Origin of the sequence: Streptomyces sp. NPDC091281 (assembly GCF_044757425.1) — a bacterium.
GTDB lineage: Bacteria > Actinomycetota > Actinomycetes > Streptomycetales > Streptomycetaceae > Streptomyces.
The window spans coordinates 55,258-110,300 of the sequence record NZ_JBIVUY010000002.1 but is presented as its reverse complement, the minus strand read 5'-3'; the positions used below and the strand labels follow the sequence as shown (position 1 = coordinate 110,300).

Genomic DNA, 55,043 nt, shown 5'->3' with positions numbered 1-55,043 from the left:
TGTAGTTGCCGAACGGCGGCCGGAACAGCGCGGGGCGCTCGCCGTACTGCTTCTCGATCACGTCCTGCATGCCGCAGATCTCGCGCTTCTGGCGGCTGTAGGACAGGCCGGGCAGGTAGGGGTGGGTCAGGGTGTGGTTGTTCAGGGAGACGCCGCGGCCCCGCATGTCCTTGAAGTACCCGTAGTCTTCCTTGGCGAGGTAGTCGCTGAGGAAGGCGGTGTACGGGATCTTCAGGTCGCTCATCATGCGCAGGAACTCGGGGTCCTTCTCGGCGCCGTCGTCGATGGTGAGGAAGACGACCTTGTCCTCGGTCGGGACGGTGGTGAAGACCGGGGGGAGGCCCAGTTCCTCGTGGTCGGCGACCTCGAAGCCCTCGCGCGTGGTGATCTCCGGCTTCTCGGCGGGCGGCGCGGGCGGGGCGAGCGGGACCTTCTTCAGCCCCCAGCGCTTGGCGGCCGCCGCGCGCGCGGTGTACTCGGCGCGCAGCTTGGCCGCGTAGCCGTGCAGGGCGCGCGCGGGCGGGGCCTCGGGGGCCTGCTGACCGGCGGCGGGCGGGGCGGCGGTGCCGGGGCCGGAGGCGCAGCCCGAGGCGAGCGCGGCGAGGGCGAGGAGACCGACGACGGCCGGGAGCCCGGCGCGTGCCGCGCGCGTGCGACGCGCGCGTCCCGACCGCGTCCCCTGTGCGCCGTTTTTGTCATTTTGTACGACTGATCCCATGGCGCCGGATCTTCCCAGCCCCCGCCGCCCGCGCCCGCCCGACACCGCCGTCGGCGCCGCACCGTCCACCGACTGGCCCACAATGAGCCGGTGAACGACCTCGCCCCGCTCCTCACCCCCGAGGGCCGCGCCCTCCTCGACGCCGTCCGCGGCACCGACCCCGCCGACGAACTCGCCGTCGCCACCCGGCTCCGCCGCGAGCACCCCGCCGAGCTGGTCTCGGCGGCCCTCGGCCAGGCGCGGCTGCGGCAGCGCGCGGCGGCCAAGTTCGGCCCCGAGGACGCGGGGCGGATGTTCTTCACCCCGAGCGGCGTCGAGCAGTCGACCCGGGCGAGCGTCGCCGCGTACCGGGCCGGGCGGCTGCGGGAGCTGGGGGTGACCTCGGTGGCCGACCTGTGCTGCGGGATCGGCGGCGACGCGCTCGCGCTGGCCCGTGCCGGGATCAGGGTCCTCGCCGTGGACCGGGACCCGCTGACGGCGGCGGTGGCGCGGGCCAACGCCGGGGCGCTCGGCCTCGACGGGCTGATCGAGGTGCGCGAGGCCGACGTCACCGAGGTCGACACCGCCGGGTACGACGCCGTGTTCGTCGACCCGGCCCGGCGGGGCGGCCGGGGCCGCGGCGGGCGGATCTTCGACCCGGAGGCCTACTCGCCACCGCTGTCCTGGGCGATCGGCGCCGCGCTGAAGGCCCCGTACGCCGTCCTGAAGATCGCGCCGGGCGTGCCGCACGAGGTGATTCCGGCGGCGGCGGAGGCGGAGTGGATCTCCGACGGCGGGGACGTGAAGGAGGCAGTGCTCTGGTTCGGGACCGCGCCGGGCGCGGTGCGCGCCACCCTGCTGCCCGGCCCGCGCACCCTCCTCGGCGCGGGCCTGCCCGACCCGGCGGTCCGCCCGGTCGGCCGCTGGCTGTACGAGCCCGACGGCGCCGTCGTCCGCGCCCATCTCGTCGCCGACGTCGCCCGCGACCTGGACGGCGGCCTGATCGACGCGACGATCGCCTACGTCACCGCCGACACGCTCCGCCCGACGCCGTACGCCACCGCGTACGAGATCACCGACGTGCTGCCCTTCAACGTCAAGAAGCTCAAGGCGCTGCTGCGCGAGCGCGGGGTCGGCGTCCTGACCGTGAAGAAGCGGGGGTCGGCGGTGGAGCCGGAGGAGCTGCGCCGCAAAGTGAAGCCGCAGGGGCCGCACGCGGCGACGGTCTTCCTGACGCGGGTCGCGGGCGCCCCCACGATGCTGATCGGCCGGCCGGCCTGAACGGACCCCGGCTGGGAGCGCTCAGCCCCGCCGGGCCCCGGCCGCCGCAGCGGCGGCCGCCGCGCACCGGCCCGGTGCCTTCTTCCGGGACGGCGCCGGACCCGTGCGGCGCGGGTCCGGCTCCGGCGGCACGGCGGAAGGCCCGCGCGCCCCGCGGACGGCCCTCGCCGCCCCGGCGGTCCCGATGGTCCCAGCGGTCGCGGTGGTCGAGGCGGTCGAGGCGGTCCTCACGCGCGTTCCAGGGAGCGCCACAGCTCGGTCGCCTCGGGCTCGTCGGCGACGACCCGGTTGGGGTCGGAGGGGGCCGGGACGACGGGCAGCATGACGGTGGTGACGTTCGCGGACGACAAACCGGAGAGGCTGCGGGCGAGACCGGTCAGCTCGGAGAGGGAGTCGAGGCCGGTGTCGGTGGTGAGGCTGCGGGTGGCCGCGTCCGCGACCCGGTAGAGCCGGGTGGGGCTGGTCAGCAGGCCGTTCGCGGCGATCTGGTCCAGCAGGGCCTTCACCAGGTCCTGCTGGAGGCCTATCCGGCCGAGGTCGCTGCCGTCCCCGATGCCGTGCCGGGTGCGGGCGAGGGCGAGCGCGTCGGTGCCGTCGAGGTGGTGGGTGCCCGCCGCGAGGTCCAGGTGGCTGTCCTCGTCGTGGATGTCCTCGTCGGTGGTGACGGTGACCCCGCCCAGGGCGTCGACGAGCCGGGCGAAGCCCGAGAAGTCGACCTCGACGAAGTGGTCCATCCGGATGTCGGTGATCGACTCGACGGTCTTCACCGCGCAGACCGGACCGCCCACCGCGTAGGCGGTGTTGAACATCACCCCGTACGCGGGGCCGGTCGAGCCGCCCGACTCGCGCGGGCAGGACGGGCGGTCCACCAGGGTGTCGCGCGGGATGCTCACCACGGTCGCCCGCGTGCGGCCCGCGTCGAGGTGGACGACCATCGCGGTGTCGGAGCGGGCTCCGCCGGAGTCGCCGCCGCCCAGCGCCCGGTTGGCGCCGTCGCGCGAGTCCGAGCCGAGGACCAGGATGTTGAGGGCGCCGGTGGCGACGGGCGCCTCGGAGGCCGTGCCGGACGGCGTCGGCGTGGTCATCGCGCGGGCGGGCCGGTTGTCGCCGAGCGCGCTGTCGACGTCCACGCTGCGGATGTTGCCGTCGAGATGCCGGTACGCCCAGCCCGCCGCGGCGGCGCCCAGCACCAGCACCCCCGCCAGGCCGAGGCCGACGGCTCTCACCACCCGCGTCCGCCGGGCGCGCGCCGGCGGCCCCTCCCCGCCCGACTGCGCCTGCGCGTCCTTGTGTCCGGTCACACAAAGAACGTACGTCCGAATTATTAGCGCACTGTTAGGAAGACTGCCCGGTACGGCACTTCTTCGGAAAATCTCATGAGGCGGGGTCGTCGTACGGAGCGTTAAGCGGGTTCCGTGGCGGAGCCCGAGTCCGGCTGCTCCGTGCCGTCCGCCGACTCGAACCGCCAGCGGTGGACCGGACGCCCGATCAGCTCGGGCCCGGGGTCGGGCAGTTCGGGCAGGTCGGCGTCGTACGGCGCGTCCCACCAGGTGATGACGAGCACCCGCTCCCCCGGCGCGCGGAACGTCTCCCGGCGCGGGGGCGCGGGCGTCAGCACGCGGGAGCGGGCCCAGGCGAGCAGGTCGGCGCCCCGGCCCTCCGCCGCACGCGCCTCCCACATCAACGCGACCGTCATGATCCCGCCTCCCTCACGCACGCCGTCCTCACGCACGCCGTCCTCACGAGTAGAGGTTGTCCTTGCTGACCTCGTGCACGTGGTCGTGGTCGTGGCCGTGCGCGTGCGTGTGACCGTGGCCGGGGACGTGCGGGTCGGTCACCGGGAGGGACGAGTCGGCCGACAGGTCCCAGTCGGAGGCGGACCGGCCGCGCGCGACCATCTCCGCGCCGAGGGCGGCGACCATCGCGCCGTTGTCCGTGCAGAGCTTGGGGCGCGGCACGCGCAGCCTGATCCCGGCCGCCTCGCAGCGCTCCTGGGCGAGCGCGCGCAGCCGCGAGTTGGCCGCCACGCCGCCGCCGATCATCAGGTGGTCGACGCCCTCGTCCCGGCACGCCCGGACGGCCTTGCGGGTCAGGACGTCCACCACGGCCTCCTGGAAGGACGCGGCGACGTCCCGCACCGGCACCTCCTCGCCCGCCGCGCGCTTCGCCTCGATCCAGCGGGCGACGGCCGTCTTGAGCCCGGAGAAGGAGAAGTCGTACGCCGGGTCGCGCGGCCCGGTCAGGCCGCGCGGGAAGGAGATCGCGGTCGGGTCGCCCTCGCGCGCGTACCGGTCGATGACCGGGCCGCCGGGGAAGCCGAGGTTCAGCACGCGGGCGATCTTGTCGAAGGCCTCGCCCGCCGCGTCGTCGATGGTGGCGCCCATCGGGCGGACGTCGGAGGTGATGTCGCTGGAGAGCAGCAGCGAGGAGTGGCCGCCGCTGACGAGCAGCGCCATCGTCGGCTCGGGCAGCGGGCCGTGCTCCAGCTGGTCGACGCAGATGTGCGAGGCGAGGTGGTTGACGCCGTAGAGCGGCTTGCCGAGGGCGTACGCGTACGCCTTGGCCGCCGAGACGCCGACCAGGAGGGCGCCCGCGAGGCCGGGACCGGCGGTCACGGCGATGCCGTCGAGGTCGCGGGCGGAGACCCCGGCCTCCTTGAGGGCGCGGTCGATGGTGGGGACCATCGCCTCCAGGTGGGCGCGGCTGGCCACCTCGGGGACGACGCCGCCGAAGCGGGCGTGCTCGTCGACGCTGGAGGCGATCGCGTCGGCCAGCAGGGTGGTGCCGCGCACGACCCCGACGCCGGTCTCGTCACAGGAGGTCTCGATCCCCAGGACCAGGGGTTCGTCAGCCATTGATCTCGGTTCCTCGTACGCCGTTCAGGGAGGTGGACGGGTCGGTCAGGCGCATCACCAGGGCGTCCACGTTCCCCGGCTGGTAGTAGCCCCGCCTGAAGCCGATGGGCTCGAAGCCGAAGCGTTCGTAGAGCTTCTGGGCGCGCGTGTTGTCGACGCGGCACTCCAGGAGGACCTCGGCGCACTCGAAGGCGGTCGCGGCGGCGAGGAGTTCGGTGAGCAGCCGTCCGCCGAGGCCGGTCCCCCAGTGGTCCCGGGCGACGGCGATGGTCTGGACGTCGGCGAAGTCGCCGGAGGAGGCGAGGCCCGCGTAGCCGACGATCCGGCGGTCGGCGGTCCCGGCGGTCTCGGCGACCAGGTAGCGGCGGGTGGCCTCGGGGCCGCGGGAATGCGCCAGCTCGGACCAGAACATGCCGCGCGACCAGGCGTCCTCGGGGAAGAGTGCCTTCTCCAGCTCCAGCACGGGGTCGATGTCCCACCAGCGCATCTCGCGCAGCGCGGGGGTGGCGGGTGCGGTCACTTGGGGGTGACCACCTTGTAGTTCTTGGGGACCTGGGCGTCGGGGCGGCGCAGGTAGAGGGGGCGCGGCTCGGGCAGTTCCTCGCCCGCGGCGAGCCGTTCGGCGGCCAGGGCGGCGAGGGCGGCGGCGGAGACGTGCTCCGGCGCGTGCGGGGCCGGGAAGGTGTCCGGGTAGAGCAGGGCGCCCGCGCCGACGGCCGGGAGTCCGGCGACCTCGTCGGCGATGTCGGCGGGCCGGTCGACGGCGGGCCCGGTGAGCCGGGTGCGGGAGTCGGCGTAGCGGGCCCAGTAGACCTCCTTGCGGCGGGCGTCGGTCGCCACGACGAAGGGGCCGTCGAGGTCGGCGGCGTACGCGAGGCCGTCCAGGGTGCACACGCCGTGCACGGGGACGCCGAGGGCGAGGCCGAAGGTGTCGGCGGTCATCAGGCCGACGCGCAGCCCGGTGTACGGGCCGGGGCCGACGCCGACGACGACCGCGGTGACGGCGTCGAGACGGCGGCCCGCCTCGGCGAGGAGGCGGTCGACGGCGGGCAGCAGGAGTTCACCGTGCCGCCGCGCGTCCACCTGGCTCGACGAGGCGATGACGTCGGTGCCGTCGTGCAGGGCGACGGTGACGGCGGGGGTGGCGGTATCCAGAGCGAGCAAGAGCACGCAAACAGCCTACGGCTCCGCGGGCCCGGTGTCGGAAATCGGGCGGTCCGCCGCCGGGCGCGGGGGCCGGGCGGGCGGCGCGGCGGCTGCTAACGTCGCGCGGGTCCGCCCTGCGACATGTGGGGCGTGACGGGTGGCACGGGACATTTCACCGGACAGTGCGTACGGCGGGAAGGCGGTCGGGGTGGCGGGGAACAGTGCGATGGTCGTGGCCGGGCTCACCGCGGCGGCGCTCGCCACGGTCGGGGTCCTCGCGCTCCAGGCCTCCGCGGACGTCCCGGCGGACCTCGCGGGGGCGGACAGCCCGGCCGCGGCGCCGAAGGCCCCCCGCGACAGCCGTGACCCCGACGCGCTGCCCGCCGCCTCGGGCAAGGGTCCGCGGGTCGTGTACTCGGTGGACGACGACCGGGTGTGGCTGGTGGGCGCGGACGGCCGGGTCGGCCGGACGTTCCGGGTGACGCCGGGCAACGTGGACCCGCTGCCCGGGTCGTACGCCGTGACCTCCCGTTCGGGCGCCGTCACCGGCTCCGACGGCATCCCCATCGAGCACGTGGTGCGGTTCACCACCGTGAAGGGGCTGGCCGTGGGGTTCAGCTCGGTCGTCGACGGCGCGGCGACCGCGCCCGCCTCGGCCACGGAGGCGCCCCGGCGCACGGGCGGCATCCGGGCGGCGCGGGCGGACGGGGACGCGATCTGGGAGTTCGCGACGATCGGTCAGCGGATCGTCGTCATCCGCTGAGGGGGCGACCGGGCGGGACCACGCGGCCCGCACGGGCTTCTCGGCCCTCGCGGCCTTCTCTGCCTCCTCCGAACGGGTGAACCCGCCGGGGTGACCGGGGTGACCGGTAGGACCGTGGCGCCCAGGGTGACCAGGGTGCGCGGGGCGCCTGGGTCAGGCGGCTTCGCGGTGCTCGCGCGGCGTGCGCCGGTCCTGGGGCTCGGGGGCGCGCGGCGGGCGGGAGACCGCCTCGGCGGCGGCGCAGGAGGCCAGCAGATCGCGCATGGACACCCCGGCGACCGCCTGGGGCCGCCGCGGGGCCTGGGGCTCGGTCGGCGACATGGACGCCTCCTGGAGGGCCGGAGCAGGTCTGGTTAGGTAGACCTAACCAAGTACTGGGTACCATGTGAACACGCCCACGACACCGAGCGCAACATCTTGCCGACGTCTTGTCGGAACGTCGGCGGCACGCCGCCACGGCCCCCGCGGCCCCCGGACGCGCCGGAGCCCGCCGTCAGGACGACAGCGGGCTCAGGGGGCCAGGGACCCAGGGTCTCAGGCAGGCGGCGACGGGTGCGAGGTTCCGAGCGTGGACGTGAAGTGACCGCCCGCGGGCTCAGCCCTCCGACAGCGGGCTCAGGTCGGTGGCGGCCCAGCGGGCGCCCAGACCGGTGACGGTGAGATGGCGGACCTCGTCCGTGGTGTCGCCGACGGCACGGTGGATACGGATCTGGAGCCGCTGCTCCGTCAGCTCCTCGACCTTGCCCTCGCCCCACTCCACGACGATCACCGACTCGGGCAGCGACACGTCGAGGTCGAGGTCCTCCATCTCATCGAGCCCGCCGGACAGGCGGTACGCGTCGACGTGGACCAGCGGCGGACCCGCCACCAGCGACGGATGGACGCGGGCGATCACGAAGGTCGGCGAGGTGACCGCGCCCCGCACGCCGAGCCCCTCGCCGAGGCCGCGCGTCAGGGTCGTCTTGCCCGCGCCCAGCTCGCCGCTGAGCATGACGAGGTCACCGGCGCGCAGCAGGGCGGCCAGACGGCGGCCCAGCTCCCGCATCGCGTCCGGCGAGGTGACGACGAGGTCGAGGGAGACCGCCCCGGAGGCGTCCCCCGCCGGGCCGTCCCCGGCGCCGCCGCTCTCAGCCCTGTTGTGCGCTGCCCTGTTGTGCGCTGCCGCTGGTGCTTCCATAGCCACCCACGGTAGCCCCTGCCGGGACGGCGCCCGCGCGGGTCAGCAGGTCGGCGAGGCGGTCGGTGACGACCTCCGGGTGCTCCAGCATCACCAGATGCCCCGCGTCGGGCACCAGGACGAGTTCGGCGTCCGGGAGCAGGTCGGCGATGGCCTCGCTGTGCTCGCTGGGCGTGACCAGGTCCCCGATGCCCGCCAGCACCAGGACCGGGAGGTCGGCGAAGAGCGGAAGGGCCTCGGTCTTGTCGTGGTCGGTGAACGCCGGGTAGAACTCGGCGACCACGTCGATGGGCGTGCCCTCGATCATGCGTTCCGCGAACCGGGCGACCGCCGGGTCGACGTCGCGGGAGGCGAACGAGTACCGCTTGATGATCCCGGCGAACAGGTCGGCGGTGGCCCGGCGCCCCTTCTCCACCAGGGCGGCCTGCTGCCCGAGCGCCTTCAGCACGCCCGGCAGCACCCGCCGTACGGCGTTCACGCCCGCCGTCGGCAGACCGAAGTTGACCTCGCCGAGGCGCCCGGAGGAGGTGCCGACGAAGGCGGTGGCGACGACCCGCTCCCGGATCAGGTCCGGGTACTGGGCGGCCAGCGCCATGATCGTCATGCCGCCCATCGAATGCCCGACCAGCACCAGCGGCCCCTCGGGCGCGGCGGCGTCGATGACGGCCTTGAGGTCGCGGCCGAGCTGGTCGATGGTGAGGGGCTCGCCGTCGCGCAGCTGGGCGGCGCCGCGCGCGGAGCGGCCGTGGCTGCGCTGGTCCCAGTGCACGGTGCGCACGACGCCGCGCAGGGCGGCGCGCTGGAAGTGCCAGGAGTCCTGGGTGAGGCAGTAGCCGTGGCTGAAGACGACGGTGACGGGCAGCGGCGACTTGCGGCCGAACAGGCGGCGCCGCCGGGGCGCGGGGCCGCCCTCGGGTTCGGCGTCGTCGACCTCGTAGTACAGCTCGGTGCCGTCGTCGGCGACGGCCCGGCCGGGGGTGCCGCGCAGGGCGCCGTACGGGCCCGTCGAGTCCAGGGCCAGGCGGGCGCGGGCGCGCATGCCGCGGCCCACGGTCATCCGCTCCAGGGCGACCCCGGCGGCGGCGCCCGCGGCGATCACGCCTATCGCGGCGCCCGCGATGCCGGTCGCCCGGCGCCAGTTCCCGGCCGCCTCGGCGACCACGGCGGCGGACGCGACGGCCGCCGAGGCGACGTCCGCCACCGCCTCCGCGCTGCTCTCGCTCACGTACCGCTCCTCATCTCACCCGGGCGCCCGTCTGCCGCTACCCGTCTCGTCCGTCGTTCACACACCGCGGGACGCTCTACGGCGTCTCACCGACGTAGACGCGCGGGACGCGGGCACCGATGCGCGTGACGATCTCGTACGCGATGGTCCCCGCGGCCCGCGCCCAGTCCTGCGCGGTGGGTTCGCCGCGGTCGCCGGGGCCGAACAGGACCGCCTCCGCGCCGGGGGCGGGCTCGTCGCCGCCGAGGTCGACGACGAACTGGTCCATCGCGATCCGCCCCGCGGCCGTCCGCCACTTGCCGCCGACGAGGACCGGGCCCGCGCCCGAGGCGTGCCGGGGGACACCGTCCGCGTACCCGAGGGGGACCAGGCCGAGGGTGGTCTCGCCGGGGGTCGTGTAGTGGTGGCCGTAGCTCACGCCGTGGCCGCCCGGCACGTGCTTGACCAGCGCCAAGGACGCGGCGAGCGTCATCACCGGGCGCAGGCCGAGGTCGGCGGCCGAGCCGAGGTCGGGGCTCGGGGAGACGCCGTACATCGCGATGCCGGGGCGCACCAGGTCGAAGTGGGTCTCCGGCAGGGTCAGCGTGGCGGGCGAGTTGGCGATGTGCCGGACCTCGGGGCGTACGCCCCGCTGCTCGGCGTGCGCGACGAGTTCGCGGAACAGGGTGAGCTGCGCGGTGATCGACGGGTGACCCGGTTCGTCCGCGCACGCGAAGTGCGACCACAGGCCGGTGACCCGGAGCAGTCCGTCGCGCTCGGCGCGCACCGCCCCCGCGACCAGCTCCGGCCAGTCGGCGGGCTGGCAGCCGTTGCGGCCGAGGCCCGTGTCCGCCTTCAGCTGCACCCGCGCGGGACGGTCCGCGGCGCGCGCCGCGGCGACGACCTCGCGCAGCGCCCACAGGTCACTCACCGAGATGTCCAGGCCCGCCTCGACGGCCTCCCGCCACGGGTCGCCCGGAGTCCACAGCCAGCACATGATCCGTACGTCCGCCGGGAGGCCCGCGGCGCGCAGGGCCAGAGCCTCCTGCGGGGTGGCCGTGCCGATCCAGGTGGCGCCCGCGTCCACGGCCGCGCGGGCGCAGGGGAGGGCGCCGTGGCCGTATCCGTCGGCCTTCACCACGGCCATGAAGGCCGCCGCGGGGGCCTTCGCGCGGAGCGCGCGGACGTTGCCGCGGAGGGCGTCGAGGTCGATCTCGGCGCGGGCCCTGGCCGGGCGGGGGGCGGTGGGGGATTGTGCGGGTGCGGTGTCACTCATCGCGCCCAGTGTCGCAGAGCACCCCGCCCCACCCCACGAGCCGGGCCGGGGGTGGGGGGTTCGGGGGCGGGGGGTGCGCAGTTCCCCGCGCCCCCGAGGGGGGGTGGTGCGTCGGGTGCGGCCCGGTGGGGGTCATTCGCGCAGTTCCCCGCGCCCCTGAAAGACCTGGGTGCAGCCCTGTAGCTCGGCCGCGAGCCGGTGGGCCCCTTTCGCGCAGTTCCCCGCGCCCCTCAAAGACCTGGGTGCAGCCCGGTACCTCGGCCGCGAGCCGGTGGGGCCCTTTCGCGCAGTTCCCCGCGCCCCTCAAAGACCTGGGTGCAGCCCGGTACCTCGGCCGCGGGCCGGTGGGACCCCTTCGCGCAGTTCCCCGCGCCCCTGGGGTGGCCGGTGGTGCGGGCGGTACGTCGGCCACAGGCCCGTGGGGCCCTTCGCGCAGTTCCCCGCGCCCCTGGGGTAACCGGTGGTGCGGGCGGTACGTCGGCCGCGGGGCGGTGGGGGCTGGGTGCGGAGTTCTCCCGCGCCCGCCCCTCGAAAGACCTTGGTGCCGCCCGGTACCTCGGCCGCGGCCCGGTGACCCCTCCACCGAACGCCCAGCGCACCCACCCCAGGGGCGCGGGGAACTGCGCGACCAGCCACGACGGCGGAGCAGCCGCCCACAGCCCCTCACCCCCACCCACCCCTCAGGGGCGCGGGGAACTGCGCGAACGCCCCCCACCGGGCCCGCACCCGACCACCAGAAGGGGCGCGGGGAACTGCGCACCCAACCCCAGCCCCCACCGGGCCCGCACCGCGCCGCACCCCTCAGCCCCCGACCACATCCGCCCAAGCCCCCCGCACCGCCCCCGCGACCTCCCCCGCCCCCACGGGCGCCCCCCGCGCAGCCCGGCGGCCGGCCAGACCGTGGAGGTAGGCCGCCGCGCTGCCCGCGTCGCGGGGGGACAGGCCCGCGGCGAGGAGGGACCCGGCGAGGCCGGAGAGGACGTCGCCGCTGCCCGCCGTCGCGAGCCACGACGTCCCCGTGGGGTTGACCCGCACCGCCCCTCCCCCACCGTCGGCGACGACCGTCGTGGACCCTTTCAGCAGCACCGTCGCCCGGTACCGCCCCGCCAGTTCCCGGACGGCCGCCAGCCGCCCCGCCTCGACCTCCGCCCGCTCCACCCCGAGCAACGCCGCGGCCTCCCCGGCGTGCGGGGTCATCAGCGTCGGCGCCGCCCGCCCCCGTACCGCGTCCGCGTCGGCGAGCCGCAGCCCGTCCGCGTCGAGCAGCACGGGGACGTCGGTGGCGAGGACCTCGGCGACGGTCGCCGCGTCGTCCCCGGCGCCCGGCCCGACCACCCAGGCCTGGACCCGCCCGGCCCGCCGCGGCCCCCCGTCGGAGACCAGCACCTCGGGGAAGCGGGCGAGGACGGCGTCGCGGGCGGCGCCGACGTACCGTACGGCCCCGGCCCCGCCGTGCAGCGCTCCGGCGACGGCCAGCACGGCGGCGCCGGGGTACGTGGCGGACCCGGCGGCGACCCCGACCACCCCGCGCCGGTACTTGTCGCTCTCCGCCCCGGGCCGGGGCAGCAGCCGTGCCACGTCGGCGTGCTGAAGCGCCTCCAGCGCGGGCTCGGCGGGCAGGTCGAGGCCGATGTCGACGAGCCGTACCGTCCCGGCGTACTCGCGCGCCGGGTCGACCAGCAGCGCGGCCTTGTGGGTGCCGAAGGTGACGGTGACGTCGGCCCGCAGCACCGGCCCGCGCACCTCCCCGGTGTCGGCGTCGACGCCGCTCGGCAGGTCGACGGCGACGACGGCCGCGCCGGTCCGCGCCACCCGCTCGGCGAGCGCCGCCGCGTCCGCGCGCAGCCCGCCCCGTCCGCCGATGCCGACGACGCCGTCGAGGACCAGGTCGGCCCGGTCCACGGCGTCCCCCGCGCCGTCGGCCGGCAGGGTGCGCCCGCCCGCCCTGCGGAGGGCGTCGAGGCCGCCCGGGTGGGTGCGCTCGGGGGCGAGGAGGACGGCGGTGACGCCCGCGCCGCGCCGCGCGAGGCGGGCTCCGGCGTAGAGGGCGTCACCGCCGTTGTCGCCGCTGCCGACGAGCAGGACGATCCGGCGGCCGTACACCCGGCCCAGCAGGTCGGCGCAGGCGGCGGCGAGTCCGGCCGCGGCCCGCTGCATCAGGGCGCCCTCGGGCAGCCGCGCCATCAGGTCCCGTTCGGCGCTCCGCACCGTGTCCACGCTGTAGGCAGTCCGCATGGCTCCCAGTCTCACACCGGGCCGATCACCGGGCCCACCGGGCGGAGCGACGGGCCCCGCACTCAGCCCTCCGCGATCACCACCGCGGACGCCACGCCCGCGTCGTGACTGAGCGACACGTGCCAGCTGCGGACGCCCAGTTCGGCGGCGCGCGCGGCGACCGTGCCCCGCACCCGCAGCCGGGGGCGGCCGCTGTCCTCGACGTACACCTCCGCGTCCGTCCACAGCAGTCCGGCCGGTGCGCCGAGCGCCTTGGCGAGGGCCTCCTTGGCCGCGAACCGGGCCGCGAGCGAGGCGGGTCCGCGCCGCGCGCCACCGGGCAGCAGCAACTCGCTGTCCAGGAAGAGGCGTTGGGCCAGTCCGGGGGTGCGCTCCAGCGAGGCGGCGAACCGGTCGATCTCGGCCACGTCGATGCCGACGCCGATGATGCTCATGCCGAGCACCCTACGACCGCCCCCGCCTCCGGGCCCGCCCACCGGGGCCGCCGCCACCGCGGCGCCCGAGCCCACCGGGGGCGCTCCTCCCCGAGCCCACCGGGGGCGCTCCTCTCCGAGCGCCCCTCCCTCCCCGCCGGTCCCGCCTACTCCACCGTCACCGACTTCGCCAGGTTCCTCGGCTGGTCCACCTCGTTGCCGCGCGCGGTGGCCAGCTCGCAGGCGAACACCTGCAACGGCACCGTCGTCACCAGCGGCTGGAGCAGCGCGGGGGTGGCCGGGACGCGGACGAGGTGGTCGGCGTACGGGACGACCGCCTCGTCGCCCTCCTCGGCGATGACGATGGTGCGCGCCCCGCGGGCCCGGATCTCCTGGATGTTGGAGACGATCTTGTCGTGCAGCACCGACCGCCCGCGCGGCGACGGCACGACGACCACCACGGGCAGGTCCTCCTCGACGAGGGCGATCGGCCCGTGCTTCAGCTCTCCCGCCGCGAAGCCCTCGGCGTGCATGTACGCCAGCTCCTTCAGCTTCAGCGCGCCCTCCAGCGCCACCGGGTAGCCGACGTGCCGCCCGAGGAAGAGCACGGTGTCCTTGTGGGCGAGGGACCGGGCCAGCTCCCGGACCGGGCCCATGGTCTCCAGGACCCGTTCGACCGAGCCGGAGATGCCCGCGAGGTCCCGGACGACGGTCCGGATGTCCTCGCCGCCCTGGGTGCCGCGCACCTGCCCGAGGTAGAGGGCGACGAGGTAGCAGGCGACGAGCTGGGTCAGGAACGCCTTGGTGGAGGCGACGGCGACCTCCGGACCGGCGTGCGTGTAGAGCACGGCGTCGGACTCGCGCGGGATCGTCGAGCCGTTGGTGTTACAGATCGCCAGCACCCGTGAGCCCTGCTCGCGGGCGTGCCGCAGCGCCATCAGGGTGTCCATGGTCTCGCCGGACTGGGAGATGGCGATGACCAGGGACCGGGCGCCGAGGATGGGGTCCCGGTAGCGGAACTCGCTGGCCAGCTCCACCTCGCAGGGGATGCGCGTCCAGTGCTCGATGGCGTACTTGGCGATCATCCCCGCGTGGAACGCCGTACCGCAGGCCACGACGACGACCTTGTCGATCTCGCGCAGCGCGTCCACCGGGATGCGCACCTCGTCCAGGGTGAGGGAACCGGCCGCGTCGACCCGGCCGAGCAGGGTGTCCGCGACCGCCTTGGGCTGCTCGGCGATCTCCTTGAGCATGAAGTAGTCGTGGCCGCCCTTCTCCGCGGCGGAGGCGTCCCAGTCGACGTGGTAGGCGCGGGTCTCGGCCGGGGAGCCGTCGAAGCCGGTGACCGTCACCCCGTCCCGGCGCAGCTCCACCACCTGGTCCTGGCCCAGCTCGACGGCGGACCGGGTGTGGTCGATGAACGCAGCGACGTCCGAGGCGAGGAAGGCCTCGCCGTCGCCGACGCCGACGACCAGCGGCGAGTTGCGGCGCGCCCCGACCACCACGTCCGGGGCGTCCGCGTGCACGGCGACCAGGGTGAACGCGCCCTCCAGCCGCCGGCACACCAGCCGCATCGCCTCGGCGAGGTCGGCGGTGGCGGAGTACTCCTCGGCGAGCAGGTGGGCGACGACCTCGGTGTCGGTCTCAGAGGTCAGCTCGTGCCCGCGCGCGGCGAGTTCGGCGCGGAGCGGGGCGAAGTTCTCGATGATCCCGTTGTGGACGACGGCGACCCGGCCCGCGTTGTCGAGGTGCGGGTGCGCGTTGGCGTCCGTGGGTCCGCCGTGCGTGGCCCACCGGGTGTGCCCGACGGCCGTCGTCCCGGCCGGGAGCGGCCGTTCGGTCAGTTCCTTCTCCAGGTTGAGGAGCTTGCCCGCCTTCCGCGCGGCGGCGAGCCCGCCGTCGGCCGGCACGGCGACGCCCGCCGAGTCGTATCCCCGGTACTCCAGCCGCTTCAGCCCGGCCATCACGACATCGAGCGCCGACTGCGACCCCACGTATCCCACGATTCCGCACATGAGCGGCAGCGTACGGTGAACCCGTGCGCCGAAAGGGGCTCCACGTGCCCGATTTCGGAAATTCCCACGGGGATACGCACGGCGGAACGCATTGTTCCGGCGCGGGGGCGGCGCGAAACCGGGCGCGCCACCGGGTGTGCGGCGGGGTGCGCACCGGGCGGGGGGTGGGGTACGCACCGGGCGGGCGGCGGGGTGCGTGACGGACCCCACCCGCCATCACGTTCAAACTCCGTTAACAATGGACTGTGATCTCTCCGGTCTCCTCGATGCCCCGGAGCGCCCACCGGCACAGGCCGGAGGCGACTCCCTACGTCGACCTCACCCGCTCCGAGTGGAGCGCGCTGCGCGACAAGACGCCGCAGCCGCTCACCGCCGACGAGGTCGAGCAGCTGCGCGGCCTCGGCGACGTCATCGACCTCGACGAGGTGCGGGACATCTACCTCCCGCTCTCCCGCCTCCTCAACCTCTACGTCGGCGCCACCGACGGTCTGCGCGGCGCCCTCAACACCTTCCTCGGCGAACAGGGCTCGCAGTCGGGCACCCCGTTCGTCATAGGGGTCGCCGGGTCCGTCGCCGTCGGCAAGTCGACCGTGGCCCGGCTCCTCCAGGCGCTGCTGTCGCGCTGGCCGGAACACCCCCGCGTCGAGCTGGTCACCACCGACGGTTTCCTGCTGCCCACGCGGGAGCTGGAGGCCCGCGGCCTGATGTCCCGCAAGGGCTTCCCCGAGTCGTACGACCGCCGCGCCCTGACCCGCTTCGTCGCCGACATCAAGGCCGGCAAGGACGAGGTCACCGCCCCGGTGTACTCCCACCTGATCTACGACATCGTCCCCGACCGTCGCCTGACCGTCCGCCGCCCGGACATCCTGATCGTCGAGGGCCTGAACGTCCTCCAGCCCGCGCTGCCCGGCAGCGACGGCCGCACGCGGGTCGGCCTGGCCGACTACTTCGACTTCAGCGTGTACGTCGACGCCCGCGTCGAGGACATCGAGCGCTGGTACCTCAACCGCTTCCGCAAGCTGCGCGCGACGGCCTTCCAGGACCCCGACTCCTACTTCCGCCGGTACACCCAGGTCGCCGAGGAGGAGGCCCTCGCGTACGCCCGCACGATGTGGCGGACCGTCAACAAGCCGAACCTGGTGGAGAACATCGCCCCCACGCGGGGCCGGGCCACCCTCGTCGTCCGCAAGGGCCCGGACCACAAGGTGCAGCGGCTGAGCCTGCGCAAACTGTGACGCCGGTGCCGGTGCGCGCCCCGGCGCCTGTTAGATAGGCGGCATGCTGCACCTGCGCCTCATCACCCCGGCCGAGCGGACCGACGCCGCGGTCCGCCTGATCGAGAACACGGTCGGCACCACCCACCTGGTGGTGCTGCCGGGCGCCGCCCGCGACCCGGCCGGGGACGTCGTGACCTGCGACGTGGCCCGCGAGGCGGCCGACGGGCTGCTGCGCGGGCTGCGCGCGGAGGGCCTGGAGGAGAGCGGCGCGATCACGCTGGAGGACATCGACCTGACTCTGTCGACGCGCGCCGACCGGGCCGAGAGGGACGCTCCGGGCGAGGGCGTCGACGCGGTGCTGTGGGCCCAGTTGTCGAAGGCCACCCACGAGGAGTCGACGCTCTCCTTCACCTACCTGGCGTTCCTCACCCTGGCGACGATGATCGCGGCGTGCGGCGTGGTGATCGACAACGCGATCCTGATCGTGGGCGCGATGGCGGTCGGCCCGGAGTTCGGTCCGCTGACGGGTGTCTCCACGGCGATCGTGCGCCGCACGCCGAGGCTGGCGCTGCGCTCGCTGATCGCGCTGCTGGTCGGGTTCGCGGTGGCCATGGCGGCGACGGTGGCGTTCAGCCTCTTCATGGACGCGATCGACCTGTTCAGCAGGGCCCAACTGGACGCGGACCGCCCCCAGACGGCGTTCGTCTACGCCCCCGACGCGTTCTCGGTGATCGTGGCGGTCCTGGCGGGCATCGCGGGCACCCTCTCCCTGACCTCGGCCAAGTCGGGCGCCCTGGTCGGCGTGGCCATCTCGGTCACCACGGTCCCCGCCGCCGCCAACGCCGCCGTCGCCTTCAGCTACGGCGACACCGCCCAGACCCGCGGCTCCTCCGAGCAACTGCTCCTCAACCTGGTGGCCATCATCGCCGCAGGCACCCTGACCCTCCTGGCCCAGAAATACTTCTGGACCTACAAGGCAACGCACCGCCCGTGACCGACCCCCGAAGGGGCGCGAGGAACCGCGCACCTGGCAATAACCCGGGCACATCTCAACGAACCCGAAGGGGCGCGGGGAACCGCGCACAGCTCCCGTCCCCCGGGCACAGTTCGACGAACCCGAGGGGGCGCGAGGAACCGCGCACTCAGGAGAGAACCCCCCGCACCCCCCACCCCACCAGGCAACGCCCCCCGCCCTACCCCAACGCGGACTTCACGACATCGGCCAACCGCCCCGCGACAGCCCGAGCCTGGTCGATGTCCGCCGCCTCCACCATCACCCGCACCAACGGCTCCGTCCCGGACGGCCGCAGCAGCACCCGCCCGGTGGACCCCAGCTCCCGCTCCGCCTCACCGACCGCCGCCGCCAGCTCCGCGGAACTCCCCACCCGCGACCGGTCGACGTCCGGCACGTTGATCAGCACCTGAGGCAGCCGCTCCATCACCCCGGCCAGCTCCCGCAGCGACCGCCCGGTCTGCACGACCCGCGCGGCCAGCATGAGCCCGGTGAGCGTGCCGTCGCCGGTCGTGGCGTGGTCGAGGATGATGACGTGCCCGGACTGCTCACCGCCGAGCGCGTACCCGTGCTGCTTCATCTCCTCCAGCACGTACCGGTCGCCGACGGCGGCCTGCACCAGCGCGATGCCCTCCCGCTCCAGCGCCAGCTTGAAGCCGAGGTTGGACATGACGGTGGCGACGACGGTGTCCGAGCGCAGCACCCCGCGCTCGCGCATGTCGAGGGCGAGGACGGCGAGGATCTGGTCGCCGTCGATCTCCTCGCCGGTGTGGTCGACGGCGAGGCAGCGGTCGGCGTCCCCGTCGTGGGCGATGCCGAAGTCCGCGCCGTGCTCGACGACGGCGGCCTTCAGCTGGCCGAGGTGGGTGGAGCCGCATCCGTCGTTGATGTTGAGCCCGTCGGGCTCGGCCCCGATGGTGATGATCTCGGCCCCGGCGCGTGCGAACGCCTCGGGCGAGACCCGCGCGGCGGCGCCGTGCGCCTCGTCCAGCACGATCCGCAGTCCGTCGAGCCGGTTGGGCAGTACGGCGACGAGGTGGGCGACGTACCGGTCGAAGCCCTCGTCGTACGTGCGGACCCGCCCGACGCCCGCACCGGTCGGCCGGTCCCAGGGGGCGCCGGTGCGGTGCTCCTCGTAGACGGACTCGATGCGGTCCTCCAGCTCGTCGGCGAGCTTGTGACCGCCGCGGGCGAAGAACTTGACGCCGTTGTCGGGCATGGCGTTGTGGCTGGCGGACAGCATCACGCCGAGGTCGGCGCCGAGGGAGCCGGTGAGGTAGGCGACGGCGGGCGTCGGCAGCACGCCGACCCGCAGGACGTCCACTCCGGCGCTGGCGAGACCGGCCACGACGGCCGCTTCGAGGAACTCCCCGGAGGCGCGCGGGTCCCGCCCGACGATCGCGACCGGCCGGTGGCCCTCGAAGGTGCCCGCCTCGGCCAGTACGTGCGCCGCCGCGACGGAGAGACCGAGCGCCATCTCGGCGGTCAGATCCGCGTTGGCGACACCGCGGACGCCGTCCGTGCCGAAGAGTCGTCCCACTTGTCCTCCTGAGGAAGCATCAGTTGCGTACGTCGTGCGGCGCGTCGGTCGGTCGCGGCGGCTCCCGCGTACAGGCATATGACGCCTGGAACATCCGATCACACAAGCCTTTGAGCACCTTGTGCCGTTATACGCCCACGGCTGCGAGAAAACGAACGCCCCGGCGGCACTGTGGCGTGCCGCCGGGGCGTTCGGAGTACGACGGGTGGGGCCCGATGGGGGCCCGCACCCGGTACGAGCAGGCAGCGAAGCTTAACGCTTGCTGTACTGCGGAGCCTTGCGGGCCTTCTTGAGACCGGCCTTCTTGCGCTCGACCGCGCGGTCGTCGCGCTTGAGGAAGCCGGCCTTCTTGAGGGCGCCGCGGTTGTTGTCCACGTCGGCCTCGTTCAGCGCGCGGGCGACACCGAGACGGAGCGCACCGGCCTGACCGGAGACACCGCCACCGGCGATGCGGGCGACGACGTCGTAACGGCCTTCGAGCTCCAGGACCTTGAAGGGCTCGTTGACTTCCTGCTGGTGCACCTTGTTGGGGAAGTAGTCCTCAAGGGTGCGCCCGTTGATCTTCCACTTGCCGGAGCCCGGGACGATCCGGACGCGGGCGATGGCGTTCTTGCGACGGCCCAGGCCGGCGGCCGGCTGCGGGTCGCCGAAGCGGGAGGCGAGGGACTCCGAGGTGTACTCACCCTCGACGGGGACCTCGGACTCGGTGGTGTAGCTCTCGATGTCGACGAGCTCGGTCTCTTCGAGCGGCTGCTCGGCAGTGGTCTCGGCCACGGTTCTCCTCAGATTCTCTTCAGCTTGGGGCGGTGTGGCCGGAACTACTGCGCGACCTGGGTGATCTCGAACGGCTGCGGCTGCTGCGCGCCGTGCGGGTGCTGGTCACCCTTGTAGACCTTCAGCTTCGAGAGCATCTGACGGCCCAGCGTGTTCTTCGGGAGCATGCCCTTGACGGCCTTCTCGATGGCCTTCTCGGGGTTCTTGTCCAGCAGCTCGTCGTAGCGGACGGAGCGCAGACCACCCGGGTAGCCGGAGTGGCGGTACGCCATCTTCTGGGTCCGCTTGTTGCCGGAGAGGTGCACCTTGTCGGCGTTGATGATGATGACGAAGTCACCGGTGTCGACGTGAGGGGCGTAGATCGGCTTGTGCTTGCCGCGCAGGATGGAGGCGGCGGTGCTGGCGAGACGGCCCAGGACGATGTCCTGAGCGTCGATGACGTGCCACTGGCGCGTCACATCGCCGGGCTTGGGGCTGTACGTACGCACGGTTCGTAGCCTTCGCTTCGAGTGAGTGGTCCTGACAAGGTCACCGAAGACGATCACGACAGCCCTGACCGCACTGCGGTGACGCATACCGCGTGCAGGTCGCTGGTCATCGGCCCGGGGACCGGTGTAAGGGCCCGTCCCGTGAGAATGAGCAAGCCAATACACAACGAAGATGCAGGATACCTGCGGTGGCTCGGCCGGGTCAAAACGGGTGGCTGCCTGCCGGGGTCCCTGCTGCTTCCTGGCCAGTGTACGTGGCCGTCGTTCCGGGGGCCGCCGCCCCCGGACCCCCGCCGCCGGCCCTCAACGGGCCTCGTCCGCCGACGCCGGACGGGCCGGATCGGCGTGCTGAACGTGGTGGCCCGCGCCACACCGCCGCCCCCGCCTGCGGGAACGCCGCACCAAGGGCCCGGAGATGTCGTCGTTTGCCCGGACTCATGCCGTGAACGGAGGGGAGCGCGGGGGTGGTTGGGGCGGGGCGGCACCCCTTGCGCCCCGTCTAAGATGCGGCCCATGAGCTATGGGCAGGGGGGACCTCCGTCCCAGTGGGACCCCTGGAAACCGAACTCCCAGCAGCCGTGGACGGACGGTTCCACGGATCCTTCGCCTGACTGGGCCGCGCTCGCCGAGCAGTCGGAGACGCGCAACAAGCGGCGCCGGCTGCTGCTGATCGGCGGCGGTGTGCTCGCGACGCTCGGGGTCGGCACCGCCGTGGCCATGGCCGTCGCGGGGTCGGGCGGCGACGCGACCGCCAACCGCCCGACGTCCTCACTGCCCGCGACCGGCGACCTGCCGAGCGTGTCCAGCACGCCGTCCTTCGACCCGACGAGCGCCCCGCCGCCGCTGGACCCGAAGGAGTTCGTCGCGTCCAAGGCGAAGGACACCGCGCCGCTCGCGCCGGACATCCTGTTCCCGGGCACCCAGCTGACGATGGGGTCGACGGTCTACAAGAAGGCCGCGAAGGCGGACTCCACGAACTGCACGACCGGCTCCCAGGGCACCCTGCCGAAGGTCCTCACCGCCAACGACTGCACCCGCCTGATGCGCATGACGTACGTCAAGGACGGCATCGCGGTGACGGTCGGCGTGGCCGTGTTCGACACCGAGGCGCAGGCGCTCAAGACGAAGAGCCAGTCGGACAAGAGCAGCATCGTGAAGGCCCTCGCGGGCGACGAGGTGAAGTCGTTCTGCAAGGGCGCGATCTGCCGCTCGACGACCAACTCCTACGGCCGGTACGCCTACTTCACGATCAGCGGGTTCACCGACGGCAAGGACGTGACCACCAAGGACACCGCGGTCTTCACCGCGGGCGACGACCTGGCGGAGTTCGCGTTCCAGCAGATCCGCCGCCGCGGTGAGGCCCAGGCGTCGGCCGCCGCCGACAAGTGACGTACCTCCCGGACAAGTGACGTACGTCCCCGACGCGTGACGCACGCCGGGAACGGGCTCAGCAGCAGCCCGCTCCCGGCAGGGTCCGCTTGTTGCGGGCCTCCTTGCTGCGCGCGGCGAGCAGCTCGTCGGCCGGGTAGCCGACCTCCTCCAGCGTCAGGCCGTGCGGCCGGACCACATGCACCGCGGAGTCCCGCACCCCGGCGGCGAGCACCGTGCCGGGCCACTCCGGGCCCCGGTGCCCGTCCCCCACGAACAGCAGCGCCCCGATGAGCGAGCGCACCATGTTGTGGCAGAACGCGTCGGCGCGGACGGTCGCGGTGACGATCCCGTCGTCGCCGCGGACCAGGCTCAGCTCCTGGAGGGTGCGGATCGTGGTCGCGCCCTCGCGCTTCTTGCAGTACGCGGCGAAGTCGTGCTCCCCGAGCAGCCGCGCCGCGGCCTCGTTCATGGCGTCGACGTCGAGCGGCCAGTCGTGCCACAGGACGTGCCCGCGCAGCAGCGGGTCGACGCCGCCCGGGTTGTCGGTGACGCGGTAGGCGTAGCGCCGCCAGACCGCCGAGAACCGGGCGTCGAAGCCCTCCGGGGCCTCCCGCAGCGCCCAGACCCGCACATCGCGCGGGAGACGGCCCGCGAGCCGCTTCAGCAGCTTCTCGTGGTGCTCGGCCCACACGGCGGACGGCAGGTCGACGTGCGCGACCTGGCCGCGCGCGTGCACCCCCGCGTCGGTGCGCCCGGCCACGGTCAGCTCGTACGTCTCCCGGGACCGGGTGACGGTCCGCAGCGCGTCCTCGATCTCGCCCTGCACGGTCCGGCGGCCCCCGGCCTGCTTGGCCCACCCGGAGAACTCGCTCCCGTCGTACGACAGGTCCAGCCGTACCCGCACGGCACCGGGCTCCACTTCGTCACTCACCTCTGGCACCTCTGGTTCCTCCGGTCCTCTCCACGCGATCCCTCGGCACGCGAGAACGGGCCCGCCCCACAAGGGGGCGGACCCGTTCAGGGCGCGGCAGAGCCTCAGGCGTCCTTGGACTCCTCGTCGGCGGGCTTGGCGTCCTCGACGACCTCGTCGGCCGGGGCCTCGACGGCCTCGTCCTTCTTGAGGGCGTCTTCCTTGACCGCGCGCTTGGTGGCGGCCTCGGCTTCGCCGGTCGCCTCCTGCGCCACGGTCAGCGCCTCCACCAGCTCGATGACGGCCATGGGCGCGTTGTCGCCCCGGCGGTTACCGATCTTGGTGATGCGGGTGTAGCCACCCGGGCGGTTCTCGTAGCGCGGGCCGATCTCGGTGAAGAGCGTGTGCACGATGCTCTTGTCCGTGATCACCTGGAGCACCTGACGGCGGTTGTGAAGGTCGCCCTTCTTCGCCTTGGTGACCAGACGCTCGGCGTACGGGCGCAGGCGGCGGGCCTTCGCCTCGGTGGTGGTGATGCGGCCGTGCTCGAAGAGCGACTTCGCCAGGTTGGCGAGGAGCAGCTTCTCGTGCGCGGCGCTGCCGCCCAGACGGGCACCCTTGGTGGGCTTCGGCATGATGACTCTCCTGTGTGTCTGCCCCGGCCGTGTCAGGTACCGGGGTCAGTATCCGAGCAGACGGTCGCCTGTCGGAGATCCAGGCCCCCCGGAAGGGGCCTGGAGGTCCAGCTGGTGGTTCTGGTGGTGCGGGTCCCGCTCAGTACTGCTCGGTCTCCACGAACCCGGCGTCCGCGTCGTCGTCGGCGCCGAAGGCGTCGGCGGCGGCGGTCGGGTCGAATCCGGGCGGGCTGTCCTTGAGCGCGAGGCCCATGCCGGCCAGCTTCGCCTTGACCTCGTCGATCGACTTGGCGCCGAAGTTGCGGATGTCGAGCAGGTCCGCCTCGGAGCGGGCGACCAGCTCACCCACGGAGTGGATGCCCTCGCGCTTGAGGCAGTTGTACGAGCGGACGGTCAGCTCCAGCTCCTCGATCGGCAGGGCCAGATCGGCGGCGAGAGCGGCGTCCGTCGGGGACGGGCCCATGTCGATGCCCTCGGCGTCGATGTTCAGCTCGCGCGCGAGACCGAACAGCTCGACCAGGGTCTTGCCCGCGGAGGCCATGGCGTCACGGGGACGCATCGCCTGCTTGGTCTCGACGTCGACGATCAGCTTGTCGAAGTCGGTGCGCTGCTCGACACGGGTGGCCTCGACCTTGTACGTGACCTTGAGCACCGGCGAGTAGATGGAGTCGACCGGGATACGGCCGATCTCCTGGCCGACCTGCTTGTTCTGCACGGCGGAGACGTAGCCGCGACCGCGCTCGACGGTCAGCTCCATCTCCAGCTTGCCCTTGCCGTTGAGCGTGGCGAGGACGAGGTCGGGGTTGTGGACCTCGACACCGGCCGGGGGCGCGATGTCGGCGGCGGTGACCAGACCCGGGCCCTGCTTGCGCAGGTACATCACCACGGGCTCGTCGTGCTCGCTCGACACGACCAGCTGCTTGATGTTGAGGATCAGGTCGGTGACGTCCTCCTTGACGCCCGGCACGGTGGTGAACTCGTGCAGCACGCCGTCGATGCGGATGGACGTGACCGCCGCACCCGGGATCGAGGACAGGAGGGTCCGGCGGAGGGAGTTGCCGAGGGTGTAGCCGAAGCCCGGCTCCAGCGGCTCGATGACGAACCGGGAGCGGAACTCGTCGACGACCTCTTCGGTCAACGAGGGACGCTGAGCGATCAGCATGTTCGTTTCCTTCAGTCAGGGACGCCCGCTATTTGACGTCCTACTGGTACTGCAAGGGTACGGGCGGCACGCCCCCGAGGGGACGTACCGCCCGAAACCCTGAGAGCGACCGTGTGACGACGTGCGTCAGACGCGGCGGCGCTTGGGCGGACGGCAGCCGTTGTGCGGGGTCGGGGTGACGTCCTGGATGGAGCCGACCTCGAGGCCCGTGGCCTGGAGGGAGCGGATCGCGGTCTCACGACCGGCGCCCGGACCCTTGACGAACACGTCGACCTTGCGCATGCCGTGCTCCTGCGCGCGGCGGGCGGCCGACTCGGCGGCCATCTGCGCGGCGAACGGCGTGGACTTGCGGGAGCCCTTGAAGCCGACGTGGCCCGCGGAGGCCCACGAGATCACGTTGCCGGCCGGGTCCGTGATGGACACGATCGTGTTGTTGAACGTGCTCTTGATGTGCGCCTGGCCGTGCGCGACGTTCTTCTTTTCCTTGCGGCGCACCTTCTTGGCAGCGCCCTGACGACCCTTGGGGGGCATCTGTTTCTCCTACAGGGAGGTGGTCGGTCCTACAGCGAAGACCGCTGGAACGGCGAGTCCGCTGCGGACTACTTCTTGCCCGGCTTCTTCTTGCCGGCGATGGCGCGACGCGGGCCCTTGCGGGTGCGGGCGTTGGTGCTGGTGCGCTGACCGCGGACGGGCAGGCCACGACGGTGGCGCAGACCCTGGTAGCAGCCGATCTCGACCTTGCGGCGGATGTCGGCCTGGACCTCACGGCGGAGGTCACCCTCGGTCTTGATGTTGGCGTCCACGTACTCGCGGATCGCGACGAGCTGCTCCTCGGAGAGGTCGCGAACGCGGGTGTTGGGGTCGACGCCGGTCGCAGCCAGCGTCTCCTGGGAGAGGGTCCGGCCGATGCCGAACACGTAGGTGAGGGCGACCTCCACGCGCTTGTCGCGCGGGATGTCAACACCGGAAACGCGTGCCATTCAATGGCTCCTGGTGATCTTCGGAGGTCTTCCGCAGAACCGGCTCCCAGTCGCCGTACGAGGTACGAACTGGGTCCCCGGCCTCCGACCCGGGGGTGTCAGACGCCGTCGGCCGAAGCCGCCGCCCGTCTGGGTTCCGCCTATGAACATATTCAGCTCGCGTCGCGCGAAGTCTCTGCGATGTCGATGCAGAGGGTGTGACCTAGTGCGATCAGCCCTGGCGCTGCTTGTGGCGCGGGTTCTCGCAAATGATCATGACCCGACCGTGACGGCGGATCACCCTGCACTTGTCGCAGATCTTCTTGACGCTCGGCTTGACCTTCATGGGATGTGAGGTTCTCCGGGTCAGTTGCCGGCCGCCCCGCGCGCGGACGCACGGAACCTGGGCAAGATCTACTTGTAGCGGTAGACGATCCGGCCACGCGTCAGGTCGTACGGAGAGAGCTCCACCACGACCCGGTCGTCAGGGAGGATGCGGATGTAGTGCATACGCATCTTGCCGCTGATGTGTGCCAGAACCTGGTGGCCGTTCTGGAGCTCGACCCTGAACATGGCGTTGGGAAGAGACTCGACGACAGTGCCCTCGATCTCGATGGCACCTTGCTTCTTGGCCACGCTTCGCCCTTCGAATCGACTACCTTGATCGACTCCTGGGCGTCCCCGGCAGGGGAGCATGCAGACATGCGGGTGCACAAGAGCCGACGAGTCAGTCTACGTCAGCGCACCCGGAAACACGAATCCGGGTAAGTCTCCCCCGCACAGCTGATCCCTAAGCCCAGACAGCCCGCCCAGCCTCAGCCGAGGGGATCGGCCGCGGCCACCACCCCGTGCTCAGCCAGCTTCGCCCGACCCCCGTCGGGAGACGTCAGCACGAGCGGACCCTCCTCCGTCAGCGCGACGGAGTGCTCCCAGTGCGACGACCAGGTCCCGTCCGTCGTGATGACGGTCCACTCGTCCTCCAGGACCTCCGTCCGCGGCGTCCCCAGCGACACCATCGGCTCGATGGCGAGGCAGAACCCGGGCACCAGCTTGGGCCCCTTCCCCCGCCGCCGGTCCACGTAGTTCAGCAGATGCGGGTCCATGTGCATCTCGGTGCCGATGCCGTGGCCGCCGTAGTCCTCGATGATCCCGTACCGCCCGCCGCCGGGCTTCGGCTGGCGGCGGATGTACGTCTCGATCGCGCGCGAGACGTCGACCAGCCGGTTGCCCTGCTTCATGGCCGCGATCCCGGCCCACATCGACTCCTCGGTCACCCGCGACAGCTCGATCAACTCGGGCGCGTGCCCGGAACCGACGAAGGCGGTGTACGCCGCGTCGCCGTGCCAGCCGTCGACGATCGCGCCGCAGTCGATGGAGATGATGTCGCCGTCCTTGAGGACGACCTTCTCGGAGGGGATGCCGTGGACGACGACCTCGTTGGCCGAGGTGCAGATCGTCGCCGGGAAGCCGCCGTACCCGAGGAAGTTGGACTTGGCGCCGTGGTCGGCGAGGACCTTGCGGGCCACCTCGTCGAGGTCCTTCGTGGTGGCCCCCGGCACCGCCGCCTCCCGCGTCGCCGCGTGGATGGCGGCCACGACCAGCCCGGCCTCCCGCATCTTCGCGATCTGCTCCGGGCTCTTGATCTGCACCATGGGGGGCCTGCGCTCTCCGTCACTCGGGTCGGTGGCCGCCGTCGGACACGACGGGTCTTCTCCGTACACACCTGCTACGTACACAACAGTACGGCCGTGGTGTCCCGGGGGACCCCACGGCCGTACCAGGGCCGACGCTACTGGCCGTCGTCCTCGCGCTTCAGGGCCGCCAGCGCGCGGGCGGTGACCTCGTCCACCGGGCCCATGGCCTCGATCGTCACCACCAGGCCCTGGGCCTTGTAGTAGTCGATGATGGGCTCGGTCTGCGTGTGGTAGACCTCCAGGCGCGTACGGACGGTCTCCTCGGAGTCGTCGTCGCGCTGGTACAGCTCACCGCCGCAGACGTCGCAGACACCGTCCCGCGCGGGCTTCTTGTAGGACACGTGGAAGACGTGGGCGGAGTCGTTACGGCAGATGCGCCGGCCGGCGATCCGCTTGACGACCTCCTCCTCGGGGGCCTCCAGGTCCAGTACCGCGTCCAGCTCGATGCCCTCGGTGCTGAGCAGCTCGTCCAGCGCCTCGGCCTGCGAGACGTTGCGCGGGAAACCGTCCAGCAGGAAGCCGTTCTCGGCGTCCGGCTGTTCCATGCGGTCCTTGGCCATGGCGATGGTGACCTCGTCCGGGACGAGGTTGCCGGCGTCCATGTAGGACTTGGCGAGTTTCCCGAGATCCGTCTGCTGGCTGATGTTGGCGCGGAACAGGTCACCGGTGGAGATGTGGGGTACGCGCAGCTTCTCGGCAAGACGAGTGGCCTGCGTGCCCTTACCGGCACCGGGCGGCCCGACGAGGACGATTCGCATCAGCGGAGGAACCCTTCGTAATTGCGCTGCTGGAGCTGGCTCTCGATCTGCTTCACCGTCTCCAGACCGACACCCACGATGATGAGGATGCTGGTGCCACCGAACGGGAAGTTCTGGTTTGCCCCGAAACCGGCCAACGCCATCGTCGGCACGAGAGCGATCAGGCCCAAGTACAGCGAACCCGGCCAGGTGATCCGGTTGAGTACGTAGCTCAGGTACTCAGCGGTCGGTCGGCCAGCCCGGATGCCCGGGATGAAGCCACCATACTTCTTCATGTTGTCCGCGACTTCCTCGGGGTTGAACGAGATGGCCACGTAGAAGAACGCGAAGAAGACAATCAGGAAGAAGTAGAGCGTGATGTGCGCGGGGGCCGCCGTGTCGGCGAGGTTCTGGGTGATCCAGGTCGCCCAGCCCGCCTGCGAGCTGGAGAACTGCACGATCAGCGCCGGGATGTACAGCAGCGACGAGGCGAAGATGACCGGGATGACACCGGCCTGGTTCACCTTCAGCGGGATGTACGTCGACGTGCCGCCGTAGGACCGGCGGCCGATCATGCGCTTCGCGTACTGGACCGGGATGCGGCGCTGGGCCTGCTCGACGAAGACCACCAGGCCGACCATGACCAGGCCGACGAGGATGACGGTGCCGAACTCGATCCAGCCGTCCGCCAGGGTGCCCTGCTTCTTGATGGCCCACAGCGCGGAGGGGAAGGTGGCGGCGATCGAGATGAACATCAGGATCGACATGCCGTTGCCGATGCCGCGGTCGGTGATCAGCTCACCGAGCCACATGACGACGGCCGTACCGGCGGTCATGCAGATGACCATCGTGATCGTGGTGAAGATCGCGCGGTCCGGGACGATCTGGCCGGCGACGGAGCAGCCGGAGAAGAGGGCGCCGCTGCGGGCGGTGGCCACCAGGCCGGTGCCCTGCAGGATGGCGAGCGCCACCGTCAGGTAGCGGGTGTACTGGGTGATCTTCGCCGTGCCGGCCTGGCCCTCCTTCTTGAGGGCTTCGAGGCGCGGGATCACGACGGTCAGCAGCTGGAGGATGATGCTGGCCGTGATGTACGGCATGATCCCCAGCGCGAAGATGGTGATCTGCAGCAGCGCGCCGCCGCTGAACATGTTGACCAGACCGAAGAGGCCCTGGTTGCCGGATGCCTCGTCGACGCAGGTCTGGACGCTCTTGTAGTCGACACCGGGGATCGGGACGTGCGTACCGACCCGGTAGACCACGATGATGCCGAGCGTGAAGAGCAGCTTCTTGCGCAGGTCGGGCGTCTTGAACGCTCGGGCGAACGCGGTGAGCACGGTGCCTCCTGCGACCCCCGCGCGTCTGCGTCAAGGGTGACGGTGTTGAGATTCCAATAGATCAACGACATGTGTAACGGTCGACCGCCGCCCAAGGTGCCCCATCGGAGGCACCTTGTGAAAGAGGGCAGTGCAGGTCACCTTACCGGCGGCACCGCCGCCCTAGGAACGACCAACCGGGGATACCCCTTTTGTGGGGTATCCCCGGCTGGGATCGCTCAAGTCATCGGGACGCCTGTGGTGTTCAGACGAGCTCGGTGACGGTACCGCCGGCGGCGGTGATCTTCTCCTTGGCGGAACCGGAGACGGCGTCGACCGTCACCTGCAGCGCCACGGAGATCTCGCCCTGGCCGAGGACCTTGACGAGGCTGTTCTTGCGCACGGCACCCTTGGCCACGAGACCCTCGACCGTGACCTCGCCACCCTCGGGGTAGAGCGCGGCCAGCTTGTCGAGGTTCACGACCTGGTACTCGGTCTTGAACGGGTTCTTGAAGCCCTTGAGCTTCGGGAGACGCATGTGGAGGGGCATCTGCCCACCCTCGAAGCGCTCCGGAACCTGGTAACGGGCCTTGGTGCCCTTGGTGCCACGACCGGCCGTCTTACCCTTGGACGCCTCACCACGACCGACACGGGTCTTCGCGGTCTTGGCGCCCGGGGCGGGACGGAGGTTGTGGATCTTGAGCGGGTTGTTCTCCGCCATGATCAGTCGACCTCCTCGACCGTCACGAGGTGGCGGACGGTGTGCACCATGCCGCGGAACTCGGGGCGGTCCTCCTTGACGACCGTGTGCCCGAGGCGCTTGAGGCCCAGGGAACGCAGGGTGTCACGGTGGTTCTGCTTGCTGCCGATGTAGGACTTCGTCTGCGTGATCTTCAGCTGAGCCATCACGCACCCGCCCCGGCCCGCGCACGCAGCAGGGCCGCGGGAGCGACGTCCTCGAGGGGCAGACCGCGGCGGGCCGCGATCTCCTCGGGACGCTGCAGGCCCTTGAGGGCCTCCACGGTCGCGTGCACGATGTTGATCGCGTTGTCGGAGCCGAGCGACTTCGACAGCACGTCGTGGATGCCGGCGCACTCGAGCACGGCACGCACCGGGCCACCGGCGATCACGCCGGTACCGGGGGACGCCGGCTTGAGCAGCACGACACCGGCCGCCTTCTCACCCTGGATCGGGTGCGGGATGGTGCCCTGGATACGGGGGACCTTGAAGAAGTGCTTCTTGGCCTCCTCCACACCCTTGGCGATGGCGGCCGGCACCTCCTTGGCCTTGCCGTAACCGACACCCACGGTGCCGTCACCGTCGCCCACCACGACCAGCGCGGTGAAGCTGAAGCGACGACCACCCTTCACAACCTTGGCGACACGGTTGATCGCGACGACGCGCTCGACGTACGCGGTCTTCTCGGCGGCAGCTGCGCCGCCGTCACGGCCCTTCCGGTCCCGCCGCTCGCCGCCACCGGCACCGCCACCGCGGCGCTGGGGTCCAGCCATTGGAATTACCTCTCTCTGTCTCCGCTAGCTACGGAACCAGGACTCAGAACTTGAGTCCGGCCTCGCGGGCGGCGTCCGCCAGGGCGGCGATGCGCCCGGCGTACTGGTTACCACCACGGTCGAACACGACGACCTCGACACCGGCGGCCTTGGCGCGCTCGGCGACCAGGGCGCCGACCTGCTTGGCCTGCGCGGACTTGTCGCCCTCGCCACCGCGGATCGACGTGTCCAGCGTGGACGCCGAAGCCAGGGTGTGACCCTTGAGGTCGTCGATCACCTGCGCCACGATGTGGCGGTTCGAGCGGGTCACGACCAGACGCGGACGCTCCTCCGTACCGGAGATGCGCTTGCGGATGCGGATGTGACGGCGCTTGATCGCGGCGCGCTTGTAGGCGTCGCCCTTCAGGATCTTCTGTCCGTATGCCATGGCTTACTTACCCGCCTTTCCGACCTTGCGGCGGATGACTTCGCCCTCGTACTTGACGCCCTTGGCCTTGTACGGGTCGGGCTTGCGCAGCTTGCGGATGTTGGCCGCAACCTCACCGACCTTCTGCTTGTCGATGCCCTCGACCTGGAACCGGGTCGGGTTCTCCACCTTGAAGGTGATGCCCTCGGGGGCCTCGACCAGGATCGGGTGGCTGTAACCGAGCGCGAACTCGAGGTTCGAGCCCTTGGCGGTCACGCGGTAACCGACACCGCTGATCTCGAGCTTCTTCACGTAACCCTGGGTCACGCCGGTGATCATGTTCGCCACCAGCGTGCGCGACAGGCCGTGCAGGGCCTTGCTCTGACGCTCGTCGTTGGGGCGGGTCACCTGGAGGGTGCCGTCTTCGCCCTTGGCGATCCCGATCGGCGCCACGATCGTGTGGGTCAGCGAGCCCTTGGGGCCCTTGACCGACACCGTGCTGCCGTCGATGGTGACGTCCACGCCGGCGGGAACCGCGATGGGGAGCTTGCCGATTCGCGACATAGCTGTTTCCTCCGTTCCCTTCTGCTACCAGACGTAGGCGAGGACTTCCCCACCCACGCCCTTCTTGCCGGCCTGCTTGTCGGTGAGGAGCCCGTGCGACGTGGAGATGATCGCCACGCCGAGGCCGCCCAGCACCTTCGGCAGGGAGGTGGACTTCGCGTAGACCCGGAGACCGGGCTTCGAGATCCGCTTGATGCCCGCGATGGAGCGCTCACGGTTCGGACCGAACTTCAGCTCGAGGGTGAGGTTCTTGCCGACCTCGGCGTCCTCGACCTTCCAGCCGGTGATGAAGCCCTCCTGCTGGAGGATCTCCGCGATGTGGGACTTGATCTTCGATGCCGGCATCGTCACGGAGTCGTGGTACGCCGAGTTCGCGTTCCGCAGACGCGTCAGCATGTCTGCGATCGGATCAGTCATGGTCATGAATTGGCCTGTGGCCTCTCTCGCCGGGGTTTCCTGATGCGCCATCCCTCTCCCCGATCCGAGACGGGACGGGTGCGGCGCGGTGGACCTACGGCGTAGTAAGCAAGGTGCAGGGAGTACCTGCGGGTGTACGGGCGGCAGACGCCCAACCCCACAAGCCTACGGCATGGGGAGGTGGGCCTCTGCCGACCCGGATGCTTACCGAGAGCCCGGATGACCCGGAATTACCGGATTACCAGGAGCTCTTGGTGACGCCCGGCAGCTCGCCGCGGTGAGCCATCTCACGAAGGCAGACACGGCAGAGGCCGAACTTGCGGTAAACGGAGTGCGGACGACCGCAGCGCTGGCAGCGGGTGTACGCGCGCACACCGAACTTGGGCTTGCGGGCAGCCTTAGCGATCAGAGCCTTCTTCGCCATCTCGCTCACGCCTCCTTGAACGGGAAGCCGAGGTGACGAAGGAGCGCGCGGCCCTCAGCGTCGTTGGTCGCCGTGGTGACCACGGTGATGTCCATACCCCGGACGCGGTCGATCTTGTCCTGGTCGATCTCGTGGAACATGACCTGCTCCGTGAGACCGAAGGTGTAGTTGCCACGGCCGTCGAACTGCTTGGGGGACAGACCACGGAAGTCGCGGATGCGCGGGAGCGCGAGCGACAGGGTGCGGTCCAGGAACTCCCACATGCGGTCGCCACGGAGCGTGACGTGGGCACCGATCGGCTGACCCTCGCGCAGCTTGAACTGCGCGATGGACTTGCGGGCCTTGGTGACGGCCGGCTTCTGACCGGTGATCGTGGTGAGGTCGCGGATGGCGCCCTCGATCAGCTTGGAGTCGCGGGCGGCGTCGCCCACACCCATGTTGACCACGATCTTGACGAGGCCGGGGATCTGCATGACGTTCTCGTAGGAGAACTCGTCACGCAGCTTGCCCGCGATCTCCTCGCGGTACTTCGTCTTCAGACGCGGAGTGGTGGTGGTAGCCATCAGATGTCCTCACCCGTCCGCTTGGCAACGCGGATCTTGTTGCCTTCGTCGTCGAAGCGGTAACCGACACGCGTGACGACCTTGTTGCCGTCCTTCTCCACGACCAGCTGAACGTTGGACACGTGGATCGGGGCCTCGGTGGTCACGATGCCGCCGGCCTGGGAGCCCTTGGCGGTCGGACCGGCCTTCGTGTGCTTCTTGACCCGGTTGACACCCTCGACCAGGACGCGGTCCTCGCGGGGGAAGGCCGCGATGACCTTGCCCTGCTTGCCCTTGTCCTTGCCGGTGATGACCTGGACCAGGTCGCCCTTCTTGATCTTCATGCTTACAGCACCTCCGGCGCGAGCGAGATGATCTTCATGAACTTCTTCTCGCGCAGCTCCCGGCCGACCGGGCCGAAGATGCGGGTGCCGCGAGGGTCGCCGTCGTTCTTCAGAATGACGGCGGCGTTCTCGTCGAAGCGGATGTACGAGCCGTCCGGACGGCGGCGCTCCTTGACGGTGCGAACGATGACCGCCTTGACGACGTCACCCTTCTTCACGTTGCCACCGGGGATCGCGTCCTTGACGGTGGCGACGATGACGTCACCGATGCCCGCGTAGCGGCGACCGGAGCCACCGAGCACACGGATGCAAAGGATCTCCTTCGCACCAGTGTTGTCGGCGACACGCAGTCGCGACTCCTGCTGGATCACGTCTATCTCCTGTTTGTCTGCCGGTTCCCCGCAGGGGCCTCACACGGCCGGGGCCGTGCGCGGCCCCTGCGGAGCCTGGCGGAACTGTCCTGCGGATGACCCCGCAGGAATTACTTGGCCTTCTCGAGGATCTCGACGACGCGCCACCGCTTGGTGGCGGACAGCGGCCGGGTCTCCATCAGGAGGACGCGGTCGCCGACGCCGGCGGCGTTCTGCTCGTCGTGCGCCTTGAGCTTGTTCGTACGGCGGATGACCTTGCCGTACAGCGCGTGCTTGACGCGGTCCTCGACGGCGACGACGACGGTCTTGTCCATCTTGTCGCTGACGACGAGACCCTCACGGGTCTTGCGGAAACCGCGCGCCTCGGTGTTCTCAGTCACGTTGCTCTCGCTCATCAGGCGCTCTCCACCGTCTCGATGCCCAGCTCGCGCTCACGCATCAGGGTGTAGATCCGCGCGATGTCCTTACGGACGGCCTTCAGCCGGCCGTGGTTCTCGAGCTGACCCGTCGCCGCCTGGAAGCGGAGGTTGAACAGCTCTTCCTTGGCCTCGCGGAGCTTCGCCAGAAGCTCCTCGTTGCCCAGCTCGCGCAGCTCGGACGCCTTGGTACCGGCCGACATCACGCTTCACCTGCCTCGCGCTTGACGATCCGGCACTTCATCGGCAGCTTGTGGGCGGCGCGAGTGAGGGCCTCACGGGCGATCTTCTCGTTGGGGTAGGACAGCTCGAACATGACCCGGCCCGGGTGCACGTTCGCGATCCACCACTCCGGCGAACCCTTACCGGAACCCATGCGGGTCTCGGCGGGCTTCTTCGTGAGCGGGCGGTCCGGGTAGATGTTGATCCAGACCTTGCCGCCACGCTTGATGTGGCGGGTCATCGCGATACGAGCCGCCTCGATCTGGCGGTTGGTCACGTACGCCGGCGTGAGGGCCTGAATGCCGTACTCGCCGAACGCGACCGTCGTACCACCCTTGGCCTGACCGCGGCGCTTGGGGTGGTGCTGCTTGCGGTGCTTGACCCTACGGGGGATCAGCATGTCGGTCAGGCCTCCGTTCCGGTGCTCTCAGCCGGAGCGGCGGCGGCGGCCTCGGCCTGGGGGGCCTCGGCGGCGGGAGCCTGCTGCTGCGGCTTGCGACCGCGCCGCTCGCCACCACGGCCACCACGGGCCGGGCGGTCGTTGCCGCCACCACGGGCCGGGCGGTTGCCCGCACGCGCGGCGGCGTTCTCGGCGCGGACCTCGGCGATGTTCTTGACGTCGCCCTTGTAGATCCAGACCTTCACACCGATGCGGCCGAAGGTCGTCTTGGCCTCGAAGAAGCCGTAGTCCACGTTCGCGCGGAGCGTGTGCAGGGGCACACGGCCCTCGCGGTAGAACTCCGAGCGGGACATCTCGGCGCCGCCGAGGCGACCGCCGCACTGGATCTTGATGCCCTTGGCGCCGGCCTTCATCGCCGACTGCATGCTCTTACGCATGGCGCGGCGGAAGGAGACGCGGGAGGAGAGCTGCTCGGCGACGGCCTGGGCCACGAGCTGAGCGTCCGTCTCGGGGTTCTTGACCTCGAGGATGTTCAGCTGGACCTGCTTGCCGGTCAGCTTCTCCAGGTCGCCGCGGATGCGGTCGGCCTCGGCGCCGCGGCGGCCGATGACGATGCCCGGGCGCGCCGTGTGGATGTCCACGCGGACACGGTCACGGGTGCGCTCGATCTCGACCTTGGAGATGCCGGCGCGCTCCATGCCGGACGTCATCATCCGACGGATGGCGACGTCTTCCTTGACGTAGTCCTTGTACAGCTTGTCGGCGTACCACCGGGACTTGAAGTCCGTGGTGATGCCGAGCCGGAACCCGTGCGGGTTTACCTTCTGGCCCATTACCGGGTTCCTTCCTTGCTGCTGACGACCACGGTGATGTGGCTGGTCCGCTTGCGGATCCGGTAGGCACGGCCCTGGGCGCGCGGCCGGAACCGCTTCAGGGTCGGACCCTCGTCGACGTAGGCCTCGGAGATGAAGAGGCTGTCGACATCGGTGTGGTCGTAGTTGTGCGCGGCGTTGGCGATGGCGCTGTCCAGCACCTTGCCGACCGGCACGCTCGCGGCCTGCGGGGCGAAACGCAGGACCGCCTGAGCCTCCGCGGCGTCGAGGCCGCGGATGAGGTCCACCACACGGCGGGCCTTCATGGGCGTGACGCGGATGTACCGCGCCTGGGCCCTGGCTTCCATGGTTGTCCTTCCAGTGTCTGTCATGGTCATTCCACCCCGCGCTTAGCGGCGCTTCGACTTCCGGTCGTCCTTGACGTGACCCCGGAAGGTGCGCGTCGGCGAGAACTCGCCGAGCTTGTGGCCGACCATCGACTCGGTGACGAACACCGGAATGTGGGTCTTGCCGTTGTGCACCGCGATCGTGTGGCCCAGCATGCTGGGGATGATCATCGAGCGACGGGACCAGGTCTTGATGACGTTCTTGGTGCCGGCTTCGTTCTGGGCGTCCACCTTCTTGATCAGGTGGTCGTCGACGAAGGGCCCCTTCTTGAGACTGCGCGGCATCTAAACCCGCTCCTAGCGCTTCTTGTTCGTCTTGCGGCGGCGGACGATGTACTTGTTCGAAGCCTTCTTCGGCGAACGAGTACGACCCTCCTTCTGACCCCAGGGGCTGACCGGGTGGCGACCACCGGAGGTCTTGCCCTCACCACCACCGTGGGGGTGGTCGACCGGGTTCATCGCCACACCGCGGACGGTCGGGCGAACGCCCAGCCAGCGCTTACGGCCGGCCTTGCCCCAGTTGATGTTGCTCTGCTCGGCGTTGCCGACCTCGCCGACCGTGGCGCGGCAGCGCTGGTCGACCAGGCGGATCTCACCGGACGGCATGCGGAGGTGGGCCATCGAGCCCTCCTTCGCGAGCAGCTGCACGGAGGTGCCGGCGGAGCGGGCGAACTTGGCGCCGCCACCGGGACGGAGCTCGATCGCGTGGATCGTGGTACCGACCGGGATGTTGCGGAGCGCCAGGTTGTTGCCGGGCTTGATGTCGGCCCCGGGACCGTTCTCGACGCGGTCGCCCTGCTGGAGGTTGCGCGGGGCGAGGATGTAGCGCTTCTCGCCGTCCGCGTAGTGCAGCAGCGCGATGCGCGCGGTGCGGTTGGGGTCGTACTCGATGTGCGCGACCTTCGCCGGCACGCCGTCCTTGTCGTGACGACGGAAGTCGATCACGCGGAAGGCGCGCTTGTGTCCGCCACCCTGGTGGCGAACGGTCACACGACCGGAATTGTTACGGCCGCCCTTGCTGTGCAGCGGGCGGACCAGCGACTTCTCCGGCGTGGACCGCGTGACCTCGACGAAGTCGGCGACGCTGGAGCCACGACGGCCCGGCGTAGTCGGCTTGTACTTGCGGATACCCATTGTCTCTCAGTCCTCGGAAGTTTCCGATTATCTGGACGTTCCGGACCGCCCCTAGGCGGTCGGACCGCCGAAGATGTCGATACGGTCGCCCTCGGCGAGGGTCACGATCGCGCGCTTGGTCGCCGCGCGCTGACCGAAGCCGGTGCGGGTGCGCTTGCGCTTGCCCTGTCGGTTCAGGGTGTTGACGCCGGTGACCTTGACCGAGAAGACCGCCTGGACGGCCTGCTTGATCTGGGTCTTGTTGGCGGTCGGGGCGACGAGGAACGTGTACTTGTTCTCGTCGATGAGCGCGTAGCTCTTCTCCGACACGACCGGCTTCAGCAGCACGTCACGGGGGTCCGTGTACGCCTTGCTCGGAGCGGTGACGACGGTGTTCTTGCCCTCGGCGGCGTGGCGGCGCGCCTTGGCGACGCGCGCGGCCTTCGCAGCCTTCGCAGCCTTGGAGGCGATGCTCGGGTGACGGATGGCCATCAGGCTTCGGTCCCTTCGGTGTCGGTGGCCTTCGGGCCGGCGACGAAGGACTCGAGAGCGGCCTGGGTGAAGACCACGTCGTCCGAGACGATCACGTCGTACGTGTTCAGCTGGCCCGGCTCCAGGATGTGCACCTGGGGCAGGTTGCGGGCGGAGAGCCACGCGGCCTCGTCGGCGCGGTCGACGACCAGGAGCAGGTTCTTGCGCTCCGAGATCTTGCCGAACAGCGTGCGAGCGGCCTTCGTGGACGGGTTCTCGCCCTCGATCACGCCGGTGACGACGTGGATGCGGTTGTGGCGGGCCCGGTCGGTGAGGGCGTGACGCAGGGCGGCAGCCTTCATCTTCTTCGGGGTCCGCTGCGAGTAGTCGCGCGGCACGGGACCGTGCACGACGCCACCACCGGCGAACTGCGGCGCGCGGGTCGAACCCTGACGGGCGCGGCCGGTGCCCTTCTGGCGGTACGGCTTCTTGCCGCCACCACGGACTTCACCGCGGGTCTTGGTCTTGTGCGTGCCCTGGCGGGCCGCGGCGTTCTGCGCGACGACGACCTGGTGGATCAGCGGGATGCTGACCTTCTCCACGCCGAAGATCTCCGCGGGGAGTTCGACGCTACCGGTCTTCTCGCCGGCAGGCGAAAGGATGTCAACAGTGCTCATCGGTTACCTCAGGCCCCCTTGGCCGCGGTGCGGACCAGGACGAGGCCGCCGTTCGGACCGGGAACCGCGCCCTTGATGAGCAGCAGACCCTTCTCCGCGTCAACGGCGTGGACGGTCAGGTTCTGGGTGGTGACCCGCTCGTTGCCCATGCGACCCGCCATGCGGAGGCCCTTGAACACGCGGCCCGGGGTGGCGCAGCCACCGATGGAACCGGGCGAGCGGTGCTTGCGCTGGGTGCCGTGTCCGGCGCCGAGGCCCTTGAAGTTGTGACGCTTCATGACACCGGCGAAGCCCTTGCCCTTGCTCTTGCCGGTCACGTCGACCTTGACGCCGGCCTCGAACACCTCAGCGGTGATCTCCTGGCCGAGCGCGTACTCGGAGGCGTCCGCGGTGCGGATCTCGACGAGGTGGCGACGGGGGGTGACGTCGGCCTTGGCGAAGTGGCCCTTGAGGGGCTTGTTCACCTTGCGCGGGTCGATCTCGCCGAAGGCGATCTGGACGGACTCGTAGCCGTCGCTGTCGTTCGTGCGGACCTGGGTGACGACGTTGGGGCCGGCCTTGACGACGGTGACGGGAACAACGCGGTTGTTCTCGTCCCACACCTGCGTCATGCCGAGCTTCTCGCCCAGGATGCCCTTGATCTGCTTGGTCATCTTCAGATCACCGGCCTCAGAGCTTGATCTCGATGTCGACACCGGCCGGGAGGTCGAGTCGCATCAGAGAGTCAACGGTCTTGGGGGTCGGGTCGAGGATGTCGATCAGGCGCTTGTGCGTGCGCATCTCGAAGTGCTCGCGCGAGTCCTTGTACTTGTGCGGCGACTTGATGACGCAGTACACGTTCTTCTCAGTGGGCAGCGGCACCGGGCCCGCGACCGACGCACCAGTGCGGGTCACCGTCTCGACGATCTTCTTCGCCGAGGAGTCGATGACCTCGTGGTCGTAGGCCTTGAGCCGGATGCGGATCTTCTGTCCCGCCATGGCTACTCAGTAGTCCTGTCTCTTCTTACGCTCTGGAACCTGATGTTCCCTGTCCCGTTCCTCCGACCCACGCGGTCGGGCGTGTCGCGCTCCCGCCAACACGGATGTCCCTTGTTCGAACATCCCTGCGGGGAATGCACACGGCCCTACCGGAACCGCAGACCGGGGGCGGAAGGCCCACCAGGTGCCTGGCCGGTGTTGCACTCTCGCTTCCCGGAAGATTCCCGTACGTCCGCCCCAGCGCTGCCGTGAAGGCAGTTAGGGCGACGAGTACTGTGGGACTCGCTTCCGGTCCCCCCGGCGGGAGGCGCGCAGCATCAACACTCGACCGAGCAACTTGACCAGTCTGCCATATGGGGCACGCCCTCCGCCAATCGAGCCGAGGACAGTACCCCGAACGTGACGCACGTCAAACCGAAAGGGTCCGTACGGCGCACAGCCGTACGGACCCTTTCAGCGACTCGCAGCCGGAGCTACGGCGTCAGATCACTTGTTGATCTTGGTGACCTGGCCGGCGCCCACGGTACGACCACCCTCGCGGATGGCGAACTTCAGGCCCTCTTCCATGGCGATGGGCTGGATGAGCTGGACGCTCATCTCGGTGTTGTCGCCCGGCATGACCATCTCGGTGCCCTCGGGGAGGGTCACGACACCGGTCACGTCCGTGGTGCGGAAGTAGAACTGGGGACGGTAGTTGTTGAAGAACGGCGTGTGACGGCCACCCTCGTCCTTGGACAGGATGTACGCCTGCGCCTCGAACTCGGTGTGCGGGGTGACCGAGCCCGGCTTGATGATGACCTGGCCGCGCTCGACGTCCTCGCGCTTGATGCCGCGGAGCAGCAGACCGACGTTCTCACCGGCCTGGCCCTCGTCGAGCAGCTTGCGGAACATCTCGATGCCGGTGACCGTGGTGGTGGTCTTCTCCTGCTTGATGCCCACGATGTCGACGGTCTCGTTGACCTTGAGGACACCACGCTCGATACGACCGGTGACGACGGTGCCACGACCGGTGATCGTGAAGACGTCCTCGATCGGCATGAGGAACGGCTTGTCGACGTCACGCTCGGGCTGCGGGATGTTCTCGTCCACGGCCTGCATGAGGTTGAGGACCGACTCGCCCCACTCGGCGTCGCCCTCGAGGGCCTTGAGCGCCGAGACCTTGACGACCGGCAGGTCGTCGCCCGGGAACTCGTACTCGGAGAGGAGCTCACGGACCTCGAGCTCGACGAGCTCCAGGATCTCCTCGTCGTCCACCATGTCGGCCTTGTTCAGGGCGACGACGATGTACGGGACGCCGACCTGGCGGGCCAGGAGCACGTGCTCCTTGGTCTGCGGCATCGGGCCGTCGGTGGCGGCGACCACGAGGATCGCGCCGTCCATCTGCGCGGCACCGGTGATCATGTTCTTGATGTAGTCCGCGTGACCCGGGCAGTCGACGTGCGCGTAGTGACGCGTCTCCGTCTGGTACTCGACGTGCGCGATGGAGATGGTGATACCGCGCTGGCGCTCTTCGGGAGCCTTGTCGATCTGGTCGAAGGCCGAGGCCTCGTTCAGGTCCGGGTACTTGTCGTGCAGCACCTTGGTAATGGCGGCCGTGAGGGTCGTCTTACCGTGGTCGATGTGACCGATGGTGCCGATGTTGACGTGCGGCTTAGTCCGCTCGAACTTCGCCTTCGCCACTGGGGTCCTCCTGTGGAGTGGTTCTGTACGCCTTACTCATCGGCGCCAGGTGATCTTTGCTGGATAGCCCGGGTCCGCGGGGCAAACATCCGGGATGCGGCTGTTTGCCCCGTGAGGCTCCGGAGTCAAGCCTAAAGCGTGTGAACGGGGTGCGTTACTCGCCCTTGGCCTTCGCGATGATCTCCTCGGCGACGTTCCGGGGAACCTCGGCGTAGGAGTCGAACTGCATCGAGTAGCTTGCGCGACCCGACGTCTTGCTGCGGAGGTCGCCGACGTAGCCGAACATCTCCGACAGGGGCACCAGGCCCTTGACGACGCGGGCACCGGCCCGCTCCTCCATGGCCTGGATCTGGCCACGGCGGGAGTTGATGTCGCCGATGACCTCGCCCATGTAGTCCTCGGGCGTGGTGACCTCGACGGCCATCATCGGCTCCAGGAGCACGGGGCTGGCCTTGCGCGCGGCCTCCTTGAAGGCCTGCGAACCGGCGATCTTGAACGCGAGTTCGGAGGAGTCGACCTCGTGGTAGCCACCGTCGAGCAGGGTGACGCGCACGCCGGTCATCTCGTACCCGGCGAGGATGCCGAACTGCATGGCCTCCTGCGCACCGGCGTCCACCGAAGGGATGTACTCCTTCGGGATACGGCCACCGGTGACCTTGTTCACGAACTCGTACGAGGCGTCGCCGCCCTCGATCGGCTCGATCGCGATCTGCACCTTGGCGAACTGGCCGGTGCCGCCGGTCTGCTTCTTGTGCGTGTAGTCGACCCGGTCGACCGCCTTGCGGATGGTCTCGCGGTAGGCGACCTGCGGCTTGCCGACGTTGGCCTCGACCTTGAACTCACGGCGCATACGGTCGACCAGCACCTCGAGGTGCAGTTCGCCCATGCCGCCGATGATGGTCTGGCCGGTCTCCTCGTCCGAGTGGACCTGGAAGGACGGGTCCTCCTCGGCCAGGCGCTGGATGGCGATACCCAGCTTCTCCTGGTCGCCCTTGGACTTGGGCTCGATGGCGACCTGGATGACCGGCGCCGGGAAGTCCATGGACTCCAGGATCACCGGCTGCTTGTCGTCGCACAGCGTCTCACCGGTCGTGGTCTGCTTCAGACCCATGACCGCGACGATGTCACCGGCGCCGACCGCGGCGATCTCCTCACGCTTGTTCGCGTGCATGCGGTAGATCTTGCCGATGCGCTCCTTCTTGCCCTTGACGGAGTTCAGCACCGCGGTGCCGGACTCCAGGCGGCCCGAGTAGACCCGGACGAAGGTGAGCTTGCCGAGGTGCGGGTCGCTCATGATCTTGAACGCCAGCGCCGACAGCGGCTCGTCGTCGGACGGCTTGCGCTTGACGATCTCCTCCGCGTTGCTGACGGCGTGGCCCTCGATGGCCTCGACGTCCAGCGGGGAGGGGAGGTAGCGCACGACCGCGTCGAGCAGGGGCTGAACACCCTTGTTCTTGAACGCGGTTCCGCAGAACACCGGGGTGACCGTGGTGTCGGGGGACTTGCCGGAGGCGATGGTGATACGACGGATCGCGGCGTACAGCTGCTCCACCGAGGGCTCCTCGCCCTCCAGGTACAGCTCCATGATCTCTTCGTCGTTCTCGGCCACGGCCTCGACGAGCTTGCCGCGGTACTCCTCGGCAGCCTCGGTGTGCGTGTCCGGGATGTCGACGATGTCGTACATCTCACCCTTGGTCGCCTCGGCGGACCAGACGAACGCCTTCATGGTGACGAGGTCGACGACACCCTTGAAGTCGGCCTCGGCGCCGATCGGCAGCTGCATGACGAGCGGCTGCGCGCCCAGGCGGTCGCTGATCATGTCGACGCAGCGGTGGAACTCGGCGCCCGTGCGGTCGAGCTTGTTGACGAAGCAGATGCGGGGGACGCCGTAGCGGTCCGCCTGACGCCACACCGTCTCGGACTGGGGCTCGACACCGGCGACGCCGTCGAACACCGTCACGGCACCGTCGAGCACCCGGAGGGAACGCTCCACCTCGACGGTGAAGTCGACGTGGCCCGGGGTGTCGATGATGTTGATGGTGTGGTCGACGTCGGCCAGCGGCCAGTGACAGGTGGTGGCGGCAGAGGTGATCGTGATGCCACGCTCCTGCTCCTGCTCCATCCAGTCCATGGTGGCAGCGCCGTCGTGGACCTCACCGATCTTGTAGGACACACCGGTGTAGAACAGGATCCGCTCGGTGGTGGTCGTCTTGCCCGCGTCGATGTGGGCCATGATCCCGATGTTGCGGACCTTGGCCAGGTCAAGTGAAGTGGTAGCCATAAGGCTTCAGTCTTCTCTCGGTCTCGATGTGGGTAGCGACTACCAGCGGTAGTGCGCGAAGGCCTTGTTGGACTCGGCCATCTTGTGCGTGTCCTCGCGCTTCTTCACGGCCGCACCGAGGCCGTTCGAGGCGTCGAGAAGCTCGTTGAGCAGGCGCTCGGTCATGGTCTTCTCGCGACGGGCGCGGGAGTAGCCGACGAGCCAGCGCAGAGCGAGGGTGCTCGCGCGGCCGGGCTTGACCTCGATCGGGACCTGGTAGGTCGCGCCACCGACACGGCGGGACTTGACCTCGATGGTCGGCTTGATGTTCTCGAGAGCGCGCTTCAGCGTGATGACCGGGTCGTTGCCGGTCTTCTCGCGCAGGCCCTCCATGGCGCCGTAGACGATGCGCTCGGCGGTGGAGCGCTTGCCGTTCAGCAGCACCTTGTTGATGAGCGACGTGACAAGAGGAGAACCGTAGACCGGGTCGATGATGACCGGGCGCTTCGGGGCAGGGCCCTTACGAGGCATGTCTTACTTCTCCTTCTTGGCGCCGTAGCGGCTGCGGGCCTGCTTGCGGTTCTTGACACCCTGGGTGTCGAGGGAGCCGCGGATGATCTTGTAGCGAACACCCGGCAGGTCCTTCACACGGCCACCACGCACGAGCACGATGGAGTGCTCCTGCAGGTTGTGTCCCTCACCCGGAATGTAAGCGGTGACCTCGATCCCGCTGGTCAGACGCACACGCGCGACCTTACGCAGGGCCGAGTTCGGCTTCTTCGGGGTGGTCGTGAACACGCGCGTGCAGACGCCGCGGCGCTGGGGGGAACCCTCGAGCGCGGGCGTCTTGTTCTTCTCGACCTTGTCCTGCCGGCCCTTCCGGACCAGCTGCTGGATCGTAGGCACTACTTCTCCGGTTTCTGTGTGCCGATGTGTACAGCTAACCTGGAACTTCTCCGACCCACGCGGTCGGGTGTGTCGAATCCAGTGGTTCTCCGCCGTGAGGCGGGAAGGGCACGGATCACGGTGGCCGCGCTAGGACCCCGGTTGCGGTGTGAAGGCACGCACGAGGGCCAGGGCACACCCCAGGCACAAGGTCTGAGCGTACCCAGCGCAATGACTCCGGTCAAAACAGAAGCAGTACCGCCGACACACCGCGGTTACGTCCGACCCCCCGGAGACCCTTGTGATAGCGGGGCCGTGGGGTCCGCCGGCCCCCGCGCCGGGTCGAGCGCCGTGTCATGTCCCACGAAATACGTCGGCCGGTTCTGGACGGCCGTGTAGATGCGCCCCACGTACTCGCCGAGCAGCCCGACACAGACCAGCTGCACCGCGCCGATGAACAGCACACCGGTGAAGAGCGAGGTCCAGCCGGGGACGGTGTGGTCGAAGGCGTGCGCGCTCAGCGTGTAGACCATCAGCGCCAGACACACCAGGAAGGCGAAGGCGCCGAGCCAGGTGGCGATGCGCAGCGGCGCCGCCGAGAACCCGGTGACGCTGTCCACCGCGAGCCGGACCATGCGGCCCAGCGGGTACTTGCTGCGGCCCGCCGGGCGGGGGGCGCGCTCGTAGGTGACCCGGCCGCTCGGGAAGCCGAGCCAGGGCACCAGCAGGCGGTAGACCCGCTGCTGGTCCGGGAGCGCCGCGAGGGCGTCCACGGCGGCCCGGCTGAGCAGCCGGAAGTCCCCGGCGTGCGCGGGCACCGCGGGACCCGCGAGCCGCCGCACCAGGCGGTAGTAGAGCCCGGCCGTCCAGCGCTTGAACCCGGTGTCGCTGGCCCGGTCGGCGCGGATGCCGTAGACGATGTCGAGGCCGTCCCGCCGGGCCAGTTCCAGCATGTCGGCGATCTTCTCGGGCGGGTCCTGGAGGTCGGCGTCGATGCTGACGACGTAGGCGCCGCGCGCCCGTTCGAGCCCCGCGGTGAGCGCGGCCTGGTGCCCGGAGTTGCGGCGCAGCGCGATGATCCGCAGCTCGGGCCAGCCCAGCCGGAACGCGGTGAGGAGTTCGCCGGTACGGTCGGTGCTGCCGTCGTCGACGGCGACCACCTCGTAGCCCACGCCGAGGGCGGCGAGGGCCGGGTGGAGCCGGGTGACGAGGGCGGGCAGGACCTCCTCCTCGTTGAACATGGGGACGACGACCGAGAGAACGATCGTCTCCCCCGCGGTGTCAGGTGCTTCGGACACCCGTCCTCCCCCCAGCCATGACGTACATGTGCGACTCTGTTGCGATCTTATGACCACACTTCACGATCATCCGGACAGCGGTGGCCCCTGCCGGACCGGTCGGGCCGAAGGGGGACCCCAGCCATGAGCACGGCCGGCGACGCGGTGACGGACTCCGCCCTGCCCGACGAGGACGGGGCCGGGCGGCAGCGCCCGCTGCGCCTCGGCCGCCTCACCCTGCCGGACGGGCTACGACCGTACCTCGCTCCGCTGCTCCTCTACGGTGTGACGAAGCTCGTAGGGCTGACCGTGTTCGCGGTCCTGCTGGAGGCGGCGGGCGAGTACCGCAAGAAGGAGCCCCGGTACGGCGGCGGCGCCCACTGGTGGGACGTCCTGTCCACCTGGGACGGCTGGTGGTACCTCCAGGTCGCGGAGAAGGGCTACGACCCCCGGCCGCTGGAGAAGCTCGACCCCGGCGGCCTGTTCACCGTCAAGCAGAACTCGGTCGCCTTCTTCCCGCTCTACCCCGGCCTGATCCGGGGCGTCTCGGAGATCACCGGCCTCGGCCTGTTCGGCGCCGGCCTGCTGGTGTCGGTGCTCGCCTCCTTCGTCGCCGCCGCCGGGATCTACGCGGTGGTCTCCACCCTCGCCGGGGTACGGGCGGGCACCGTCGCGGCGGGGCTGTGGGCGGTCGTGCCGGGCGCGGGCGTCGAGTGGGCGGTGTACTCGGAGTCGCTCTTCGTCGCGATCGCCGCCTGGTGCTGCTACGCCGTGATGCGGGGCAACTGGATGGCGGCCGGGCTGCTCGCCTTCGTCGCCGGGCTCAACCGGCCCACGTCGGCCGCCCTGATCGGCGCGGTCGGGCTCGCCGCGCTGGTGACACTGGCCCGGCCGGAGTCCCGGCGCGCGCACGGGGTGTCGGGGCCGGTCTACGCGATGGTCGCCGCGCCCCTGGGGCTGCTCACCTACGTGGCCTGGGTGGGGCTGAGCATGGGCGACCTGACCGCCTACTTCACGCTCCAACGGGACGGCTGGGCGCACTACTTCGACTTCGGCGCCTACACCCTGGACGTGCTGGGCAACGTCGCGATCGGGCGCAGCGACTATCTGTTCGCCTTCAACGTGCCGGATCTGATCGCCGTCCAGGTGGTGCTGGCGCTGCCGTTCCTGGTCGCGCTGATGCTGCGCAGGCGACCGCCGCTGGTGCTGGTCGCCTACACGCTGGCCAGCATCGTGACGGTGCTGGGGACCCAGCAGATGTTCGGCAACACCCCGCGCTATCTGCTGCCCTGCTTCCCGCTGCTGCTCGCCCCGGCGGCGGCGATGGGACGGCTGCGGTGGCCGAGCCTGGCGGTGTTCTTCACCACGGCGGCACTGGCCTCGGGCTGGTACGCGCACTACGTGATGTTCGAACTCGGCATCCCGTAGAACCGCAGGCCGCGGCCACTCCCCCGGCCGGTGCCTCCCCGCCGCCGCTCCCCCGGCCGGTGCCTCCCCGCCGCCGCTCCCCCGGCCGCGGCGGTCCGCCGTCGGGCTCAGGCGCCCGAGGCGACCGCCAGGAACATGATCGACAGGAAGAAGGCCCAGCCCGCGACCGAGATCCAGCCGAGGACGATCCCGGCCATCGCGAGGCCGTCACCGCTCTCGCCGGTGCGGCGGATCTCATTGCGGGCCGTGTGCCCGAGGATCACCGCCGGGATGCCGGTGATGCCGAAGGTCATGGTGGTGAGGACCCCGCAGATCATGGCGCCCACCGCCTTGCCGTTGGTGGGCGGCGGCGGGGCCGGGAGGAAGGTGCGGGGCACGGGCGCGCCGTACCCCGTCAGCTGCGGGAGGTTCTGCTGCTGGACGGCGGACGGGCCCTGCGGCAGGTCCGCGACGAGCAGGGACAGTTCGGCCACGGTCCGCGCCTCGTAGGCCCGCTGGACGCGGCGCTCGAACTCGTTCTGCTGGAGGCGTCCCTCGGCGAAACCCGCTCTGAGCACGTCGACCGCGCGCTCGCGGTCCGCGTGGGCGGCCAGCATCGACGGACTGCTCTGCCCCTGCCACGGCTGCCATGGCGACGGATACGACACGGACACCTCCCCCGCTGAACGCGAATGCCTCCATCATTCTCCTACGCTCGGCGCCGCGCGATGGTTCCCGGTACGTCCCGTGATGCCTCCCACGGCGCCCTGGGCGACCGTAGAGCGCGCCGGGGACCCCCGGGCACGGCGAAGGGCGGTCACCCCCAACCGGGTGACCGCCCTCCTGTGCCTCAGCGCGCGGTGCTCACTCCCGCGAGCACCGCCGACGCCTCGACGTACGCCTTACTGGTTGTACGGACCGTAGTCGTAGTCCTCCAGCGGGACGGCCTGGCCGGAGCCGGTGCCGAACGGCGAGTAGTCGATGTCGTCGTAGCCGACGGCCGAGTACATCGCGGCCTTGGCCTCCTCGGTCGGCTCGACCCGGATGTTGCGGTAGCGGGACAGGCCCGTACCGGCCGGGATGAGCTTACCGATGATGACGTTCTCCTTGAGGCCGATCAGGGAGTCGGACTTGGCGTTGATCGCCGCGTCCGTGAGGACCCTGGTCGTCTCCTGGAAGGACGCCGCCGACAGCCAGGACTCCGTGGCCAGCGAGGCCTTGGTGATACCCATGAGCTGCGGACGACCGGAGGCCGGGTGACCGCCCTCCTGCACCACGCGCCGGTTCTCGACCTCGAACTTGGAGCGCTCGACCAGCTCGCCGGGCAGCAGCTCGGCGTCGCCGGACTCGATGATCGTCACCCGGCGCAGCATCTGCCGGATGATGATCTCGATGTGCTTGTCGTGGATCGACACACCCTGCGAGTTGTAGACCTTCTGGACCTCGCCGACCAGGTGGACCTGGACGGCACGCTGGCCCAGGATGCGCAGCACGTCGTGCGGGTTGGTGGCACCCACGGTGAGCTTCTGGCCCACCTCGACGTGCTCGCCCTCGCTGACCAGGAGACGGGCGCGCTTCGAGATCGGGTACGCCGTCTCGTCGCTGCCGTCGTCCGGCGTGATGACGATCTTCTTCGTCTTCTCGGTCTCCTCGATCCGCACGCGGCCGGAGGCCTCGGAGATCGGGGCAACACCCTTCGGGGTACGGGCCTCGAAGAGCTCGACGACACGCGGCAGACCCTGGGTGATGTCGTCACCGGCCACACCACCGGTGTGGAAGGTACGCATCGTCAGCTGGGTGCCGGGCTCACCGATGGACTGGGCGGCGATGATGCCGACCGCCTCACCGATGTCGACCAGCTTGCCGGTGGCCAGGGAGCGGCCGTAGCACATGGCGCAGGTGCCGACGGCGGACTCGCAGGTCAGGACCGAGCGGGTCTTGACCTCCTCGACGCCGGCGCCGACGAGCACGTCGATGAGCACGTCGCCGAGGTCGACGCCCGCCGGGGCGAGCACCTTGCCGTCCACGACGATGTCCTCGGCGAGGCAGCGCGCGTACACGCTGGTCTCGGCGTTGTCCGCCTTGCGCAGGACGCCGTCGGCGCCGCGCTCGGCGATGGCAAGCTTGAGGCCGCGCTCGGTGCCGCAGTCCTCCTCGCGGATGATGACGTCCTGCGAGACGTCCACCAGACGACGGGTCAGGTAACCCGAGTCGGCGGTCCGCAGGGCGGTGTCCGCGAGACCCTTACGGGCACCGTGGGTGGAGATGAAGTACTCCAGCACGGAGAGGCCCTCACGGAACGAGGCCTTGATGGGACGCGGGATCGTCTCGTTCTTGGCGTTCGACACCAGACCGCGCATACCGGCGATCTGACGCATCTGCATCATGTTTCCGCGGGCGCCCGAGTCGACCATCATGAAGATGGGGTTCGTCTTCGGGAAGTTCGCGTTCATCGCCTCGGCGACCTCGTTGGTCGCCTTGGTCCAGATCGCGATGAGTTCCTGCGTGCGCTCGTCCTTGGTGATCAGACCGCGCTCGTACTGCTTCTGGACCTTCTCGTCCTGCGCCTCGTAGCCCTTGACGATCTCCTTCTTCGCCTCGGGGACGACGATGTCGGAGATGGCCACGGTGACGCCGGAGCGGGTCGCCCAGAAGAAGCCGGCCGCCTTCAGGTTGTCGAGCGTCGCCGCCACGATGACCTTGGGGTAGCGCTCGGCGAGGTCGTTGACGATCTCGGAGAGCTGCTTCTTGCCGACCTCGTAGTCGACGAACGGGTAGTCCTCGGGCAGCAGCTCGTTGAAGAGCGCGCGGCCCAGGGTGGTGTTCAGCCGGAAGCTGTCACCCTGCTGCCACTCGGGGTCGCCCTCCTCGCGGGCCGGCGGGGTCCAGCCGCGCGGCGGGATGGTGCCCACCGGGAAGCGGATGTCCACGCGCGCCTGGAGCGACAGCTCGCCCGCGTCGAACGCCATGATCGCCTCGGCCGCGGAGCCGAAGGACCGGCCCTCGCCCTTGACGTCCCGCAGGTCGCCGTCGGTGGTGAGGAAGAACAGACCGAGGACCATGTCCTGGGTCGGCATCGTCACCGGACGGCCGTCGGCGGGCTTGAGGATGTTGTTCGAGGACAGCATCAGGATGCGGGCCTCGGCCTGCGCCTCCGCGGAGAGCGGCAGGTGCACGGCCATCTGGTCACCGTCGAAGTCCGCGTTGAACGCGGTGCAGACGAGCGGGTGGATCTGGATGGCCTTGCCCTCGACCAGCTGCGGCTCGAAGGCCTGGATGCCGAGGCGGTGCAGGGTGGGCGCACGGTTCAGCAGCACCGGGTGCTCGGCGATGACCTCTTCGAGGACGTCGTACACCACGGTGCGGCCGCGCTCGACCATCCGCTTGGCGCTCTTGATGTTCTGCGCGTGGTTCAGGTCGACCAGGCGCTTCATCACGAACGGCTTGAACAGCTCCAGCGCCATCGCCTTCGGCAGACCGCACTGGTGCAGCTTGAGCTGCGGACCGACGACGATCACGGAACGCGCGGAGTAGTCCACGCGCTTGCCGAGCAGGTTCTGACGGAAGCGGCCCTGCTTGCCCTTGAGCATGTCGGAGAGCGACTTCAGCGGACGGTTGCCGGGGCCCGTCACCGGGCGGCCGCGGCGGCCGTTGTCGAAGAGCGCGTCGACGGCCTCCTGGAGCATGCGCTTCTCGTTGTTCACGATGATCTCGGGGGCACCGAGGTCGAGAAGCCGCTTCAGGCGGTTGTTGCGGTTGATGACACGGCGGTACAGGTCGTTGAGGTCGGAGGTCGCGAAGCGGCCACCGTCCAGCTGCACCATCGGACGCAGGTCCGGCGGGATGACCGGCACGCAGTCCAGCACCATGCCCTTGGGGCTGTTGCTGGTCTGGAGGAACGCGGAGACGACCTTGAGGCGCTTGAGCGCGCGGGTCTTCTTCTGGCCCTTGCCGGTGCGGATGATCTCGCGGAGGCGCTCGGCCTCCTCGTCGAGGTCGAAGGACTCCAGGCGCTTCTGGAGCGCGGCGGCGCCCATCGAGCCGTCGAAGTAGGTGCCGAAGCGGTCGCGCAGCTCGCGGTAGAGCAGCTCGTCGCCCTCCAGGTCCTGGACCTTGAGGTTCTTGAAGCGGGTCCACACCTCGTCGAGACGGTCGATCTCGCGCTGGGCGCGGTCGCGCAGCTGCTTCATCTCGCGCTCGGCGCCTTCGCGCACCTTGCGGCGGACGTCGGCCTTGGCGCCCTCGGCCTCCAGCTCGGCCAGGTCGGTCTCGAGCTTCTTGGCGCGGGCCTCCAGGTCGGCGTCCCGGCGGTTCTCGACCTGCTGCCGCTCGACGGAGACGTGCGCCTCCAGGGAGGGCAGGTCGCGGGTGCGGCGCTCCTCGTCGACGTACGTGATCATGTACGCCGCGAAGTAGATGACCTTCTCCAGGTCCTTCGGCGCCAGGTCGAGCAGGTAGCCGAGGCGCGAGGGGACGCCCTTGAAGTACCAGATGTGGGTGACGGGAGCGGCCAGCTCGATGTGGCCCATCCGCTCACGGCGCACCTTGGCGCGGGTCACCTCGACGCCGCAGCGCTCACAGATGATGCCCTTGAAGCGGACGCGCTTGTACTTGCCGCAGTAGCACTCCCAGTCCCGGGTCGGACCGAAGATCTTCTCGCAGAAGAGTCCGTCCTTCTCGGGCTTGAGGGTGCGGTAGTTGATGGTCTCGGGCTTCTTGACCTCGCCGTGGCTCCACTGACGGATGTCGTCAGCGGTGGCCAGACCGATCCGGAGCTCATCGAAGAAGTTGACGTCGAGCACTATGCGTCAATCCCTCTCAGGGTTGTAAGTCATGGGGTCTGAAACGGGGGTCCTGGGGCCGGCGGCCCTGGCGCACCTTTTCCACGGGTGGCCAGGGACCGCCGGACTCCCGTCAGACCTCTTCGACGCTGCTCGGCTCGCGCCGGGACAGGTCGATGCCAAGCTCCTCCGCCGCGCGGAAGACGTCCTCGTCGGTGTCGCGCATCTCGATGGACATGCCGTCCGAGGACAGCACCTCCACGTTGAGGCACAGGGACTGCATCTCCTTGATGAGCACCTTGAAGGACTCGGGGATGCCGGGCTCGGGGATGTTCTCGCCCTTGACGATGGCCTCGTAGACCTTCACGCGGCCGGTCACGTCGTCGGACTTGATGGTCAGCAGCTCCTGGAGGGCGTAGGCGGCGCCGTACGCCTCCAGGGCCCACACCTCCATCTCACCGAAGCGCTGGCCACCGAACTGGGCCTTACCACCCAGCGGCTGCTGGGTGATCATCGAGTACGGACCGGTCGACCGGGCGTGCAGCTTGTCGTCGACCAGGTGGTGCAGCTTCAGGATGTACATGTAGCCGACGGAGATCGGGTCCGGGAACGGCTCACCGCTGCGGCCGTCGAACAGCCGCGCCTTGCCGGACGGGAGCACCATGCGCTCGCCGTCGCGGTTGGGGATGGTGTGCTGGAGCAGACCCGCCAGCTCGTCCTCGCGCGCGCCGTCGAACACCGGGGTGGCGACGTTGGTGCCGGGGGCGACGCTGTCGGCGCCGATGACCTGAAGACGCTGGGCCCACTCGTCGGCCAGACCGGAGACGTCCCAGCCGCGGCTGGCGAGCCAGCCGAGGTGGATCTCCAGGACCTGTCCCGGGTTCATGCGGGACGGGACGCCGAGCGGGTTGAGGATGATGTCGACCGGGGTGCCGTCCTCCAGGAACGGCATGTCCTCGATCGGCAGGATCTTCGAGATGACGCCCTTGTTGCCGTGGCGGCCGGCGAGCTTGTCACCGTCGGTGATCTTGCGCTTCTGGGCGACGTAGACGCGGACCAGCTGGTTCACGCCGGGGGGCAGCTCGTCGCCCTCCTCGCGGTCGAAGACGCGGACGCCGATGACCTTGCCGATCTCGCCGTGCGGGACCTTGAGCGAGGTGTCGCGGACCTCTCGGGCCTTCTCGCCGAAGATCGCGCGCAGCAGGCGCTCCTCGGGGGTCAGCTCGGTCTCGCCCTTGGGCGTGACCTTGCCGACGAGGATGTCACCGGCGACGACCTCGGCACCGATCCGGATGATGCCGCGCTCGTCGAGGTCGGCGAGGACCTCCTCGGAGACGTTCGGGATGTCCCGCGTGATCTCCTCGGGGCCGAGCTTGGTGTCACGGGCGTCGACCTCGTGCTCCTCGATGTGGATCGAGGAGAGGACGTCGTCCTGCACGAGGCGCTGCGACAGGATGATCGCGTCCTCGTAGTTGTGACCCTCCCACGGCATGAACGCGACGAGCAGGTTCTTGCCGAGCGCCATCTCGCCGTTCTCGGTGGCCGGACCGTCGGCCAGGACCTGGCCCTCGATGATCCGGTCGCCCTCGTTGACGATGACCTTCTGGTTGACCGAGGTGCCCTGGTTGGAGCGGGCGAACTTGGCCAGGCGGTACGTGATGTACGTGCCGTCGTCGTTGGCGGTGGTGATGTAGTCGGCGGAGACCTCCTGGACCGCACCCGCCTTCTCGGCCTTGACCACGTCACCGGCGTCGACGGCGGAGCGGTACTCCATGCCGGTGCCGACGAGCGGGGACTCGCTCTTGATGAGGGGCACGGCCTGGCGCATCATGTTCGCGCCCATGAGGGCGCGGTTGGCGTCGTCGTGCTCCAGGAACGGGATCATGGCGGTCGCGACCGACACCATCTGGCGCGGCGAGACGTCCATGTAGTCGACGTCGTCACCGGCGACGTAGTCGACCTCGCCGCCGCGGCGGCGGACCAGGACGCGGTTCTCGGCGAAGCGCATGTCGTCGTTCAGGCCGGCGTTGGCCTGGGCGATGACGAAGCGGTCCTCCTCGTCGGCGGTCAGGTAGTCGACCTCGTCGGTGACCTGGCCGTCGACGACCTTGCGGTAGGGCGTCTCGACGAAACCGAACGCGTTGACGCGGCCGTAGGAGGCGAGCGAGCCGATCAGACCGATGTTCGGGCCTTCGGGCGTCTCGATCGGGCACATGCGGCCGTAGTGCGAGGGGTGCACGTCACGGACCTCGAAGCCGGCCCGCTCACGGGAGAGACCACCCGGACCGAGCGCCGACAGACGGCGCTTGTGGGTGAGACCCGACAGCGGGTTGTTCTGGTCCATGAACTGCGACAGCTGGCTGGTGCCGAAGAACTCCTTGATGGAGGCGACGACCGGCCGGATGTTGATCAGGGTCTGCGGCGTGATCGCCTCGACGTCCTGGGTCGTCATGCGCTCGCGCACGACGCGCTCCATCCGGGCCAGGCCGGTGCGGACCTGGTTCTGGATCAGCTCGCCGACGCTGCGCAGACGACGGTTGCCGAAGTGGTCGATGTCGTCGGTCTCGACGACGATCGTCTGGCCGTTGTCCGCGGCCGTCTCGGTCTCACCGGCGTGCAGCTTCACCAGGTACTTGATCGTCGAGATGACGTCCTCGACGGTCAGGACGCCCGCGTCGAGCGGCGCGTCGGCGCCCAGCTTCTTGTTGACCTTGTAGCGGCCGACCTTGGCCAGGTCGTAGCGCTTGGGGTTGAAGTACAGGTTCTCCAGCAGCGTCTGCGCGGCCTCACGCGTGGGGGGCTCGCCCGGACGCAGCTTGCGGTAGATGTCCAGGAGCGCGTCGTCCTGACCCTGGGTGTGGTCCTTCTCCAGGGTGGCGCGCATGGACTCGTACTCGCCGAACTCCTCCAGGATCTGCTCGGTGGTCCAGCCGAGAGCCTTCAGGAGCACGGTGACGGACTGCTTGCGCTTGCGGTCGATACGGACACCGACCATGTCGCGCTTGTCGATCTCCATCTCCAGCCAGGCACCCCGGGACGGGATGATCTTGGCGGAGAAGATGTCCTTGTCGGACGTCTTGTCGATGGAGGAGTCGAAGTAGACACCCGGCGAACGGACCAGCTGCGACACCACGACACGCTCGGTGCCGTTGATGACGAAGGTGCCCTTGTTCGTCATGAGCGGGAAGTCGCCCATGAAGACCGTCTGGGACTTGATCTCGCCGGTCTCGTTGTTGGTGAACTCGGCCGTCACGAAGAGCGGGGCCGCGTACGTGAAGTCACGGTCCTTGCACTCGTCGATGCTGTTCTTCGGAGGCTCGAAACGGTGGTCGCGGAAGGTCAGCGACATCGACCCGGAGAAGTCCTCGATCGGGGAGATCTCCTCGAAGATCTCCTCGAGGCCGGACTTGGTGGGGACGTCCTGACCGCTGTCCAGTGCCTCCTCGACGCGAGCCTTCCAGGCGTCGTTGCCGAGCAGCCAGTCGAAGCTCTCGGTTTGCAGCGCGAGAAGGTTCGGAACCTCGAGGGGCTCCTTGATCTTTGCAAAAGAGATGCGCAGCGGGGCGGTGCTGGCGCCGTTGTTCGTATTCGCGGTCGAGGCGTTGCGCGAGGCGGCCAAGAGGGGGTCCTTCCGAGGGCTCGGACTCACTACGCGCGTACCGGCCCCTCCTCCTGCGCACGGAGACAGAAATCCCAGGTCGGGGATGTCCGGTCATCGATGCTCAAGGGAGGGCATGCCCCTGGTGACGGGCAGGGGACAGCTAACAGGCAGCGCAAAGGGACAGTGTAGCCACTTGGCACACT

General features: G+C 70.2%; 61 protein-coding genes (1 of these 61 running past the window's edge). 6 read left to right on the top strand and 55 right to left on the bottom strand.

Going from position 1 to position 55,043, the window contains the following annotated elements; translation table 11 throughout:
* Positions 1-718, bottom strand: the 5' portion of a protein-coding gene (locus tag ACIQPQ_RS05030) for a polysaccharide deacetylase family protein (RefSeq protein ID WP_401299834.1). The gene continues 248 nt to the left of window position 1, outside the view; only the first 718 of its 966 coding nucleotides appear in the window; the start codon lies at positions 716-718; its stop codon lies beyond the left edge, outside the window.
* Positions 719-808: 90 nt separating this feature from the next.
* Between ACIQPQ_RS05030 and ACIQPQ_RS05025 the strand changes: the two genes are divergently transcribed.
* Positions 809-1,978 (top strand): methyltransferase domain-containing protein, encoded by a 1,170-nt coding sequence (locus ACIQPQ_RS05025; protein WP_401299832.1) that lies wholly within the window; start codon positions 809-811, stop codon positions 1,976-1,978.
* A gap of 227 nt (positions 1,979-2,205) precedes the next feature.
* Here ACIQPQ_RS05025 and ACIQPQ_RS05020 read toward each other — a convergent pair whose 3' ends face one another.
* The 5 genes from ACIQPQ_RS05020 to tsaB all read right to left on the bottom strand — a co-directional run bounded on the left by ACIQPQ_RS05020 (position 2,206) and on the right by tsaB (position 6,003).
* A complete protein-coding gene (locus tag ACIQPQ_RS05020; protein WP_383773863.1) occupies positions 2,206-3,279 on the bottom strand; it encodes an LCP family protein in 1,074 nt (357 codons plus the stop codon).
* Positions 3,280-3,380: 101 nt separating this feature from the next.
* The gene (locus ACIQPQ_RS05015; protein ID WP_401299829.1) at positions 3,381-3,674 is read right to left on the bottom strand and encodes a hypothetical protein; all 294 of its coding nucleotides are present in this window, start codon (positions 3,672-3,674) and stop codon (positions 3,381-3,383) included.
* Positions 3,675-3,717: 43 nt separating this feature from the next.
* Positions 3,718-4,833: a tRNA (adenosine(37)-N6)-threonylcarbamoyltransferase complex transferase subunit TsaD gene (gene tsaD / locus ACIQPQ_RS05010; protein WP_401299826.1), complete on the bottom strand. Its 1,116-nt coding sequence runs from the start codon at positions 4,831-4,833 to the stop codon at positions 3,718-3,720.
* Positions 4,826-5,353 carry a ribosomal protein S18-alanine N-acetyltransferase gene (gene rimI / locus ACIQPQ_RS05005; protein WP_401299823.1) on the bottom strand — a complete coding sequence of 176 codons (528 nt, stop codon included), beginning with the start codon at positions 5,351-5,353 and terminating at the stop codon, positions 4,826-4,828. Before rimI ends, tsaD begins: the two co-directional genes overlap by 8 nt.
* Entirely contained in the window at positions 5,350-6,003 is a 654-nt protein-coding gene (gene tsaB / locus ACIQPQ_RS05000; RefSeq protein WP_383773855.1) for a tRNA (adenosine(37)-N6)-threonylcarbamoyltransferase complex dimerization subunit type 1 TsaB, read from the bottom strand. The genes rimI and tsaB overlap by 4 nt, the downstream gene beginning before the upstream one ends.
* A gap of 184 nt (positions 6,004-6,187) precedes the next feature.
* On the opposite strand from tsaB, the gene ACIQPQ_RS04995 reads away from it, so the two are divergent.
* Entirely contained in the window at positions 6,188-6,742 is a 555-nt protein-coding gene (locus ACIQPQ_RS04995; RefSeq protein WP_383773853.1) for a hypothetical protein, read from the top strand.
* 153 nt (positions 6,743-6,895) lie between these two features.
* On the opposite strand, the gene ACIQPQ_RS04990 is transcribed toward ACIQPQ_RS04995, so the two are convergent.
* The 7 genes from ACIQPQ_RS04990 to glmS all read right to left on the bottom strand — a co-directional run bounded on the left by ACIQPQ_RS04990 (position 6,896) and on the right by glmS (position 15,062).
* Positions 6,896-7,063 carry a hypothetical protein gene (locus ACIQPQ_RS04990; protein ID WP_383773851.1) on the bottom strand — a complete coding sequence of 56 codons (168 nt, stop codon included), beginning with the start codon at positions 7,061-7,063 and terminating at the stop codon, positions 6,896-6,898.
* A gap of 274 nt (positions 7,064-7,337) precedes the next feature.
* Complete coding sequence (gene tsaE / locus ACIQPQ_RS04985) at positions 7,338-7,919, bottom strand: tRNA (adenosine(37)-N6)-threonylcarbamoyltransferase complex ATPase subunit type 1 TsaE (protein ID WP_401299818.1); 582 nt, start codon at positions 7,917-7,919, stop codon at positions 7,338-7,340.
* Positions 7,870-9,144 (bottom strand): alpha/beta fold hydrolase, encoded by a 1,275-nt coding sequence (locus ACIQPQ_RS04980; protein WP_401299815.1) that lies wholly within the window; start codon positions 9,142-9,144, stop codon positions 7,870-7,872. The genes tsaE and ACIQPQ_RS04980 overlap by 50 nt, the downstream gene beginning before the upstream one ends.
* 76 nt (positions 9,145-9,220) lie before the next feature.
* Entirely contained in the window at positions 9,221-10,399 is a 1,179-nt protein-coding gene (alr, locus tag ACIQPQ_RS04975; RefSeq protein WP_401299812.1) for an alanine racemase, read from the bottom strand.
* A gap of 801 nt (positions 10,400-11,200) precedes the next feature.
* A complete protein-coding gene (locus tag ACIQPQ_RS04970; RefSeq protein WP_401299809.1) occupies positions 11,201-12,634 on the bottom strand; it encodes an NAD(P)H-hydrate dehydratase in 1,434 nt (477 codons plus the stop codon).
* Positions 12,635-12,696: 62 nt separating this feature from the next.
* A complete protein-coding gene (locus tag ACIQPQ_RS04965) occupies positions 12,697-13,068 on the bottom strand; it encodes a holo-ACP synthase (protein WP_383773841.1) in 372 nt (123 codons plus the stop codon).
* 146 nt (positions 13,069-13,214) lie between these two features.
* Positions 13,215-15,062, bottom strand: coding sequence for a glutamine--fructose-6-phosphate transaminase (isomerizing) (glmS, locus tag ACIQPQ_RS04960; RefSeq protein WP_401299806.1), 1,848 nt, complete (start codon positions 15,060-15,062; stop codon positions 13,215-13,217).
* A gap of 266 nt (positions 15,063-15,328) precedes the next feature.
* Here glmS and coaA point away from each other — a divergent pair, with 266 nt between their 5' ends.
* Together coaA and ACIQPQ_RS04950 are read left to right on the top strand one after the other, a co-directional pair.
* Complete coding sequence (coaA, locus tag ACIQPQ_RS04955; protein ID WP_383773911.1) at positions 15,329-16,297, top strand: type I pantothenate kinase; 969 nt, start codon at positions 15,329-15,331, stop codon at positions 16,295-16,297.
* Positions 16,298-16,340: 43 nt separating this feature from the next.
* Positions 16,341-17,273 (top strand): DUF389 domain-containing protein, encoded by a 933-nt coding sequence (locus ACIQPQ_RS04950; protein WP_401299803.1) that lies wholly within the window; start codon positions 16,341-16,343, stop codon positions 17,271-17,273.
* Between the two features lie 199 nt (positions 17,274-17,472).
* Here ACIQPQ_RS04950 and glmM read toward each other — a convergent pair whose 3' ends face one another.
* From glmM to rplM, 3 genes are all read right to left on the bottom strand, one after another.
* The gene (gene glmM / locus ACIQPQ_RS04945; protein ID WP_383773835.1) at positions 17,473-18,831 is read right to left on the bottom strand and encodes a phosphoglucosamine mutase; all 1,359 of its coding nucleotides are present in this window, start codon (positions 18,829-18,831) and stop codon (positions 17,473-17,475) included.
* Between the two features lie 252 nt (positions 18,832-19,083).
* Complete coding sequence (rpsI, locus tag ACIQPQ_RS04940) at positions 19,084-19,605, bottom strand: 30S ribosomal protein S9 (RefSeq protein ID WP_383773833.1); 522 nt, start codon at positions 19,603-19,605, stop codon at positions 19,084-19,086.
* A gap of 44 nt (positions 19,606-19,649) precedes the next feature.
* Positions 19,650-20,093, bottom strand: coding sequence for a 50S ribosomal protein L13 (gene rplM / locus ACIQPQ_RS04935; RefSeq protein ID WP_189718044.1), 444 nt, complete (start codon positions 20,091-20,093; stop codon positions 19,650-19,652).
* A 513-nt stretch (positions 20,094-20,606) separates the two neighbouring features.
* Between rplM and ACIQPQ_RS04930 the strand changes: the two genes are divergently transcribed.
* Entirely contained in the window at positions 20,607-21,482 is an 876-nt protein-coding gene (locus ACIQPQ_RS04930) for a hypothetical protein (RefSeq protein ID WP_383773830.1), read from the top strand.
* 58 nt (positions 21,483-21,540) lie between these two features.
* Here the strand turns inward: ACIQPQ_RS04930 and truA are convergent, their stop codons facing one another.
* From truA to ACIQPQ_RS04750, 36 genes are all read right to left on the bottom strand, one after another.
* A complete protein-coding gene (gene truA, locus ACIQPQ_RS04925; RefSeq protein WP_401299797.1) occupies positions 21,541-22,395 on the bottom strand; it encodes a tRNA pseudouridine(38-40) synthase TruA in 855 nt (284 codons plus the stop codon).
* Between the two features lie 104 nt (positions 22,396-22,499).
* Positions 22,500-23,009: a 50S ribosomal protein L17 gene (gene rplQ / locus ACIQPQ_RS04920; RefSeq protein WP_401299794.1), complete on the bottom strand. Its 510-nt coding sequence runs from the start codon at positions 23,007-23,009 to the stop codon at positions 22,500-22,502.
* A gap of 139 nt (positions 23,010-23,148) precedes the next feature.
* Positions 23,149-24,171 (bottom strand): DNA-directed RNA polymerase subunit alpha, encoded by a 1,023-nt coding sequence (locus ACIQPQ_RS04915; protein ID WP_003966937.1) that lies wholly within the window; start codon positions 24,169-24,171, stop codon positions 23,149-23,151.
* Between the two features lie 126 nt (positions 24,172-24,297).
* The gene (gene rpsK, locus ACIQPQ_RS04910; protein ID WP_010354218.1) at positions 24,298-24,702 is read right to left on the bottom strand and encodes a 30S ribosomal protein S11; all 405 of its coding nucleotides are present in this window, start codon (positions 24,700-24,702) and stop codon (positions 24,298-24,300) included.
* 68 nt (positions 24,703-24,770) lie between these two features.
* Positions 24,771-25,151, bottom strand: a complete 381-nt coding sequence (gene rpsM / locus ACIQPQ_RS04905) for a 30S ribosomal protein S13 (RefSeq protein ID WP_383773824.1) — start codon at positions 25,149-25,151, stop codon at positions 24,771-24,773.
* 211 nt (positions 25,152-25,362) lie between these two features.
* Positions 25,363-25,476: a 50S ribosomal protein L36 gene (gene rpmJ / locus ACIQPQ_RS04900; RefSeq protein WP_004984509.1), complete on the bottom strand. Its 114-nt coding sequence runs from the start codon at positions 25,474-25,476 to the stop codon at positions 25,363-25,365.
* A gap of 68 nt (positions 25,477-25,544) precedes the next feature.
* On the bottom strand, positions 25,545-25,766 hold the full coding sequence (infA, locus tag ACIQPQ_RS04895; protein ID WP_004927214.1) for a translation initiation factor IF-1: 222 nt from the start codon (positions 25,764-25,766) through the stop codon (positions 25,545-25,547).
* A gap of 179 nt (positions 25,767-25,945) precedes the next feature.
* On the bottom strand, positions 25,946-26,782 hold the full coding sequence (map, locus tag ACIQPQ_RS04890; protein ID WP_383773822.1) for a type I methionyl aminopeptidase: 837 nt from the start codon (positions 26,780-26,782) through the stop codon (positions 25,946-25,948).
* 137 nt (positions 26,783-26,919) lie between these two features.
* A complete protein-coding gene (locus ACIQPQ_RS04885) occupies positions 26,920-27,582 on the bottom strand; it encodes an adenylate kinase (protein ID WP_401299791.1) in 663 nt (220 codons plus the stop codon).
* Positions 27,582-28,895: a preprotein translocase subunit SecY gene (gene secY, locus ACIQPQ_RS04880; protein ID WP_383773818.1), complete on the bottom strand. Its 1,314-nt coding sequence runs from the start codon at positions 28,893-28,895 to the stop codon at positions 27,582-27,584. The genes ACIQPQ_RS04885 and secY overlap by 1 nt, the downstream gene beginning before the upstream one ends.
* Before the next feature lie 244 nt (positions 28,896-29,139).
* Positions 29,140-29,595, bottom strand: a complete 456-nt coding sequence (gene rplO / locus ACIQPQ_RS04875) for a 50S ribosomal protein L15 (RefSeq protein ID WP_067018996.1) — start codon at positions 29,593-29,595, stop codon at positions 29,140-29,142.
* 2 nt (positions 29,596-29,597) lie between these two features.
* Entirely contained in the window at positions 29,598-29,780 is a 183-nt protein-coding gene (gene rpmD / locus ACIQPQ_RS04870) for a 50S ribosomal protein L30 (RefSeq protein WP_383773815.1), read from the bottom strand.
* Positions 29,780-30,385, bottom strand: a complete 606-nt coding sequence (gene rpsE, locus ACIQPQ_RS04865) for a 30S ribosomal protein S5 (RefSeq protein ID WP_009190144.1) — start codon at positions 30,383-30,385, stop codon at positions 29,780-29,782. Before rpsE ends, rpmD begins: the two co-directional genes overlap by 1 nt.
* Before the next feature lie 43 nt (positions 30,386-30,428).
* A complete protein-coding gene (gene rplR / locus ACIQPQ_RS04860) occupies positions 30,429-30,812 on the bottom strand; it encodes a 50S ribosomal protein L18 (RefSeq protein WP_383773813.1) in 384 nt (127 codons plus the stop codon).
* 3 nt (positions 30,813-30,815) lie between these two features.
* Positions 30,816-31,355: a 50S ribosomal protein L6 gene (gene rplF, locus ACIQPQ_RS04855; protein ID WP_383773811.1), complete on the bottom strand. Its 540-nt coding sequence runs from the start codon at positions 31,353-31,355 to the stop codon at positions 30,816-30,818.
* Between the two features lie 24 nt (positions 31,356-31,379).
* A complete protein-coding gene (gene rpsH / locus ACIQPQ_RS04850) occupies positions 31,380-31,778 on the bottom strand; it encodes a 30S ribosomal protein S8 (RefSeq protein WP_030788259.1) in 399 nt (132 codons plus the stop codon).
* Positions 31,779-32,010: 232 nt separating this feature from the next.
* The gene (locus tag ACIQPQ_RS04845) at positions 32,011-32,196 is read right to left on the bottom strand and encodes a type Z 30S ribosomal protein S14 (RefSeq protein ID WP_003956452.1); all 186 of its coding nucleotides are present in this window, start codon (positions 32,194-32,196) and stop codon (positions 32,011-32,013) included.
* 5 nt (positions 32,197-32,201) lie between these two features.
* Positions 32,202-32,759, bottom strand: a complete 558-nt coding sequence (gene rplE / locus ACIQPQ_RS04840) for a 50S ribosomal protein L5 (protein ID WP_401299787.1) — start codon at positions 32,757-32,759, stop codon at positions 32,202-32,204.
* Positions 32,759-33,082, bottom strand: a complete 324-nt coding sequence (gene rplX, locus ACIQPQ_RS04835; RefSeq protein WP_030039760.1) for a 50S ribosomal protein L24 — start codon at positions 33,080-33,082, stop codon at positions 32,759-32,761. Before rplX ends, rplE begins: the two co-directional genes overlap by 1 nt.
* A gap of 2 nt (positions 33,083-33,084) precedes the next feature.
* Positions 33,085-33,453: a 50S ribosomal protein L14 gene (rplN, locus tag ACIQPQ_RS04830; protein ID WP_003998823.1), complete on the bottom strand. Its 369-nt coding sequence runs from the start codon at positions 33,451-33,453 to the stop codon at positions 33,085-33,087.
* Between the two features lie 110 nt (positions 33,454-33,563).
* Complete coding sequence (gene rpsQ / locus ACIQPQ_RS04825) at positions 33,564-33,848, bottom strand: 30S ribosomal protein S17 (protein ID WP_014674375.1); 285 nt, start codon at positions 33,846-33,848, stop codon at positions 33,564-33,566.
* Positions 33,848-34,072: a 50S ribosomal protein L29 gene (rpmC, locus tag ACIQPQ_RS04820; RefSeq protein WP_003974259.1), complete on the bottom strand. Its 225-nt coding sequence runs from the start codon at positions 34,070-34,072 to the stop codon at positions 33,848-33,850. The genes rpsQ and rpmC overlap by 1 nt, the downstream gene beginning before the upstream one ends.
* Positions 34,072-34,491 (bottom strand): 50S ribosomal protein L16, encoded by a 420-nt coding sequence (gene rplP / locus ACIQPQ_RS04815; RefSeq protein WP_004927269.1) that lies wholly within the window; start codon positions 34,489-34,491, stop codon positions 34,072-34,074. Before rplP ends, rpmC begins: the two co-directional genes overlap by 1 nt.
* Before the next feature lie 5 nt (positions 34,492-34,496).
* Positions 34,497-35,324: a 30S ribosomal protein S3 gene (rpsC, locus tag ACIQPQ_RS04810; RefSeq protein ID WP_383773807.1), complete on the bottom strand. Its 828-nt coding sequence runs from the start codon at positions 35,322-35,324 to the stop codon at positions 34,497-34,499.
* Positions 35,324-35,671: a 50S ribosomal protein L22 gene (rplV, locus tag ACIQPQ_RS04805; RefSeq protein WP_133927829.1), complete on the bottom strand. Its 348-nt coding sequence runs from the start codon at positions 35,669-35,671 to the stop codon at positions 35,324-35,326. Before rplV ends, rpsC begins: the two co-directional genes overlap by 1 nt.
* A gap of 42 nt (positions 35,672-35,713) precedes the next feature.
* A complete protein-coding gene (gene rpsS, locus ACIQPQ_RS04800; protein ID WP_132857210.1) occupies positions 35,714-35,995 on the bottom strand; it encodes a 30S ribosomal protein S19 in 282 nt (93 codons plus the stop codon).
* 12 nt (positions 35,996-36,007) lie between these two features.
* Entirely contained in the window at positions 36,008-36,844 is an 837-nt protein-coding gene (gene rplB, locus ACIQPQ_RS04795) for a 50S ribosomal protein L2 (RefSeq protein WP_383773804.1), read from the bottom strand.
* 51 nt (positions 36,845-36,895) lie between these two features.
* Positions 36,896-37,315, bottom strand: a complete 420-nt coding sequence (gene rplW, locus ACIQPQ_RS04790; RefSeq protein WP_383773802.1) for a 50S ribosomal protein L23 — start codon at positions 37,313-37,315, stop codon at positions 36,896-36,898.
* Positions 37,315-37,971 carry a 50S ribosomal protein L4 gene (gene rplD, locus ACIQPQ_RS04785; protein WP_383773800.1) on the bottom strand — a complete coding sequence of 219 codons (657 nt, stop codon included), beginning with the start codon at positions 37,969-37,971 and terminating at the stop codon, positions 37,315-37,317. Before rplD ends, rplW begins: the two co-directional genes overlap by 1 nt.
* An 8-nt stretch (positions 37,972-37,979) precedes the next feature.
* A complete protein-coding gene (gene rplC, locus ACIQPQ_RS04780; RefSeq protein ID WP_383773798.1) occupies positions 37,980-38,624 on the bottom strand; it encodes a 50S ribosomal protein L3 in 645 nt (214 codons plus the stop codon).
* Between the two features lie 16 nt (positions 38,625-38,640).
* Positions 38,641-38,949: a 30S ribosomal protein S10 gene (gene rpsJ / locus ACIQPQ_RS04775; RefSeq protein ID WP_003948644.1), complete on the bottom strand. Its 309-nt coding sequence runs from the start codon at positions 38,947-38,949 to the stop codon at positions 38,641-38,643.
* 486 nt (positions 38,950-39,435) lie between these two features.
* A complete protein-coding gene (gene tuf / locus ACIQPQ_RS04770; RefSeq protein ID WP_383773796.1) occupies positions 39,436-40,629 on the bottom strand; it encodes an elongation factor Tu in 1,194 nt (397 codons plus the stop codon).
* 154 nt (positions 40,630-40,783) lie between these two features.
* Complete coding sequence (gene fusA, locus ACIQPQ_RS04765; RefSeq protein WP_383773794.1) at positions 40,784-42,910, bottom strand: elongation factor G; 2,127 nt, start codon at positions 42,908-42,910, stop codon at positions 40,784-40,786.
* A 39-nt stretch (positions 42,911-42,949) separates the two neighbouring features.
* A complete protein-coding gene (gene rpsG, locus ACIQPQ_RS04760) occupies positions 42,950-43,420 on the bottom strand; it encodes a 30S ribosomal protein S7 (protein ID WP_020132641.1) in 471 nt (156 codons plus the stop codon).
* Between the two features lie 3 nt (positions 43,421-43,423).
* The gene (gene rpsL, locus ACIQPQ_RS04755; RefSeq protein WP_003948652.1) at positions 43,424-43,795 is read right to left on the bottom strand and encodes a 30S ribosomal protein S12; all 372 of its coding nucleotides are present in this window, start codon (positions 43,793-43,795) and stop codon (positions 43,424-43,426) included.
* 254 nt (positions 43,796-44,049) lie between these two features.
* Positions 44,050-45,072, bottom strand: a complete 1,023-nt coding sequence (locus ACIQPQ_RS04750; protein WP_401299777.1) for a glycosyltransferase family 2 protein — start codon at positions 45,070-45,072, stop codon at positions 44,050-44,052.
* Between the two features lie 123 nt (positions 45,073-45,195).
* On the opposite strand from ACIQPQ_RS04750, the gene ACIQPQ_RS04745 reads away from it, so the two are divergent.
* Positions 45,196-46,479, top strand: coding sequence for a hypothetical protein (locus ACIQPQ_RS04745; protein ID WP_401299775.1), 1,284 nt, complete (start codon positions 45,196-45,198; stop codon positions 46,477-46,479).
* Between the two features lie 107 nt (positions 46,480-46,586).
* On the opposite strand, the gene ACIQPQ_RS04740 is transcribed toward ACIQPQ_RS04745, so the two are convergent.
* The 3 genes from ACIQPQ_RS04740 to rpoB form a co-directional block, all read right to left on the bottom strand.
* Positions 46,587-47,075: a DUF1707 and DUF4190 domain-containing protein gene (locus tag ACIQPQ_RS04740; RefSeq protein ID WP_401301460.1), complete on the bottom strand. Its 489-nt coding sequence runs from the start codon at positions 47,073-47,075 to the stop codon at positions 46,587-46,589.
* 285 nt (positions 47,076-47,360) lie between these two features.
* Positions 47,361-51,260: a DNA-directed RNA polymerase subunit beta' gene (locus ACIQPQ_RS04735; RefSeq protein ID WP_383773788.1), complete on the bottom strand. Its 3,900-nt coding sequence runs from the start codon at positions 51,258-51,260 to the stop codon at positions 47,361-47,363.
* 112 nt (positions 51,261-51,372) lie between these two features.
* Positions 51,373-54,858, bottom strand: a complete 3,486-nt coding sequence (gene rpoB / locus ACIQPQ_RS04730) for a DNA-directed RNA polymerase subunit beta (RefSeq protein WP_401299772.1) — start codon at positions 54,856-54,858, stop codon at positions 51,373-51,375.
* Positions 54,859-55,043 lie beyond the last annotated feature (185 nt).

What these genes read in the sequence shown, in the direction of transcription:
- ACIQPQ_RS05015 (WP_401299829.1), bottom strand. Translation starts at nt 3,674, where the DNA reads ATGACGGTCGCGTTGATGTGGGAGGCGCGTGCGGCGGAGGGCCGGGGC.
- tsaD (WP_401299826.1), bottom strand. Translation starts at nt 4,833, where the DNA reads ATGGCTGACGAACCCCTGGTCCTGGGGATCGAGACCTCCTGTGACGAG.
- ACIQPQ_RS04990 (WP_383773851.1), bottom strand. Translation starts at nt 7,063, where the DNA reads ATGTCGCCGACCGAGCCCCAGGCCCCGCGGCGGCCCCAGGCGGTCGCC.
- tsaE (WP_401299818.1), bottom strand. Translation starts at nt 7,919, where the DNA reads ATGGAAGCACCAGCGGCAGCGCACAACAGGGCAGCGCACAACAGGGCT.
- alr (WP_401299812.1), bottom strand. Translation starts at nt 10,399, where the DNA reads ATGAGTGACACCGCACCCGCACAATCCCCCACCGCCCCCCGCCCGGCC.
- ACIQPQ_RS04970 (WP_401299809.1), bottom strand. Translation starts at nt 12,634, where the DNA reads ATGCGGACTGCCTACAGCGTGGACACGGTGCGGAGCGCCGAACGGGAC.
- ACIQPQ_RS04965 (WP_383773841.1), bottom strand. Translation starts at nt 13,068, where the DNA reads ATGAGCATCATCGGCGTCGGCATCGACGTGGCCGAGATCGACCGGTTC.
- glmS (WP_401299806.1), bottom strand. Translation starts at nt 15,062, where the DNA reads ATGTGCGGAATCGTGGGATACGTGGGGTCGCAGTCGGCGCTCGATGTC.
- coaA (WP_383773911.1), top strand. Translation starts at nt 15,329, where the DNA reads ATGCCCCGGAGCGCCCACCGGCACAGGCCGGAGGCGACTCCCTACGTC.
- ACIQPQ_RS04950 (WP_401299803.1), top strand. Translation starts at nt 16,341, where the DNA reads ATGCTGCACCTGCGCCTCATCACCCCGGCCGAGCGGACCGACGCCGCG.
- ACIQPQ_RS04930 (WP_383773830.1), top strand. Translation starts at nt 20,607, where the DNA reads ATGAGCTATGGGCAGGGGGGACCTCCGTCCCAGTGGGACCCCTGGAAA.
- rplQ (WP_401299794.1), bottom strand. Translation starts at nt 23,009, where the DNA reads ATGCCGAAGCCCACCAAGGGTGCCCGTCTGGGCGGCAGCGCCGCGCAC.
- ACIQPQ_RS04915 (WP_003966937.1), bottom strand. Translation starts at nt 24,171, where the DNA reads ATGCTGATCGCTCAGCGTCCCTCGTTGACCGAAGAGGTCGTCGACGAG.
- rpsK (WP_010354218.1), bottom strand. Translation starts at nt 24,702, where the DNA reads ATGCCCCCCAAGGGTCGTCAGGGCGCTGCCAAGAAGGTGCGCCGCAAG.
- rpsM (WP_383773824.1), bottom strand. Translation starts at nt 25,151, where the DNA reads ATGGCACGCGTTTCCGGTGTTGACATCCCGCGCGACAAGCGCGTGGAG.
- rpmJ (WP_004984509.1), bottom strand. Translation starts at nt 25,476, where the DNA reads ATGAAGGTCAAGCCGAGCGTCAAGAAGATCTGCGACAAGTGCAGGGTG.
- map (WP_383773822.1), bottom strand. Translation starts at nt 26,782, where the DNA reads ATGGTGCAGATCAAGAGCCCGGAGCAGATCGCGAAGATGCGGGAGGCC.
- ACIQPQ_RS04885 (WP_401299791.1), bottom strand. Translation starts at nt 27,582, where the DNA reads ATGCGAATCGTCCTCGTCGGGCCGCCCGGTGCCGGTAAGGGCACGCAG.
- rplO (WP_067018996.1), bottom strand. Translation starts at nt 29,595, where the DNA reads ATGGCGGAGAACAACCCGCTCAAGATCCACAACCTCCGTCCCGCCCCG.
- rpmD (WP_383773815.1), bottom strand. Translation starts at nt 29,780, where the DNA reads ATGGCTCAGCTGAAGATCACGCAGACGAAGTCCTACATCGGCAGCAAG.
- rpsE (WP_009190144.1), bottom strand. Translation starts at nt 30,385, where the DNA reads ATGGCTGGACCCCAGCGCCGCGGTGGCGGTGCCGGTGGCGGCGAGCGG.
- rplR (WP_383773813.1), bottom strand. Translation starts at nt 30,812, where the DNA reads ATGGCATACGGACAGAAGATCCTGAAGGGCGACGCCTACAAGCGCGCC.
- rplF (WP_383773811.1), bottom strand. Translation starts at nt 31,355, where the DNA reads ATGTCGCGAATCGGCAAGCTCCCCATCGCGGTTCCCGCCGGCGTGGAC.
- rpsH (WP_030788259.1), bottom strand. Translation starts at nt 31,778, where the DNA reads ATGACCATGACTGATCCGATCGCAGACATGCTGACGCGTCTGCGGAAC.
- ACIQPQ_RS04845 (WP_003956452.1), bottom strand. Translation starts at nt 32,196, where the DNA reads ATGGCGAAGAAGGCTCTGATCGCTAAGGCTGCCCGCAAGCCCAAGTTC.
- rplE (WP_401299787.1), bottom strand. Translation starts at nt 32,759, where the DNA reads ATGGCTACCACCACCACTCCGCGTCTGAAGACGAAGTACCGCGAGGAG.
- rplX (WP_030039760.1), bottom strand. Translation starts at nt 33,082, where the DNA reads ATGAAGATCAAGAAGGGCGACCTGGTCCAGGTCATCACCGGCAAGGAC.
- rpsQ (WP_014674375.1), bottom strand. Translation starts at nt 33,848, where the DNA reads ATGAGCGAGAGCAACGTGACTGAGAACACCGAGGCGCGCGGTTTCCGC.
- rpmC (WP_003974259.1), bottom strand. Translation starts at nt 34,072, where the DNA reads ATGTCGGCCGGTACCAAGGCGTCCGAGCTGCGCGAGCTGGGCAACGAG.
- rplP (WP_004927269.1), bottom strand. Translation starts at nt 34,491, where the DNA reads ATGCTGATCCCCCGTAGGGTCAAGCACCGCAAGCAGCACCACCCCAAG.
- rpsC (WP_383773807.1), bottom strand. Translation starts at nt 35,324, where the DNA reads ATGGGCCAGAAGGTAAACCCGCACGGGTTCCGGCTCGGCATCACCACG.
- rplV (WP_133927829.1), bottom strand. Translation starts at nt 35,671, where the DNA reads ATGGAAGCCAGGGCCCAGGCGCGGTACATCCGCGTCACGCCCATGAAG.
- rpsS (WP_132857210.1), bottom strand. Translation starts at nt 35,995, where the DNA reads ATGCCGCGCAGTCTCAAGAAGGGGCCCTTCGTCGACGACCACCTGATC.
- rplB (WP_383773804.1), bottom strand. Translation starts at nt 36,844, where the DNA reads ATGGGTATCCGCAAGTACAAGCCGACTACGCCGGGCCGTCGTGGCTCC.
- rplW (WP_383773802.1), bottom strand. Translation starts at nt 37,315, where the DNA reads ATGGCCATCCGTCACCCGAGCATCGCCTCCAAGGCTGCGAAGGCTGCG.
- rplD (WP_383773800.1), bottom strand. Translation starts at nt 37,971, where the DNA reads ATGAGCACTGTTGACATCCTTTCGCCTGCCGGCGAGAAGACCGGTAGC.
- rplC (WP_383773798.1), bottom strand. Translation starts at nt 38,624, where the DNA reads ATGACCAAGCAGATCAAGGGCATCCTGGGCGAGAAGCTCGGCATGACG.
- rpsJ (WP_003948644.1), bottom strand. Translation starts at nt 38,949, where the DNA reads ATGGCGGGACAGAAGATCCGCATCCGGCTCAAGGCCTACGACCACGAG.
- fusA (WP_383773794.1), bottom strand. Translation starts at nt 42,910, where the DNA reads ATGGCTACCACTTCACTTGACCTGGCCAAGGTCCGCAACATCGGGATC.
- rpsG (WP_020132641.1), bottom strand. Translation starts at nt 43,420, where the DNA reads ATGCCTCGTAAGGGCCCTGCCCCGAAGCGCCCGGTCATCATCGACCCG.
- ACIQPQ_RS04745 (WP_401299775.1), top strand. Translation starts at nt 45,196, where the DNA reads ATGAGCACGGCCGGCGACGCGGTGACGGACTCCGCCCTGCCCGACGAG.
- ACIQPQ_RS04740 (WP_401301460.1), bottom strand. Translation starts at nt 47,075, where the DNA reads ATGCTGGCCGCCCACGCGGACCGCGAGCGCGCGGTCGACGTGCTCAGA.